The organism is Hyphobacterium sp. SN044, assembly GCF_021864465.1.
GTDB lineage: Bacteria > Pseudomonadota > Alphaproteobacteria > Caulobacterales > Maricaulaceae > Hyphobacterium.
This window is the reverse complement of the sequence record NZ_JAKKUV010000010.1, coordinates 1-57,671: the sequence shown is the minus strand read 5'-3', so window position 1 is coordinate 57,671 and position 57,671 is coordinate 1. Positions and strand designations below refer to the sequence as shown.

General features: G+C 66.3%; 47 protein-coding genes (1 of these 47 running past the window's edge). 29 read left to right on the top strand and 18 right to left on the bottom strand.

What is annotated here, in order from left to right; genetic code table 11:
- The 3 genes in view from modA to modC are tightly spaced (each overlapping or abutting the next) and all read left to right on the top strand, a layout consistent with a single transcriptional unit that may run on beyond the window.
- Window positions 1–325: the end of a molybdate ABC transporter substrate-binding protein gene (gene modA / locus L5876_RS12600; RefSeq protein ID WP_236956710.1), read on the top strand. The gene continues 419 nt to the left of window position 1, outside the view; the window shows 325 of its 744 coding nt (coding positions 420–744); its start codon lies off the left edge, out of view; its stop codon occupies window positions 323–325.
- Window positions 322–987 carry a molybdate ABC transporter permease subunit gene (modB, locus tag L5876_RS12595; protein WP_236956709.1) on the top strand — a complete coding sequence of 222 codons (666 nt, stop codon included), beginning with the start codon at window positions 322–324 and terminating at the stop codon, window positions 985–987. Before modA ends, modB begins: the two co-directional genes overlap by 4 nt.
- Complete coding sequence (gene modC / locus L5876_RS12590; protein ID WP_236956708.1) at window positions 977–2,038, top strand: molybdenum ABC transporter ATP-binding protein; 1,062 nt, start codon at window positions 977–979, stop codon at window positions 2,036–2,038. The genes modB and modC overlap by 11 nt, the downstream gene beginning before the upstream one ends.
- Here modC and L5876_RS12585 read toward each other — a convergent pair.
- The 9 genes from L5876_RS12585 to L5876_RS12545 all read right to left on the bottom strand — a co-directional run bounded on the left by L5876_RS12585 (window position 2,035) and on the right by L5876_RS12545 (window position 9,199).
- A complete protein-coding gene (locus L5876_RS12585; protein WP_236956707.1) occupies window positions 2,035–3,219 on the bottom strand; it encodes a molybdopterin molybdotransferase MoeA in 1,185 nt (394 codons plus the stop codon). The genes modC and L5876_RS12585 overlap by 4 nt on opposite strands.
- Window positions 3,216–3,704, bottom strand: coding sequence for a cyclic pyranopterin monophosphate synthase MoaC (moaC, locus tag L5876_RS12580; protein WP_236956706.1), 489 nt, complete (start codon window positions 3,702–3,704; stop codon window positions 3,216–3,218). The genes L5876_RS12585 and moaC overlap by 4 nt, the downstream gene beginning before the upstream one ends.
- Entirely contained in the window at window positions 3,697–4,224 is a 528-nt protein-coding gene (locus L5876_RS12575) for a molybdenum cofactor synthesis domain-containing protein (RefSeq protein WP_369281040.1), read from the bottom strand. The genes moaC and L5876_RS12575 overlap by 8 nt, the downstream gene beginning before the upstream one ends.
- Entirely contained in the window at window positions 4,208–4,678 is a 471-nt protein-coding gene (locus tag L5876_RS12570; protein ID WP_236956704.1) for a molybdenum cofactor biosynthesis protein MoaE, read from the bottom strand. The genes L5876_RS12575 and L5876_RS12570 overlap by 17 nt, the downstream gene beginning before the upstream one ends.
- Before the next feature lie 3 nt (window positions 4,679–4,681).
- Window positions 4,682–4,921: a MoaD/ThiS family protein gene (locus L5876_RS12565; protein WP_236956703.1), complete on the bottom strand. Its 240-nt coding sequence runs from the start codon at window positions 4,919–4,921 to the stop codon at window positions 4,682–4,684.
- A gap of 3 nt (window positions 4,922–4,924) precedes the next feature.
- Window positions 4,925–5,938, bottom strand: a complete 1,014-nt coding sequence (gene moaA / locus L5876_RS12560) for a GTP 3',8-cyclase MoaA (RefSeq protein WP_236956702.1) — start codon at window positions 5,936–5,938, stop codon at window positions 4,925–4,927.
- Between the two features lie 123 nt (window positions 5,939–6,061).
- Complete coding sequence (locus L5876_RS12555) at window positions 6,062–7,219, bottom strand: CaiB/BaiF CoA-transferase family protein (RefSeq protein WP_236956701.1); 1,158 nt, start codon at window positions 7,217–7,219, stop codon at window positions 6,062–6,064.
- Window positions 7,216–8,001: an enoyl-CoA hydratase/isomerase family protein gene (locus tag L5876_RS12550; protein ID WP_236956700.1), complete on the bottom strand. Its 786-nt coding sequence runs from the start codon at window positions 7,999–8,001 to the stop codon at window positions 7,216–7,218. The genes L5876_RS12555 and L5876_RS12550 overlap by 4 nt, the downstream gene beginning before the upstream one ends.
- Before the next feature lie 10 nt (window positions 8,002–8,011).
- On the bottom strand, window positions 8,012–9,199 hold the full coding sequence (locus L5876_RS12545; protein ID WP_236956699.1) for an acyl-CoA dehydrogenase: 1,188 nt from the start codon (window positions 9,197–9,199) through the stop codon (window positions 8,012–8,014).
- A gap of 184 nt (window positions 9,200–9,383) precedes the next feature.
- Here L5876_RS12545 and L5876_RS12540 point away from each other — a divergent pair, with 184 nt between their 5' ends.
- Both L5876_RS12540 and L5876_RS12535 read left to right on the top strand, forming a co-directional pair.
- Complete coding sequence (locus tag L5876_RS12540; RefSeq protein WP_236956698.1) at window positions 9,384–10,001, top strand: hypothetical protein; 618 nt, start codon at window positions 9,384–9,386, stop codon at window positions 9,999–10,001.
- A 506-nt stretch (window positions 10,002–10,507) separates the two neighbouring features.
- Window positions 10,508–11,971, top strand: coding sequence for a sodium/proline symporter (locus L5876_RS12535; protein ID WP_236956697.1), 1,464 nt, complete (start codon window positions 10,508–10,510; stop codon window positions 11,969–11,971).
- Here the strand turns inward: L5876_RS12535 and L5876_RS12530 are convergent.
- The 4 genes from L5876_RS12530 to L5876_RS12515 form a co-directional block, all read right to left on the bottom strand.
- Entirely contained in the window at window positions 11,935–13,794 is a 1,860-nt protein-coding gene (locus tag L5876_RS12530) for a monovalent cation:proton antiporter-2 (CPA2) family protein (RefSeq protein ID WP_236956696.1), read from the bottom strand. The two genes, L5876_RS12535 and L5876_RS12530, sit on opposite strands and share 37 nt — an antisense overlap.
- A 165-nt stretch (window positions 13,795–13,959) precedes the next feature.
- Window positions 13,960–14,274 (bottom strand): AraC family transcriptional regulator, encoded by a 315-nt coding sequence (locus L5876_RS12525; RefSeq protein ID WP_236956695.1) that lies wholly within the window; start codon window positions 14,272–14,274, stop codon window positions 13,960–13,962.
- A 6-nt stretch (window positions 14,275–14,280) separates the two neighbouring features.
- Window positions 14,281–15,015: a hypothetical protein gene (locus L5876_RS12520; RefSeq protein ID WP_236956694.1), complete on the bottom strand. Its 735-nt coding sequence runs from the start codon at window positions 15,013–15,015 to the stop codon at window positions 14,281–14,283.
- 101 nt (window positions 15,016–15,116) lie between these two features.
- The gene (locus L5876_RS12515) at window positions 15,117–15,443 is read right to left on the bottom strand and encodes a UrcA family protein (RefSeq protein ID WP_236956693.1); all 327 of its coding nucleotides are present in this window, start codon (window positions 15,441–15,443) and stop codon (window positions 15,117–15,119) included.
- A 564-nt stretch (window positions 15,444–16,007) separates the two neighbouring features.
- Between L5876_RS12515 and L5876_RS12510 the strand changes: the two genes are divergently transcribed.
- The 13 genes from L5876_RS12510 (at window position 16,008) to L5876_RS12450 (ending at window position 35,286) form a co-directional block, all read left to right on the top strand.
- On the top strand, window positions 16,008–17,012 hold the full coding sequence (locus L5876_RS12510) for a homoserine dehydrogenase (protein WP_236956692.1): 1,005 nt from the start codon (window positions 16,008–16,010) through the stop codon (window positions 17,010–17,012).
- On the top strand, window positions 17,009–17,875 hold the full coding sequence (locus L5876_RS12505) for an alpha/beta fold hydrolase (RefSeq protein WP_236956691.1): 867 nt from the start codon (window positions 17,009–17,011) through the stop codon (window positions 17,873–17,875). The genes L5876_RS12510 and L5876_RS12505 overlap by 4 nt, the downstream gene beginning before the upstream one ends.
- A complete protein-coding gene (locus L5876_RS12500) occupies window positions 17,872–19,023 on the top strand; it encodes a PLP-dependent aspartate aminotransferase family protein (RefSeq protein ID WP_236956690.1) in 1,152 nt (383 codons plus the stop codon). Before L5876_RS12505 ends, L5876_RS12500 begins: the two co-directional genes overlap by 4 nt.
- Window positions 19,024–19,101: 78 nt before the next feature.
- Complete coding sequence (locus L5876_RS12495; protein ID WP_039711550.1) at window positions 19,102–19,332, top strand: FeoA family protein; 231 nt, start codon at window positions 19,102–19,104, stop codon at window positions 19,330–19,332.
- Entirely contained in the window at window positions 19,332–21,173 is a 1,842-nt protein-coding gene (feoB, locus tag L5876_RS12490) for a ferrous iron transport protein B (protein ID WP_236956689.1), read from the top strand. The genes L5876_RS12495 and feoB overlap by 1 nt, the downstream gene beginning before the upstream one ends.
- Window positions 21,174–21,245: 72 nt before the next feature.
- On the top strand, window positions 21,246–22,952 hold the full coding sequence (locus L5876_RS12485; protein WP_236956688.1) for a class I adenylate-forming enzyme family protein: 1,707 nt from the start codon (window positions 21,246–21,248) through the stop codon (window positions 22,950–22,952).
- A gap of 153 nt (window positions 22,953–23,105) precedes the next feature.
- The gene (locus L5876_RS12480; RefSeq protein WP_236956687.1) at window positions 23,106–24,041 is read left to right on the top strand and encodes a fatty acid desaturase; all 936 of its coding nucleotides are present in this window, start codon (window positions 23,106–23,108) and stop codon (window positions 24,039–24,041) included.
- Window positions 24,042–24,220: 179 nt separating this feature from the next.
- On the top strand, window positions 24,221–25,972 hold the full coding sequence (locus L5876_RS12475) for an autotransporter assembly complex family protein (RefSeq protein ID WP_236956761.1): 1,752 nt from the start codon (window positions 24,221–24,223) through the stop codon (window positions 25,970–25,972).
- Between the two features lie 2 nt (window positions 25,973–25,974).
- Window positions 25,975–30,063, top strand: coding sequence for a translocation/assembly module TamB domain-containing protein (locus L5876_RS12470; protein ID WP_236956686.1), 4,089 nt, complete (start codon window positions 25,975–25,977; stop codon window positions 30,061–30,063).
- 99 nt (window positions 30,064–30,162) lie between these two features.
- Window positions 30,163–31,770, top strand: a complete 1,608-nt coding sequence (locus L5876_RS12465; protein ID WP_236956685.1) for a murein L,D-transpeptidase — start codon at window positions 30,163–30,165, stop codon at window positions 31,768–31,770.
- Window positions 31,771–31,883: 113 nt separating this feature from the next.
- Window positions 31,884–33,374: an efflux RND transporter periplasmic adaptor subunit gene (locus tag L5876_RS12460; RefSeq protein ID WP_236956684.1), complete on the top strand. Its 1,491-nt coding sequence runs from the start codon at window positions 31,884–31,886 to the stop codon at window positions 33,372–33,374.
- 47 nt (window positions 33,375–33,421) lie between these two features.
- The gene (locus tag L5876_RS12455) at window positions 33,422–34,057 is read left to right on the top strand and encodes an ABC transporter ATP-binding protein (RefSeq protein WP_272906968.1); all 636 of its coding nucleotides are present in this window, start codon (window positions 33,422–33,424) and stop codon (window positions 34,055–34,057) included.
- On the top strand, window positions 34,054–35,286 hold the full coding sequence (locus L5876_RS12450) for an ABC transporter permease (RefSeq protein ID WP_236956682.1): 1,233 nt from the start codon (window positions 34,054–34,056) through the stop codon (window positions 35,284–35,286). Before L5876_RS12455 ends, L5876_RS12450 begins: the two co-directional genes overlap by 4 nt.
- Here L5876_RS12450 and L5876_RS12445 read toward each other — a convergent pair whose 3' ends face one another.
- On the bottom strand, window positions 35,287–37,947 hold the full coding sequence (locus L5876_RS12445) for a PAS domain-containing protein (protein ID WP_236956681.1): 2,661 nt from the start codon (window positions 37,945–37,947) through the stop codon (window positions 35,287–35,289). It lies immediately after the preceding gene.
- A 132-nt stretch (window positions 37,948–38,079) separates the two neighbouring features.
- On the opposite strand from L5876_RS12445, the gene L5876_RS14835 reads away from it, so the two are divergent.
- The 4 genes from L5876_RS14835 (at window position 38,080) to L5876_RS12420 (ending at window position 44,317) form a co-directional block, all read left to right on the top strand.
- Window positions 38,080–39,957, top strand: a complete 1,878-nt coding sequence (locus L5876_RS14835) for a dipeptide ABC transporter ATP-binding protein (protein ID WP_336886696.1) — start codon at window positions 38,080–38,082, stop codon at window positions 39,955–39,957.
- A 77-nt stretch (window positions 39,958–40,034) separates the two neighbouring features.
- A complete protein-coding gene (locus L5876_RS12430) occupies window positions 40,035–42,935 on the top strand; it encodes a pitrilysin family protein (RefSeq protein WP_236956680.1) in 2,901 nt (966 codons plus the stop codon).
- Between the two features lie 188 nt (window positions 42,936–43,123).
- Complete coding sequence (locus L5876_RS12425; RefSeq protein ID WP_236956679.1) at window positions 43,124–43,627, top strand: SRPBCC domain-containing protein; 504 nt, start codon at window positions 43,124–43,126, stop codon at window positions 43,625–43,627.
- Window positions 43,628–43,693: 66 nt separating this feature from the next.
- Window positions 43,694–44,317 (top strand): FKBP-type peptidyl-prolyl cis-trans isomerase, encoded by a 624-nt coding sequence (locus L5876_RS12420; RefSeq protein ID WP_236956678.1) that lies wholly within the window; start codon window positions 43,694–43,696, stop codon window positions 44,315–44,317.
- 154 nt (window positions 44,318–44,471) lie between these two features.
- On the opposite strand, the gene L5876_RS12415 is transcribed toward L5876_RS12420, so the two are convergent.
- The 3 genes from L5876_RS12415 to L5876_RS12405 form a co-directional block, all read right to left on the bottom strand.
- On the bottom strand, window positions 44,472–45,956 hold the full coding sequence (locus L5876_RS12415) for a pilus assembly protein TadG-related protein (protein WP_236956677.1): 1,485 nt from the start codon (window positions 45,954–45,956) through the stop codon (window positions 44,472–44,474).
- 93 nt (window positions 45,957–46,049) lie between these two features.
- The gene (locus L5876_RS12410) at window positions 46,050–47,678 is read right to left on the bottom strand and encodes a pilus assembly protein TadG-related protein (RefSeq protein WP_236956676.1); all 1,629 of its coding nucleotides are present in this window, start codon (window positions 47,676–47,678) and stop codon (window positions 46,050–46,052) included.
- Window positions 47,679–47,790: 112 nt separating this feature from the next.
- On the bottom strand, window positions 47,791–49,263 hold the full coding sequence (locus L5876_RS12405) for a pilus assembly protein (protein ID WP_236956675.1): 1,473 nt from the start codon (window positions 49,261–49,263) through the stop codon (window positions 47,791–47,793).
- A 172-nt stretch (window positions 49,264–49,435) separates the two neighbouring features.
- On the opposite strand from L5876_RS12405, the gene argE reads away from it, so the two are divergent.
- Both argE and L5876_RS12395 read left to right on the top strand, forming a co-directional pair.
- Window positions 49,436–50,608 carry an acetylornithine deacetylase gene (gene argE, locus L5876_RS12400; RefSeq protein WP_236956674.1) on the top strand — a complete coding sequence of 391 codons (1,173 nt, stop codon included), beginning with the start codon at window positions 49,436–49,438 and terminating at the stop codon, window positions 50,606–50,608.
- Window positions 50,608–51,294, top strand: coding sequence for a hypothetical protein (locus L5876_RS12395; RefSeq protein WP_236956673.1), 687 nt, complete (start codon window positions 50,608–50,610; stop codon window positions 51,292–51,294). The genes argE and L5876_RS12395 overlap by 1 nt, the downstream gene beginning before the upstream one ends.
- A gap of 49 nt (window positions 51,295–51,343) precedes the next feature.
- On the opposite strand, the gene L5876_RS12390 is transcribed toward L5876_RS12395, so the two are convergent.
- Window positions 51,344–52,549 carry an NAD-dependent epimerase/dehydratase family protein gene (locus L5876_RS12390; protein WP_236956672.1) on the bottom strand — a complete coding sequence of 402 codons (1,206 nt, stop codon included), beginning with the start codon at window positions 52,547–52,549 and terminating at the stop codon, window positions 51,344–51,346.
- 128 nt (window positions 52,550–52,677) lie between these two features.
- On the opposite strand from L5876_RS12390, the gene rfbC reads away from it, so the two are divergent.
- Genes rfbC through L5876_RS12365 form a run of 5 tightly spaced genes read left to right on the top strand, consistent with a single transcriptional unit; the run spans window position 52,678 to window position 57,524 of the window.
- Entirely contained in the window at window positions 52,678–53,262 is a 585-nt protein-coding gene (gene rfbC, locus L5876_RS12385) for a dTDP-4-dehydrorhamnose 3,5-epimerase (protein ID WP_236956671.1), read from the top strand.
- Window positions 53,259–54,134: a dTDP-4-dehydrorhamnose reductase gene (gene rfbD / locus L5876_RS12380; protein ID WP_236956670.1), complete on the top strand. Its 876-nt coding sequence runs from the start codon at window positions 53,259–53,261 to the stop codon at window positions 54,132–54,134. The genes rfbC and rfbD overlap by 4 nt, the downstream gene beginning before the upstream one ends.
- Window positions 54,135–54,186: 52 nt before the next feature.
- Window positions 54,187–55,200, top strand: coding sequence for a type I glyceraldehyde-3-phosphate dehydrogenase (gene gap / locus L5876_RS12375; RefSeq protein WP_236956669.1), 1,014 nt, complete (start codon window positions 54,187–54,189; stop codon window positions 55,198–55,200).
- Between the two features lie 21 nt (window positions 55,201–55,221).
- Window positions 55,222–56,451, top strand: coding sequence for a phosphoglycerate kinase (gene pgk, locus L5876_RS12370; protein ID WP_236956668.1), 1,230 nt, complete (start codon window positions 55,222–55,224; stop codon window positions 56,449–56,451).
- 41 nt (window positions 56,452–56,492) lie between these two features.
- Complete coding sequence (locus L5876_RS12365) at window positions 56,493–57,524, top strand: class I fructose-bisphosphate aldolase (protein ID WP_236956667.1); 1,032 nt, start codon at window positions 56,493–56,495, stop codon at window positions 57,522–57,524.
- The last annotated feature ends 147 nt before the right edge of the window (window positions 57,525–57,671 follow it).

Sequence of the window (57,671 nt, the reverse complement as noted above, 5' to 3'; positions counted from 1 at the left end):
GGCGATGGAAACACTGGAGGCGCTCGGCCTGACCGATGCCGTCCAGGACCGGCTTGTGACCGGCGGCGATGTTGGGGCCACCTACGCCTTCATCGCCTCGGGCAATGCCGAGCTGGGCTTCATCGCGCTGTCGCAGCTGCCGGACGGGCAGGGCAGCGCGTGGATCGTCCCCGAACACCTGCATGCGCCGCTGGCGCAGGACGTGGTCCTTTTGGCGCGCGGCGCGGACAATCCCGCTGCCGTCGGTTTTCTCGCCTTTCTCCGCTCCGATGAAGCGCGCGCGGTGATCGAGGCCGCGGGCTACGGCGCCGGGGCGCGCGAATGACCGGACCCATCCTGCTGACGCTGGCCTTGGCGAGCGTGACCACGCTCATCCTGATGGCGCTCGCCTTGCCGCTCGCCTGGTGGCTGGCGACAACGCACTCGCGGATCAAGCCGGTGATCGAGGCCGTCACCGCCCTGCCGCTCATCCTGCCCCCGACCGTGCTCGGCTTTTACCTGTTGCTGCTGATGGCCCCGGCCTCGCCGGTCGGCGGTTTCTGGCTGGAGGTGACGGGGTCGACCATTGCCTTCTCCTTCTCGGGTCTGGTCGTGGCCTCGGTCGTCTACTCCCTGCCCTTCGCGGTGCAGCCGCTGCAGGCCGCCTTCGAGCGCGTCGGACCGGACATGATGGAGGCCGCGGCGAGCCTGCGCGCCCGTCCGCTCGACGCCTTCCTCACCGTCGCCTTGCCGCTCTCGGCGCGCGGCGCGCTGACCGCGGCGGTTCTGAGCTTCGCCCACACGGTCGGGGAATTCGGCGTCATCCTGATGGTCGGCGGCAATATCGAGGGGCGCACGCGCACCATCTCCATCGCCGTGTGGGAGCATGTGGAATCGCTGGAATATGCGCAGGCGCACGCCCTGTCGGCGGGTCTCCTGGTCTTTGCCTTCGTGACGCTCTTTGCGGTCTACGCGATCGGACGGGGGCGGATGCTGCATGTCCGCTGATCTCGTCCTCGACCTGGCGCACCGGCGCGGTGACTTCGCCCTCGAACTGGACGCCTCCCTTCCACCGGCCGGTGTGACCGGCATCTTCGGACCCAGCGGTGCGGGCAAGACGACCCTGCTGCGCCTGATCGCGGGTTTCGATCGACCGGACCGGGGAAGGATCGTCTTCGATGGCGAGGACTGGACCGGACTGCCGCCGTCGCGGCGCCCGGTCGGGACCGTCTTCCAGGCGCCGCGCCTCTTCCCGCATCTGAGCGTGCGCGGCAATCTGGACTATGCCGTGAAACGCGCCGCCACGGGCGGCCCGGCCTATGCCGACGTGGTCGAGTCGCTGGACCTCGCCCCGCTGTTGGATCGGCGCATTCAGACCCTGTCCGGCGGCGAGGCGCAGCGCGTCGCGCTCGGTCGGGCGCTCTTGACCGCGCCGCGCCTCTTGTTGCTCGACGAGCCGCTGGCCGCACTCGATACCGAGCGCAAGGCGGCCATCCTGCCCTATCTTCGTAACGCGCTGACGCGCTTCGCCATCCCCGCCCTCTATGTCAGCCATTCGATCGACGAGATGGCGCGGCTCGCCGACCGCATCCTTGTCCTCCGTGACGGGCGAGCGGCGGCCTCCGGTCCTGCCGGCGCCGTGATCGAGGGGCTCGACCCGGCACCGGGCGAAGGCTTCGAAGCCGGTGTGATTGTCGAGGCGACAGTGGCGGAAGCGGCCAACGCCTATGGCCTCTCGCGCCTCGATCTTGCCGGTCAGGTCCTGACCGTGCCGGGGCTGGAAGGCGTATCCGAGGGGGCTGTGGTTCGCCTGCGAATCCGCGCCCGCGATGTTGCCATCGCCACGCAGCGCCCTGAAGGTCTCAGCATCCGCAACGTGATCGAGGCGATCCTCATGGAGCGCCGCGACCGGGGCATTCACGCCGAACTGCTACTCGATACGGGCGGCCCGCATCTGCGCGCCCGGATCACACGCGAATCCGCCGACGCGCTGGGCCTCGCCGAAGGTCAGACGGTCTTCGCCCTGATCAAGACGGTCAGTCTCGAAGGCCTCGTCTAGAAGTCGAGCGTGCGAACCGTCTCGCCGTCGCTATAGCCGCCGTGGTCGGCGGCCTGCCGGACCAGAAGATCGGCCCCGGCCAGCGCCGCCTGCGCGCCGGAATCATGCGTGCCGAGGGGTGCGGCCTTGTCGCCGGAAAGCCGCGCCCGGTGGAAGGTTTCGCGTCCGCCATTGCGCCCGATCGCACCGCTCAGAACCCGTTCCTGCCAGTGCAGGGCGTCGGCCGGATCGCCGCCTTCGAGCCCGGTCAGAAGCGGGGCGAGGAAGAGGCGCGCCGTCACCATCGCCGAGGTCGGATTGCCCGGCAGACCGAGCACCAGCCCGCCCCCGACCGCCGACAGCCAGACCGGCTTGCCCGGCTTGATCGCGCACTTGGAGAAGACCTCTTCCGGGTTTGCGAAATCGAACATGTCGCGGGCGAAATCCTTCTCCCCGACCGATGCGCCGCCGGTGACCAGAACCACATCGGCATGTTCCAGCGCCTGCTGTGCGGCGGCTTGCAGAATGCCGGGATCGTCCGCGATTTTCGCCTGCCCGACCGGCACGCCGCCCCAGTCCTGGATAAAGGCGATCAGCGCCGCCGACAGCGAATCCGGAATCCCGTCGGAGGTGAGGTGGGCTTCGCCCGGAGACTTCAACTCGTCGCCGGTCGCCAGCACGAAGACATCGGCCCGGCGGAAAACGTCGAGCTTGGCGGCGTCGGCGGCAGCCGCGGAAACGAGCGCGCGCGGGTTCAGCCGCCGGCCGGCCTGGAGCAGGGTGTCGCCCTTGTCGAAATCGGACCCCGCCGCGCGGATATGGGCTGGCCCGTCGAAGCTGCCGCTGAACGAAACACGGTCGCCGTTGCGGGCCGCATTCTCCTGTATCACAACGCGGTCAGCGCCCTCCGGCACCGGCGCGCCGGTGAAGATGCGGACGCATTCGCCGGCCTTGACCGGCTTGCCGAAGGGGCGTCCGGGAAAGCTCTCGCCGATCACCGCGAAAGGTGTGTCCGGGCGCAGATCGGCGCTGCGGACCGCATAGCCGTCCATCGCCGAGACCGCGCTGCGCGGACTGCCCAGCCGTGCCGTCACATCGGCGGCGAGTCGCCGGCCGGAGGCTTCGGACAACGGGACGGTTTCCGGCCCGAGCGGGGCCGCCACCTTCGTCAGGCGCGCAATGGCTTCATCGAAGGAAATCATGAGCTTGCCGACCAGTCACCGGACTGGCCACCGGACTTTTCGACCACATGGATCGCGCCGATCTCCATCCCCTTGTCGACGGCTTTCAGCATGTCGAACAGGGTCAGGGCCGCGACGGACACCGCCGTCAGCGCCTCCATTTCGACCCCGGTCGGACCGTTCGTTCTGGCCTCGGCGGTGATGGTGAAGCCGGGCAGGGCGTCCTCGACCGAGATATCCACGCTCAACTTGGTCAACGGCAGGGGGTGGCAGAGGGGGATAAGGGCGCTGGTCTGCTTGCCGCCCATCACACCCGCCAGTTCGGCGGTGGAGATCACCGCGCCCTTGGGGGCCTTGCCGTCCCTTACCAGACGCAGCGTGTCCGGCGCGCACGTCAGCTGACCGGTTGCGACGGCGCGCCGGGCCGTGTCCGGCTTGGCCGAGACATCGACCATCCGCGCCCGGCCTTCGGTATCGATATGGGAGAGCCTGTCCCCGTCAGACATTCCGGTTCGCCTCCAGGATTTCGAAGATGGAGCAGGGCCGGTAGCGCGAATCGAGCTCGAATTTCAGGATATTGTCCCACGCATCGCGGCACGCCCCGGTCGAGCCCGGCAGACAGAAGATGAAGCTCTTCCCGGCCTGTCCGGCGAAGGCGCGCGACTGCAGCGTGGACAGCCCGACCGTCTTCAGGCTGACGGTGTGAAACACCACCGAGAAACCGTCCATGATACGGTCGCACAATGGCTTGATCGCTTCCGGCGTCACGTCGCGCGGCGCGAAGCCCGTACCGCCCGTGGTGAGGATAATATCCGCCCCGGAGGCGAGCCAGTCGGACGCTTGGGCACGGATTCTCCCCGCCTCGTCGGGCACGATGGCGCGGGCATGAAGGGAGTGACGGGCTTCGGTCAGCCGGTCGATCAGCAGCTTTCCGGACGTGTCATTCTCTTCGGTCCGCGTGTCGGAAACCGTCATCACCGCGATCTTCAGGGCTATGAACTCGCGATCTTCATCGATGCCCGCCATCATCTTCCATCCATCTTCTGCGGTCTTCGTGATCTTTATCATGCGGCTCGATCCGGCGCGCGCCGCCGTCGGCGGTGATCTCGCGCTTCCAGATGGCCGCCTCGCTCTTCAGCCGGTCCATCAGGCAGTCGGCCGCCTGGAAGGCCGCACGGCGGTGTTCGGCCGCCGCGGCGACAAAAACCACCGTCTCGCCTGCGGGGATATACCCGGTCCTGTGCACGGCCAGAAGCGAGGATACCCGGAACCGGTCCGCCGTCTCTTGCGCCAGCGTCTCGATCGAATCTTCGGTCATGCCGGGATAGTGGTCGAGTTCGAGCGCGGTGACGCCGTCCCCGCCCCGGACGATGCCGGTGAAGCTGACGACGGCGCCCGCGCCCGAAGCCGCCTTCGTGAAACGGTCCAGTACTCTGGTCGCGTCGATCGTTTCCGTCGTGAGGCGAGTTTCGATCCTCAATCGTCAGCCTCCGGAGAAAGTCGAAAAGAAGGCGACTTCACTGGAATTGGTCACGACGGTCAGGTCATCCGTGATCTGACGATCAACTGAGGCGCGAATTGATGGTTCGAGCAGAACCGCCGCCGCTGGATCGGCTTCGGCGAGCGCGCGGCGCACCCCGCCGATCGTCGCATCGTCTGGAAGGTTAATCTCGCGCGACCGGCCCAGCACATCCGCCGGGCGGCCGAAGAACAGCACCTTCACGTGTCAGCCTCCCGTTCTGGCCATGTCGCGCGACGCCCCTGACGATCCGGTTTCCCCGATCCGGAAATCGTGGGCTTCGGGCTTCGCGGCCATGGCCGCATCGAGCAGGGTGTCGAGCGCCGCCGGTCCGCCGGACCGTAGCGCGGCCTTGAGGTCGAACGATCCGTCGCGCCCGAGGCAGGCATTGAGTTCGCCCGTGCAGGTGACGCGGACCCGGTTGCATCCGGCGCAGAAATTCGAGGTCAGCGGCGTGATGAAGCCGAGCCGCCCGCCGGTTTCGCCGACGCGGACATAGCGCGCCGGTCCGCCGGTCGCGTCCGGCAGCTCGGTCAGCGTCCAGCGGGCTTCGAGATCGCGGCGTACAGCGTCGAGCGGCAGGAATTGGTCGAAGCGGTTGGCCTCGACCTCCCCCATCGGCATCACCTCGATCAGCGTCACGTCATGGCCTTCGCCATGCGCCCATTCGATCAGGCCCGGCAGGCTGGCGGCGTTGGTATCCTTCAGCGCCACCGTATTGATCTTGATCTTTCGGCCCGCCGCCTTCGCCGCCGCGATGCCATCGAGTGTGCGGGCGAGATCACCGCCGCGCGTCAGCGTGCGGTAGGCGTCCGCGTCGAGCGTATCGAGCGAGACATTGATCCGCTTCACACCGGCCGCTGCGAGGCGCGGCGCGAACTCGGCCAGCCGGGTGGCATTGGTGGTCAGGCAAAGCTCGTCGAGCCCGGAGCCGATCCGGGTGCCGAGCCGCTCGATCAGCGTCATCACGTCCCGGCGGACCAACGGTTCGCCGCCCGTCACACGGATCTTGGTCACGCCGCGCGCGATGAAGGCAGAGGCGACCTGTTCCAGTTCCTCGAGCGACAGCACTTCGGATTTCGGCAGGAATTCGGGCCGGGCCTTCATGCAATAGCGGCAGCGCAGATCACAGCGGTCCGTCACCGACAGGCGCAGATAGCGGATCCGTCGCCCGAAGGCGTCGATCAGCGGTCGCGTCGCGATGTGCGGTGTGCCGTCCAAACCGGATTCCGTTTCAGCCAATTGAGGACATGGACCCGAAGGTCCCATCCGTCCAGCCGAACCTAGGCCGCGTCAGGCGCGAAGCGAAGTCACGCCCGATCACGAAGCGCGCGGCGTTCGTGATCAGCGCTTGCCTTCCGTCATCCCGATTTCGGCGAGGATTTCATCCGTGTGCTCGCCATGGGCGGGAGAGGCCCGGTCGAGCGACAAGCCGGCATTGGCAAAGGCGATCGGCGTGCGCACGCCGGGTACGCCTTCCGGGTCGATCCGCATGCCCCGCGCGATGATCTGCGGATCGGCGAAGACCTCACCGACATCATGGATCGGCCCGGCCGGGATGACATGCGCGTCGCAGGCGGCCTGCAGGTCCGCACGTGTCCACTTCCGGGTTTCCGCCTCGATCAGCGGGACGAGTTCGGCGCGGTGTGCCACCCGCCCGTCATTGCCGGCAAAGCGTTTGTCCCTGAGCGCCGGATTGCCGAGCACATCGCACAGGCGCGCATACTGGCCGTCATTGCCGACCGCGATGATCAGATAGCCGTCGCTGCAGGGCATCGCCTGATAGGGCACGATGTTCGGGTGCGCCGATCCTATCCGGTGCGGCGGCGTGCCGGAGACGAGGAAATTCAGCGCCTGATTGGCGAGCACCCCGGTCAGGCTGTCCATCAGCGCCATGTCGACATGCTCGCCCTCGCCGGTCTTTTCCCGGCGGGACAGCGCAGCCTGGATCGCGATCAGGCCGTAGAGCCCGGTCAGCAGGTCCGCGATCGGAATGCCGACCTTTTGCGGCCGCCCGTCCGTCTCGCCGGTCAGATCCATCAGCCCGCCCATGCCCTGGACGATGAAGTCGTAGCCGGGCAGGTCGGCACGCGGTCCGGTGTGACCGAAGCCGGTGACCGAGCAATAGACGAGACGCGGATTGACGGCCTTGAGGCTCTGATAGTCGAGCCCGTATTTCGCCAGCCCGCCATGCTTGAAATTTTCCACCAGCACATCGCTCTGCGCCGCGAGCCGCCGGACCGCCTCGCGGCCCTTCTCGGTCCGGAAGTCCAGCACGATGGAGCGCTTGCCGCGATTGCAGGCGTGATAATACGCCGCCGCGCGCTCGCCCTTGTGTTCGACCCAGGGCGGGCCCCATTTGCGCGTGTCGTCGCCCTCGGGGCTTTCCACCTTGATCACGTCCGCGCCGAGATCGGCGAGCGTCATGCCGATCCACGGCCCGGCGAGGACGCGGGCCAGTTCGAGGACTTTCAGTCCCTTGAGGGGTGGTTCGCTGCTCATGTCGTGCGCTTCGAGAAGTCGGGAGCCCGCTTTTCGAGAAAGGCATTGTAGCCTTCCTGGAAGTCCGCGCCGCCGAACGCCGCCCGGAACAATTCGCGGGTCTCGGAGGTCTCTGAAGCGGTGCCGCTGGCAATGAGGCCGATCATCCGCTTCATCACCTTGGCCGTGTGCGGCGATCCGGCGAGGAGCGGCGTCAGCCAGGCCTTGAATTCGGTCTCGAAGCGGTCGGCCGGCCAGACCCGGTCCACAAGGCCCATGGCCAGTGCTTCTTCGGCACCGACATGGCGCGCCGTGAAGATCAGATCCTTCGCTGCCGACACGCCGACCGCATCGACCAGCCGCTTCGTGTCATTGAACGGATAGGCAAGGCCGAGCTTGGCCGGCGTGATGCCGAGGCGCGCGGTCTCTGTCGCGAAGCGCAGGTCGCAGGCGAGCGCCAGCCCGCACCCCCCGCCGATGCACGCGCCTTCCACCTTTGCCACGACCGGCGCGGGGAAGGCGGCGAGCGCATCGAGCGCCCTTGCGATCGTGACGGAATAGGCGTCGGCGCGCGTCTCGGTCGCGTAGATGTCGGCGAACTCGCCGATATCGGCTCCGGCGGTGAAATGACCGCCTGCGCCGCGCACGAGAAGGACGCGCAGCGCGTCGTCCTCCAGCGCCTCGTCCAGCAGGCCCGGCAGATCCGCCCACATCTGCTCGGTCAGCGCATTGCGCCGGTCCGGGCGGTTCAGGACCAGTTCCGTGACCGGCCCCGACCGCTTCAGATGGAGCGGGCCGGGCATCCTCGCCGACTTACGAGAAGGCCTGCAGGCCGGTCTGGGCGCGGCCGAGGATGAGGGCGTGGACGTCGTGCGTGCCCTCATAGGTGTTGACCGTTTCGAGGTTAATCGCGTGGCGCAGGATGTGGTATTCCTCGGCGATGCCGTTGCCGCCATGGATGTCGCGCGCCTCGCGGGCGATGGCGAGCGCCTTGCCGCAATTGTTGCGCTTCATCATCGAGATGGCTTCGGGAACCCAGGCGCCCTCGTCGAGCATGCGGCCGAGGCGCAGCGCGCCCTGCAGGCCGAGCGCAATCTCGGTCTGCATGTCGGCCAGCTTCTTCTGAACCAGCTGGGTCGCCGCGATCGGCTTGCCGAACACGATGCGTTCCATGGCGTAGTCGCGCGCGGCCTTCCAGCAGAATTCCGCCGCGCCCATCGCGCCCCATGAGATGCCATAGCGCGCCTTGTTGAGGCAGGAGAAGGGACCCTTCAGCCCCTTCACATTCGGCAGCAGGGCGTCTTCGCCGACCTTGCAGTCATCCAGCATGATCATGCCGGTGATGGAGGCGCGCAGCGACAGCTTGCCCTCGATCTTCGGCGTCTCGAACCCCTTCGCGCCGCGTTCCACGACAAAGCCGCGAATCTCGCCGTCGAGCTTCGCCCACACCACCGCCACGTCAGCGATGGGGGAGTTGGAAATCCAGGTCTTCGAGCCGTTGAGGACATAGCCGCCATCGACCTTCTTCGCCGTCGTGCGCATCGCGCCCGGATCGGAGCCGCCATCGGGCTCGGTCAGGCCGAAACAGCCGACCCATTCGCCTGAGGCGAGCTTCGGGAGATATTTCTTGCGCTGCTCTTCCGTGCCGAAGGCGTAGATCGGATACATGACGAGCGAGGACTGCACGCTCATCACCGAGCGGTAGCCCGAATCGACGCTCTCGATCGCGTGCGCGATCAGGCCGTAGGAGACGTGGCTGAGGCCTGCACCGCCATATTCTTCCGGCAGGGTCGAACCCAGAAGGCCCAGCTCGCCCATCTCGGTCAGGATTTCACGGTCGAACCGCTCTTCCCGGTTCGCCGAGATCACCCGGGGCATCAGGCTTTCCATCGCATAGCCGCGCGCGGTTTCTGCGACCATGCGCTCTTCTTCGGTCAGCTGACCTTCGAGAAACAGCGGGTCTTCCCAGCGGAAAGTCTGCGCGTCGGCCTTGGCGTTCATCTGTGTCACTCCCTCGGGCAGGTCCTTGGGCGCGTTCTGCCCCGTCGCCCGCCGCGAGGCAAGCGGGGGAGATACAGTCAAACGACCGTCACCCCCACGCAGGCGGGGGTCCAGTTTCGCCGGAGCTCTGGATTCCCGCCTTCGCGGGAATGACGTATGACAGCAGTTGATCTAGCATCGCACCATGAAAAGCGCGCTTGCGGCTTCCGCTATCTCTCTGATCGCCATGTGGGGCGTTTGGCAAGTCTGGTCGGCTCAACATGAGACCGCGCGTTCCGCTACATTGGAGTATGAGGCTCGGTGCAGGATTTACGCGGTCGCACTGCGGCACCTGGTCAATGAGGACGAACTGATCGGACCTTATCCGGATGAATCGCCGCCCGAAAACATTGCTCCAGAGCAAATCCGTACCGGTCCGGGATTTTATCTGATCGAACAGGATGAGGGCGACGGCCAAAGCGGTAATTGTTTTGACCACATGGAGAATGTCGACTTTGCCAGAATCACGGCCGGAGGGTGGCGTGCACTCACGACGCAGTGGGAACTGGCCAGCACGCACGACAACGGGAATTTCGCGAAGCTGATACGCTGGCGTGTCGGCAACCGGGCGCCGGTCCTGACACTGGGTCCACTTTTTGGTCCCGCCGATGCGAACAGTTTTGATCCGTTTGAACAAGATCGGATCGAACTCTCTTTCTTCGTGGGCGCGATGTACGAGTGCGATTCTCCGCGCGTGATACTTGAGCGAATTGATGGTCATTGGGTCGTCGTGGCTGTCGAACATGGAGGTCCGGTTTGCTGAACACCAGCCAGCCGACCGGGGTGGGGGCCTGATCGCTACGACTTCTGACGCTCCCCGGTTTCGCGTAGCGAAGACCGGGGTCAATTCTGGATCCCGGATCGGCTCCTGCCCCCGCGGAGGCGGGGGTCGCCGTCCGGGAAACGTCAGAATTTTTCGGCTACAATGGCCGACATTGAAGGTCCCTGACTCCGGCGATGGCCTGTTCTCCCTCCATTGAATTCCCGGACGCGCCTCAGCGCGATCCGGGATCTCGAACCGGTGAGGCGCAATGGCACCCGCGAGGGTGCAGCCCACTCCGGCTCCACCCCTGCTCCCGGACCGGTCCAGGTCCCCGCTTTCGCGGGGAATTCAACAAGTGAAAGAAGCGACGCTCACCCCACCCCGCTCCCGTCTTGCTTAAGGCAAGCCGCTCGCGTCCCTCCCCTTCAAGGGGAGGGGAAATGGAACGACGCCCTTTGCCTCTCCTCCCGACTCCCCGCTAGTGTCGCGGCAACGGGGAGAGGCGCATGGATAACTGGATCATTCTGGGCACGCTCGCGGCCTACAAGCTGATGCTGCTGGGCGTCGGCCTCTGGGCGTCCAATCGCAACAAGAGCGAAAGCGACTTCTTCCTCGGCGGGCGCGGGCTCGGGCCGTGGGTGGCAGGCCTCTCCTATGCCGCCTCCACCTCCTCGGCCTGGGTGCTGCTCGGCGTCTCCGGCTTCATCTACACGACCGGCCTGTCCGCCCTGTGGATGATCCCGGGCATCCTGATGGGCTATGTCGTCGTCTGGGTCTGGCTCGGGCCGCGCATCCGCGCCGAAACCGAGGCACGCGGCCACGTCACCATGACCGACTACATGGCCGCGGGCGCGAAAGGCGCGATGCGCAAGGCCATCGCCCTGTGGAGCGCTCTCCTCGTCCTGTTCTGCTTCATCTTCTACATTGCCGCGCAATTCGGCGCGGCGGCCATCGCCTTCGAAAGCCAGTTCGGCCTCGGACATTTCGAGAGCGTCGCCATCGGCGCGGCGGTCATCCTGATCTATTCCCTGATGGGCGGCTTCTGGGCGGTCAGCGTGACCGACACGATTCAGGGCGCGCTGATGGCGATCATCGCCATCGCCCTGCCGGTCGCGGCGCTGCTGGCCGCGGGCGGCCCCGGTGAGGTCATCGCCACCCTGTCAGCCAGCGAACCCTCCGCCTTCCTGTCCTGGACCGGCGAACGCCCGGCCTTCCTCTTTCTCGGCTTTGCCATGGGGATTGCCAGCATCGGCCTCGGCACATTCGGCCAACCCCACCTCATCGCCCGCCTGATGGCGGTCAAGGACGACGCGGCGCGCAAGCGCGGCTTCGCCATCGCCATGGGCTGGGCGGTGATCGTCTATGCCGGCATGTCGACCCTCGCCCTGTCGGGCCGCGCCCTGCTCGGCGGCGGACAGGAGGGCGAGGCGATGTTCTACACCCTCGCCGCGGAGCTTTTCCCGCCCGTTCTGGCCGGGCTCGTGATCGCGGCGGTTCTCTCAGCCGTCATGTCCACGGTCGACAGCCTGCTGATCGCAACGTCCGCTGCCGTCGCGCACGACATGGGCGTGGCACGGGCTATGCCGGGCCGGGAGGTGCTGATCTCGAGGGTGGTGATGACGGCGCTCTGCGTCCTCGCCGTGGTGCTGGCAATGACGCTGCCGGCCAGCATCTTCTCGCGCGTGCTGTTCAGCTGGTCGGCGCTGGGCGCGGCCTTTGGCCCGATCCTGTTTGCCCGGGTCGCGGGCGTGGAGCCGAAGCCGGCGGCGATCCTGCTGGCCATCACGGCGGGCTTCTTCACCACCGTCCTGTTTTACATCTACGGCCAGATCGGCGGCGACAGCCTGCTGGCCCGGCTCGCCGCGCTGCCGGGCGATCCGTTCGAGCGGATCTTCCCCTGGCTGGTGCCGCTCATCCTCGTCTTCACCTGGCGTCAGTCGCGCCGGGCGGAATTGTCCCCGGATTCGTGATCCAGCCGGTCTTTGGACAACACCTCGCCCAGCGTCTGGGTCAGGGACCGCGCGCGGCTGATATAGTTCTGGTTCCGGAACACGTCCGGATTGTCTTTCCAGTGCTCGAACAGATCGTTCAGACCGGCCTCGTCATGCTCGCGGAAGCGCGCCTTCATCCGCTCGGCCTGGTCGCGCGAAATACCCAGCGCTTCGAGCGCGTGCCCGGCGGCCTCCAGTGAGGAGAAGAAGGTTTCCCGGATCACCACGTCCGCGCCGGCTTCGCACAGGCGGTAATTGCTGACCCGATCGGTCGCCCGGGCGATGACGGTCGCGTCGGGGCGGATTTTCTTCACATGCTCGATGATGGCGATGGACTTGTCCGCGTCGGCGAGGGTGACCACGACCACCTTTGCCTTCTCCAGCCCGGCCGCGTGCAGCAGTTCGGGGCGTGACGCATCGCCGTAATAGGCCTTCACGCCGAATTTCTTCAGGAGCTCGATCTGCGGCGCGGAGTGATCGAGCACGACGGTGGAAAACCCGCTGGCCGTCAGCATGCGTTGCACGATCTGACCGAACCGCCCGAGACCGGCGATGATTGCGGTACCTTCCTCGTCGATCGTGTCGGGCTCGCGGTCGACCTCCTGCTCACGGCGCTTGAATTTCGGCCGCAGAAAGCGCTGCCAGACGATAAAGAGGAGCGGCGTCACCAGCATGGACAGGGTGATGGACAGCGTCAGCCGGTCCGCCAGCGCCTCGGCCAGCACGTCATTCCCGGTCGCGAAGGTCAGCAGCACGAAGCCGAATTCGCCCGCCTGCGCCAGTCCGAGCGCGGCGAGCCAGCGATCGGTCGGCGGCAGTTTGAACATCAGCGCCACCCCGGTGATCACCGCGATCTTCAACGCGATCAGCCCCGCAGCGATCCCCACCACGGTGAGAGGTTCTTGCGCCAGCATGGCGAAGTCGACGCCGGCCCCGACCGTGATGAAGAAGAGGCCGAGCAAGAGGCCCTTGAACGGGTCGATATCGCTTTCGAGCTCGTGGCGGAATTCGCTGTCGGCCAGCACCACGCCGGCGAGGAAGGCCCCGAGCGCGGGCGACAGGCCGACCATCGTCATCAGCCAGGAAATGCCGATCACGATCAGCAGCGCGGCGGCGGTGAACATCTCGCGCAGCCGCGTGTTCGCGATGATGCGCAGCAATGGACGCACGCCGTAGCGGCCCGCAATGATCACCGCCGCGACGGCCGCGACGATCATCCCCGCCTGCATCCAGCCGGGCATGTCGTGGATCGCGCTCTCGGCATGGACCTCTTCGCTGGGAAAGCCGCCCGGCACCATCAGCAGCGGCAGGATGGCAAGGATCGGAATGACGGCGACGTCCTGGAACAGGAGAATGGCGAAGCTGGCGCGTCCGCCCTCCGTCTTCATCAGCGCCTTTTCCTCCAGCGTCTTCAGGACGATGGCGGTCGAGGACAGCGACAGGATCAGGCCGACGGCGATCGAGGCCCGCCATTCGAGGCCAATGACCAGACACGCCCCGGCGATCAGCGCGGCGGTGATCAGCACCTGCGCGCCGCCAAGACCGAGCAATCGCGTCCGCATCTGCCAGAGCAGTTTGGGGGACAGTTCGAGGCCGATGATGAACAGCATCATCACCACGCCGAATTCAGCGAAGTGCAGCAGCGTTTCGGCGTCGATGCCGATGGCGGGCAGGACCGGCGACAGCGCGATCCCGGCGAGCAGATAGCCGAGGACGGAGCCGAGCCCGAGCCGGTTGGCGATCGGCACGGCGATCACGCCCGCGATCAGGAAGGCCAGCGCCTGCCCGAGAAATCCGTCCATGATGCCGCCTCCGAAACCCCGCCCAATCTAGGGAGCGCCGGACGGAACGCAAAGGTGCAGTTTCCCCCCGCCCCGGCCCTCCCCTCAAGGGGAGGGAGCCTGTCGTACGCCAACATCAATTCCCTCTCTTTGAGGGGCGGGTCGGGGTGGGGTGACGCAGAGAACTCAGGCGCGCGACAATTCCCGGCGGCGGAAGACGGTCGGGCTCATCCCTGTGGCATCGCGGAACGCCCGGTTGAAGCTGGCGATCGAACCATAGCCGAGATCGAAGGCGACCTGAACGATCTGGCGGCGCGATTCCTCCGGATCGGCGAGGATGGTCTTGGCATCGGCGATCCGCGCCTCGTTCAGGAAGCTGGAGAAATTCCGGTAGCCCAGCCCCTGATTGATCAGGCGCCTGAGGCGATGCTCGGTCGTGCCGACGATCGTGGCCAGTTCGCCGACAGTCAGGCCGGGCTGGCGATAGCGCCCGTCCTTCATTTCCTGCTACAGCCGGGCGATGATCGGGCGGTCCTCCGGCGCGATGCCGCCCATCACGTTTTCCGCCTCACCGATCGGCGTCGCGGTCTGGGGCGGGGCGAAAATGTCTTCGCGGGCCTTGAGCGCCCACAGCCCGAACGACAGTGCGATCACGAAGGCAACGGCGGCTTCGATTCGCGAATAGATGGCCAGCACCGCGTCCGGCGCGTCGGTCAGCTTCATCACCACCATGGTGATCGACAGTATGCCGACCGCGAGGCTGAAGAAGACCCGGAAACCGCGCCGGTGCACGACCAGATCGTCCGCCATGTGCCGGATGGCCAGCGTGATCGTGTGCACCATGAAAAACAGGATGAATCCGGCGCCGATCAGTTCCGCCGCTGCGGCGGGCAGCGTGCCGGGCATCGTTCGTACGAAGAAATGCGACAGCCCAACGGGCAGGACCGGCCACAGGCAGTGGATCCGCCAGCAGAAGCGGTCGTTGAACAGCGCAAGAGCGAACCAGTAGAAGAACACCGCTTCGAGGTCGCCGAGCGGCAGGATCGCGAACCGTGCCGCGCCCATCGCTTCAATGAGGAAGGGCGGATGACTGATCAGATAGGCGCCTGCACCAAGTGCGAACAGCGCGCCGAGGCGCGCCGTGTTCGAGCGTCCGCTCATCAACAGGCCCGCCGCCGTCAGGAGGCAGAGGGCGGCAGAACCGGCCCGCAGCGCGGTTTCGATCAGATCGGCGGTGTCCATTCCGGGCAATTTACTCCTGCAGCCGGAAGATGTGCCAGAAAATTGCGCCGGCCCGCCGTTCGCCTCTCAGGGCTCGCGGACGGCAGGCCGGCGCGGAAGCGTCAGTCCCGCGCGGCATAGAGCCGTGGGATCACGGGCTGACGTGAGTCGGTGCGCTCGGCGTGAATCTGGACGAGCTGGGGCGCATCGAAGTCCGCAATCGCGCGGTCCATCGTGTCGGCGGTGCAGACACGGACGCGGTATTCCGACCAGATGCCCGGCGCATTGTCGGCGAGACAGACCGCGCGGGCGGCCTCGTGCAACCGGTCATAGGCGGCCGCAACACCGGCGGGGGTGGCAAGGGCTGCCCGGTCGATGGTGACGTCCTGGGCAGCGGGGGTTTCAGCGGCGAATTGAAGGGACGCCGCAAGGATCAGGGAGGAGAGCATGTTCGACCTCTTCGGGTTCGTGGAACGCCCCGATGTGAGCGCCGATTTCCGGGCTGCATCTCCGCGAATTCGAAATTGCGCAGCGATTTTTCGGCTCTGAGCGAAGCTTTTCGGAATTGAGGAGGGTGTGGGGCGGCGTTGATCCGCCCTCCCCCTTGAGGCTTCGACCCGTCCCATCGGGCGAAACGCTCCAGTGGAGCGTTTCGAGGGGAGAAGGGCCGGGAGGCTGCGCGTCAGCCAGCCGACCGGGGTGGGGGTGCCTTGCAGGATCGCTCACCCCACCCCGCTCCCGTCCTTCTTACGAAGGCCGTTCGCGTCCCTCCCCTTCAAGGGGAGGGAGTTCAACGAGCCGGCCTCTTTCCACACAAACCCGGGGTTTACAGCACATAACGATATCTTTATACGCTGATGTGCGCCGATTTGATCGTCAGCTTGCGGGCGCGGAAGAAATGCGGCTAAAGCGGCGATGGGCAGGGGAAACCCTTCCCGTCCGGACCCGTGCGGGTCCGGATCGCTGCCATCGGCGTGCCGTATCGCTTCCGCTCAACATGCGGAATCCGACCGATGTCACTCTCCCTTCTTGTCCCCACGCCAACCGCTTCTACCGTCTATCCGCGCGTTCTTCCCGAGCGTCCGATGCGCGCCGTGCTGCTCGGATGCGGCACGGTCGGCGGCGGGGTGCTCGACGGTCTGCGCAATGGCTTTCCAGGCGATGTGACCGTCGAAGCCGTTCTCGTCTCGCGCCACCGCAGGGGCCGTGCGCCCGGCCGTTTCTTCACCGAGGCCGACAGCGTCTTCGCCACAGGCCCTCGCCTCGTCATCGACTGCCTGCCCGATGGTGAACTGGCCGAACGTCTTCTGGAGCTGGCGCTTCAATCCGGGGCCGACATTGTCTCTGCGAACAAGGCGGTGATCGCGCGCCGCCCCGACTTCGCGGCGCGGGCAAGGGAGCGCGGGCAGATCCTGCGCTACTCCGCCGCAGTCGGCGGTGAGTTGCCCGTGCTGGAGACGATCTCACGGATTCGCGGCGAGGGCCGGGCCATCCTGTCGGTCGCGGGCGTGGTCAACGGAACGTCGAACTTCGTACTCGATCGTCTCGCCGAGGGAGCAAGCCTCGACACCGCGATCCGCGCCGCGCAGGCGCTGGGTTTCGCCGAATCCGATCCTTCGGCCGATCTGGAAGGCCGGGATGCGGCTGCGAAACTGACCCTGATCGCGCGGGCGGCCTTCGGGGCCGATCCGGACTGTGTCAGCCTCGAAGCCATCGACGCCGAAACCCAGGAACGCGTTCGCGAAGCTGCGGCCTGCGGCTATCGTCTGCGCCAGGTTGCAACGCTCAAGGCAGGCGCGAACGGGATCGAGGCCAGCATCGCCTTGACGCCGCGCGCGCCGGGCGATCCGCTGGGCGATGTGCGCGACGAGGAGAATGCGGTGCGGATTTCCTGTGAGCGTGGTGACACGATCCTGCTGACCGGACGCGGTGCGGGCCGGGACGCGACCGCGCATTCCGTCCTGTCCGATATCGGGGCCGTCATCGAAGCGCGCTGCGGCCAGAGATTCGGTCAATGAGCCGCGCCCGCGCCATCGAGGGGCGAATAGAGGGTCCGGCCGGCGCACCAGCCGTGCTGGTGCTCGGCGGGATATCCTCGGGCAAGACTCTGACCGGCGAGAATGGCTGGTGGCCCGGCGTGGCGTGTCCGGGCGGCGCGCTCGATCCGGCACGCTTCCGCCTGATCTCCGCGGACTTCCTCAATACCGGTGCCGAGGGCTTCCCCGCGGCCGGGGAGCAGGCAAGGGCGATTCTGGGGCTGATCGCGGGTTGGGAGATCGGCTGCTTCCACATTGTCGGCGCCTCCTATGGTGGAAGTGTCGGGCTGGCCATTGCGCAGGCCGCGCCGGAACGGGTGTCGGGCGTGACCTGTATCAGTGCCGCGCATCGCGCCGACCCGCTGGCAACGGCCTGGCGTTCGATCCAGCGCGAGATCGCTGAATTCGGTTTGCGCTGTGGAGACGGGGCGGGGGCGCTCGACCTCGCCCGGCGACTGGCGATGACGACCTATCGCACACGCGACGAACTGCGCCTGCGCTTCCGCGACCCGGCCCCGGGCACGCGCGACGCCAAAGGCGTGACGGCCTGGCTTGAAGCCGCAGGCGCGAAATACGCGGGGAAGACGTCACCGCAACACTTTCTCGCCCTGTCGCGCGCGCTCGACGCGGTCGATCTCGACCCGTCGGCGATCACGGTGCCGGTCCACTACATCGCTGTCGAGGACGATCTCCTCGTCCCGCTCGCCGACATGGAAGAGGCTGACGGGCGAACGCCGGATTCCCGGCTCACCGTGATCCGCTCTATCTACGGTCATGACGCTTTCCTGAAGGAGGTCGAGGCGATGAACGCGCTGATCGCTGCGGACCTGGAGGGCCTCGCATGACCGGTTTCGCCACGCGCGCCGCGCGCGCCGGGATCAATCGCGATCCGGCCCACCGGGCCGTGACCGCGCCGATCCACCTCTCTTCGGCCTATGCCCGCGCGACGCCGGAGCTCGCGCCCGACTTCGACTATGCGCGTACCGCGCATCCCGGCCGCGCCCTGTTCGAGGAAGCCGTCGCGGATCTGGAAGGCGGTATCGGAGCAATCGCGACCGCGTCCGGCATGGCCGCGATCGATCTCCTGCTGAACGACCTGCGGCACGGTGCACGGATCGTCGCGCCGGTCGATGCCTATGGCGGAACCCGGCGCCTGCTCGACGCACGGGCCGCCGGCGGGCGCTTCGACGCGCGTTATGTACGGTGCTGGGAAAAAGGGGAGGTCGCTGCGGCTCTGGAAGGTGGGGCTGAACTCCTCCTCCTCGAAACCCCGTCCAACCCGCTCCTGCGGATCACCGACATCCAGGCGGCGGCCCGGCTCGGCAAGGCGGCCGGAGCCTTGGTCGCGGTCGACAACACGCTGCTGTCACCGGCGCTTCAGCGCCCGCTCGCGCTCGGAGCGGATTGCGTCATCCATTCCGCGACCAAGCTGATCAATGGCCATTCCGACATGGTCGGCGGGGCGCTCGTCGAAACCGATGCAGGACGGCTGGACCGTCACCGCTGGTGGGCGAATGCCGCCGGAACCGGGCTCGCAGGTTTCGACGCCTTCCTGGCCCTGCGCGGTCTCCGCACCCTGCCAGTGCGGGCCCGCACACAGTCGGCTTCGGCGTTGCAGATCGCGGAATGGCTTGCGGCCCGGCCTGAAGTGGCGGCGGTGCACTACCCCGGCCTGAAGGACCATCCGGGCCATGCGATGGCCGCACGACAACAATCGGGCTTCGGCGTCATCCTCAGCCTCGAACTCACGCCGGACCGGGATGCGCGCGGCTTCGCGAAGGCATTGAAGCTGTTCACGCTCGCCCAGTCGCTGGGCGGGGTGGAGAGCCTTGTCAGCCTGCCGGCGCTGATGACCCATGCCGCGATGACCTCCGAGGCGCGCGCCGACGCCGGTATATCGGACCGGCTCATTCGCCTGTCGGCCGGACTGGAAGACACCGCCGACCTGATCGCCGATCTCGAGGCCGCGCTGACGGCGTCCGCGACGACGTGACCCCTTGCTGAAAGCCCTCTTGCCGTCCTAGCTGAAATCGACTTGCATCTGCAGCGGCATTGCCGACGGGGCATGGGCATGACACTCGAAGAACTCGCGCGCGGCCAGATCGCGCGCGTCACCGGCTTTCGAAGCGAGGACGCCGGGCTTGAACCCAAGCTTCGCGAGATCGGGTTCGCCGAGGACGATGAAGTCGAGATCGTGCATTTCGGCCCGCTGATGGCGCGCCCGGTCTGCGTGCGCCTGAACCGGACGCTGATCGCGCTGCGCCGCAACGAGGCCGCCGCCATCGAGGTTTCCATCGGCTGATGTCGGCACTCAGACTCGCCCTCGTTGGTGCGCCGAATTCCGGCAAGTCCACACTGTTCAACGGCCTGACCGGCGGCACCGCCAAGGTCGCCAATTATTCCGGCGTCACGGTCGAGACCCGCTCCGGCGTCTTCGAGACCGCCTCCGGCGAGCAGATCGAACTGATCGACCTGCCGGGCATCTACGGTATCAACGCCCGCTCGACGGATGAGCGGATCGCGGTCGACATGATTTCCGGCCGCCTGCCCGGCGTGGCCGCGCCCGATGCCATCCTCGTCCTGATCGATGCCGCAACGCTGCGCACGCATTTGCACACCGTGCTGCAGATGAAAGCCTTCGGCCGGCCGATGATCGTCGTCCTGAACATGATCGATCTCGCCGAGCGCGACGGGCTGGAACTCGACGTGGCGAAACTCGAAGCCGCGCTGGGCGTGCCGGTCGTCACGGCCCGCGCCACCCGCGCGCCGGGCCGCGCCGCGCTGATGGAGCGTCTCGCGGACGAAGCGCCAAGATGGGTGCGCAACACGTCCGGCGCACCGCTGACCATCCCGCAGCTGGACCTGAAGGCGCTGCAGACCGACGCGCGGCGGATCGCCCGCGAAGTCACGTTGCACGAGCCCGCGGCGAACAAGTTCACGCGGTCGGTGGACAATATCGTCCTCAACCCGTTCGCCGGGCCGCTCATCCTGGCGGCCATTCTCTTCCTGATGTTCCAGGCCGTCTTCACCTGGGCGACGCCCTATATGGACGGGATCGAATGGCTCGCCGGTTCACTCGGCGCGGCCGTCTCGGCGGCGCTGCCGGAGGGATTGCTGCAGAGCCTGATCGTCGACGGCATCATCGCCGGCGTCGGCAGTGTGGTCGTCTTCCTGCCGCAGATCGTCATCCTCTTCACCTTCATCCTGCTTCTCGAGGCCTCGGGCTACATGACCCGCGCGGCCTTCCTGATGGACGAGCTGATGCTGCGCGTCGGGCTGAACGGGCGGGCCTTCATTCCGCTTCTGTCGAGCTTTGCCTGCGCCATCCCCGGCATCATGTCAGCGCGCACGATCGAGAACGAGCGCGACCGGCTGACGACCATTCTCGTCGCCCCGCTGATGACCTGCTCGGCCCGCCTGCCGGTCTACACGCTGATGATCGCGGCCTTCATCCCGAACCAGACCGTCTGGGGCTTCGTCGGCCTGCAGGGCCTTGTCATGTTCGGCCTCTACCTCGCCGGCGTGGTCAGCGCCGTGCTCGTCGCCTTCGTGCTGAAGCGCACGGTCACGCGCGGCGCGGCTCAGTCGCTGATCATGGAATTGCCGACTTACAAGATGCCGAATGCCCGCGACTTCTTCCTTGGCCTGTGGATGCGGATCGCCGCCTTCCTGAAGCGTGCCGGCACGATCATCTTCGCGGTTTCGGTCATCCTCTGGGTGCTGACCACCTTCCCGCTCGGCGCGGACGGCCTGCGCCAGACGATCGCCGGACGGATCGGCTCCGTCCTCGAACCCGTCCTTGCGCCGATCGGTTTCAATCTGGAGATCGCCATCGCGCTGATCCCGGGCCTCGCCGCGCGCGAAGTCGCGGTCGGCGCGCTGGGCACGGTCTATGCCGTGCAGGGCGGAGAGGAAAACACCGAAGGCCTCGCCGCCGTGCTGCAGACTGCCTGGTCGATGCCCACTGCGCTCGCCTTCCTCGCCTGGTACGTCTTCGCCCCGCAATGCCTGGCGACGCTGGCCGCCGCGCGGCGCGAGACCAACTCCTGGACCTGGACCGGCTTCATGTTCGGCTATCTCTTCGTGCTGGCCTGGCTGGCGGCCGGGGCGACCTATCACATCGCGCGTTTCGCAGGCCTCTGATCCGGTTTTTCTTGATCGGCGAACACCGTTCACTACCATCCCCGAAAACATAACATTCCGGGGAGGAATTCGATGTCCGAACGCCGTTCGGCCCCGCCGCGCGAAGCGGTGGAAAAGGCCGTCATGCATATCGTCCAGAACGAGCCGCTCTTCGCGGTCGGTGTGGAAGAGATCAGAGGCGTTCCCCATCGGGTCTTCAAGAATGCGCCGCCCGATCTGCGCGGCCTGATCGCGATCTGCGAAAGCCATGGCGACCGGACCGGCGTGGTGCTCGGCGACCAGCGCTGGAGCTTTGCGGAACTGGCGCGCAACGCCCGCACCTTCGGCGCGGGTCTGGCGGCGAAACTCGGCGTGAAGAAGGGCGACATGGTGGCCCTCGCCATGCGCAATTCACCCGAATGGATGGCCGCCTATCTGGGCATCGCCTCGATCGGCGCGGTCGTCGTACCGCTCAATGGCTGGTGGACCGAGGAGGAGATGGGGTTCGCGCTCGGCCACTGCGGCGCGAAATTTGTGATCTGCGACCCCGAACAGGGCGCACGCATCGTGCCGTCGAAAGCGAAGCTCGGATTCACGCTGATCGCCGCGCGCGGAGAACTGGACGGGTCGGACGACCACTATGACGCCGTGTTCGAGGCCGGCCGCGGCGTCGCGCCGCCGGCGGTCGCCATCGCGCCGGACGACGATCTGGCCATCATGTACACATCGGGTTCGACGGGTCATCCCAAGGGCGTGATCCTGACCCACCGGGCGGCCTGGTCGACGCTCCTGTCCTTCGCCCTCCTGGTCACGGCGACCAAGGCGACGCCGGAAGGGGCGAACCTCTTCCCCGAAAACCCGTCGATACTGGTCACGCTGCCCTTCTTCCACGTCACCGGGTCGCATCCGGTTTTCATGCTGTCCCTGCTGGCCGGGCGCACGCTGGTGCTGATGCACAAATGGTCGCCGAGCGAGGCTGCGCGGCTGATCGAGGCGGAGAAGATCACCAATTTCGTCGGCGTCCCGACCATGTCGCATGAGCTGATGCTGGCGGCGCGCGAGGGCGGCTATTCTCTGGACAGCCTGACGGATATCGGGTCGGGCGGCGCCAAACGCCCCGCCGCTCAGGTCGCCGAACTGGCCAAGCAGTTTCCCGGCGCCTGGTCGAGTTCCGGCTATGGCCTGACGGAATCGAGCGCGCTCGGCACTTACAATGGCATGACGGACTATCAGGCGCGCCCGGGTGCGGCCGGCCGGGTCATCCCGCCGGTGACCGAGCTTCGCGTCGTGCTGGAAGACGGCACCGACGCCCCGCTGGGCGAAGTTGGTGAAGTCTGGATCCGCACGCCGGGCAATTTCCGCGGCTATCTCGGCCAGCCCGAAGAGACCGCCAAGGCGCTGACGCCGGACGGCTGGCTGCGCACCGGCGATCTCGGCACGCTGGACGAGGAAGGCTTCCTCACCATCGTCGACCGGCTGAAGGACATGATCGTGCGCGGCGGCGAAAATGTCGCCTGCCTTGAAGTCGAGGCCGCCTTGCTCCGCCACCCCGAAATCCGCGAGGCGGCGGTATTCTCCGTACCCGACGAACGGCTCGGCGAAGCCGTCGGCGCGGCAATTGTCGTTGCTCCGGGTACGGAGCTTGAAACCGGCGATATCCTCGCCTTCCTCAAGCCGCATTTGGCTGCTTTCAAAAGGCCCGACCACATCTGGATCCGCACCTCCAAACTGCCCAGGACGGGTACGGAAAAGCTCGACAAGCGCGCGATCCGGAAGCTGTGCCTGGAAGGCGATGCATAACAGGCACTTGGGATCGGATGTCCGTTTACCAACTGATCAAATCTTTCAGTTCAGGCTTGCGCGGTGCCGATTCGACCGATTCAGTTTCCACTGCATCCGGCAATCATCGGATGCTTCTGCCGCGCTCCGCGCGTAACGTAAGGTAACGCCTATATGACGATCGAAACCGCCCTTCGTGCCCGTTCCGAAGAGATATTGCGCTCCTGGCGCACGCTCGACTGGACGAGTGCCTTCTCCGCCGTGATCTATCCCGCGCTCGGTGTGCTGACCCTGGTGGTCGCCCTGGCGCTGGGCTTCGCGCTGGAGAGCATCCACCTGCACTGGTGGTATGCCCCGCTCGCCATCCTGACGACCGCCGCCGCGGTCTTCGTGTGCAATATGGGCATCGGCCCGCTGCACCGGATCTGGCAACACCGCGCCGGTCATCTCTCGACGCCCGTTCAGGTCATTGTCGCGATCAACTGCATCATCGCGATGCAGGGCAAGCTGAAGGACTGGGTGAACTATCACTCCCAGCATCACCGCCATGCCGACGAGCCGGGCGACCCGCACAATCCTTCCGAAGGAAAGTTCTGGGCCTGGATTGGCTGGATATTGTGGCGCGACAAGCAGGACATGGACCGTCCGATGGCGCGCTGGCTGTCCCGTTTCAAGGTCGTCGAATGGGCCGACAGGAACCACCTCTGGCTCTCGGCCGTGGTGCACCTCGTCGCGCCGCTGATGGTCTACGCCCTGTTCGCCCTGCTCGGCTGGCCGCTGGTTCTCGCCGCCATCCTGCACGCCTCCGCCGTGATCGGCCGGGCGATGCAATTCCACGCCACGACGCTGGGCGTGAACGTGTTCGGCCACATGAAGACGCCGAAATGGTTCGCCTACACGCTGGCCCTCCTGACCGGCGGCGAGGCGTTGCACGGCCATCACCACGACTTCCCGCGTTCGGCCCTGAACCTGCCGCGCAAGGGCATCTGGAACCGGATCGTCGACTATAACGGCACGGTGCTTCTGATCCTGTCGAAGCTGCGCCTGGCGCGCGACCTCGTCATCGCGCCTCAGTTCGAACCGGCGCCGATTCCGGCCGAAGCCCGCTAGGGGCACGGCTTACAGTGCTGAAAGGCCGTCCGGTTCTCGCCGGGCGGCCTTTTTCGTGCGCGGCAGGGCATTCTGACCGCATCGTCATGGGTGTTGCCGCATTTTCGCCCGTCCGGTCTGAAATCCGCAGGGCCTGAATTCGAAACCCTTTTGCGCGGGATGCGTATAGTTTGCGTCTGATGAAGTCTTCCGGTCTCGCCATCCTGATTGCCGCCGGACTGGCTGCGCCTGTCTGGGCGGAGCCGGTGGCCCGGATTCGCGGCGTCGACGATGCCGATCTGCGCGAGCAATTGCTCGACGTGGTCGGCGAGACACCCCATGCCCCGGCCGGCCCGCGCGAGGCTCGTCAGCGCGCGGAGGAAGGCGCCGCCCGCGTCCGCCGCGCACTCCGCTCCTTCGGCTATTACGGGGGCAGGGCAACCGCCGTCGTGCTCGATGGCGACGGACGGTTGCGACCCGCCGTCCGCGTCGAACCCGGCCCGCGCTTCACCTTCTCCAGCGTCAATCTCGACCTGTCCCGGCCCGTCACACGCGAAGCGTCGGACCGCACCCGCGCGGCGTTCACGCTCAGCGAAGGCGATCCGGTCGACGCGCAATCCATCCTCGCCGCCGAACACGAGGCGGTGGTTACCTTGCGGGCCGAAGGCTATCCCGATGCCGAGGCGGGTGAGCGGGAGATCGTCGTCGATCACGCCACGACCTCGGCGCGCGGGCAATTCGTCATCGAACCGGGTCCCTTTGCGCGCTTCGGAGAGATCGCGACACCGGGCGAGACCGTGCTGCGCCCGGGCTACGTCCGCCGTCTCGCTCCCTTCGAGCCGGGCGACCCCGCAGCGCCGGACGCGCTGATCGAATTCGCCGACCGTCTGTCGGGCCTGCCGGGTGTGCAGCGCGCCGAGGTCCGGCTTGGCGAGACGGTCGACGGCGAGGAAGCGCGGACCGTCATCGTCGAGATGGAGGCCGCTCCGCGCCACCAGCTCGAATTGGGGGCTGGCTATTCCACGACCGAAGGGGCGGGCGTCGAAGGGGAATGGACCCGCCGCAACATGTTCGGCGGCGCGGAATCCCTGACCCTTATAGCCAGGCTCGCAACGCTCGACAGCCTCGCCGGAGCGCGCCTCGAATTCCCCAACTGGCAGCGCTACGACCAGACGCTGACCCTCACCGCCGAGGCCGAAGTCGAGCGTACCGACGCCTACGACCGCGAAGCCTTCACGCTCGGGGCTGGTCTTCGCCGCGCCATCTCAGACGAACTCGCGGCAACGCTCGGCGCACAAATCGAGACCGCGCGCGTCGTGGAAGCCAGCGGCGTCGCCCGGACACGGGCCGGCGACCTCCAGCTCGCGACCGTCTCGCTGGGTGCGATCTGGGACCGCCGCAATAACCCGCTCGACCCGCAGCGCGGCTTCACGCTCGAAGGCGTCGTCATGCCCGCCGCCGTCTTCGATGACGGCTTCACGACCTTCTACACCACGCGTGTCGCCGCGACGGGCTACTACCCCGTGTCCGATGATGTCGTGCTGGCGGGCCGCGTCCGCCTCGGCACGATTCTCAATGTCGATGCCGCGGAAATCCCCGCCGACCGGCGCTTCTATGCCGGCGGCGGCGGGTCGGCGCGTGGCTTCGAATACCAGTCGCTAAGCCCGCTCGGGCCCACCGGGCAGCCCTTCGGCGGCACCTCGCTGGTGGAAACCAGCGTCGAGGTGCGCTGGCGCCAATCCGACACGCTCGGCTTCGCCGCCTTCGTCGACAGCGCCGCCGCCGGGCCGGACACCATGCCCGACTTCAGGGCAATGCGCGCCGCAGTCGGTATCGGCGTTCGCTACTACACCGGCTTCGGACCGATCCGCCTCGACCTGGCCACGCCGCTCGACCGGCGCGGCGGCGAAGACCCGGTCAGCGTCTATATCTCGATCGGCCAGGCCTTCTGAGCATGGCCGCAACGTCCAAAAAGCTGCGCGCGGGATTGATCTGGGCCGCCGTCATCCTCGGCGGGCTGATCGTTCTGCTTGCCGGTCTCCGCCTGCTGATTGCGACCCCGGCAGGAACCGGGCTGGTCGCAAGCCAGCTCGACGGACGGGAAATCCCCGGTATCGGCCGGATCGAGATCGAGGGGCTGGAAGGCGATCTGCTCTCCCGCGTCCGGCTCGATGAGCTGACGATCACGGACGAGGAGGGCGTTTGGCTGGAACTGCGCGATCTCACCCTCGACTGGCGGCCGCTGCGCTACCTGACCGGCGGCGGGATCGTGATCCGTGATCTGGATGCCGGTTTCGGCCGGCTCGGCCGCCTGCCGCAAGGGGGCGGTGGCGGCGGAGACGGAAGCCCCTCCCTGCCCGAAGCCCGGATCGACCGCCTCAACCTCGATCGTTTTGAACTCGGCGAAGGGATTGCCGGGCCGGAGATCGCCTTAACAGCGAACTCCAGCCTCGACATCGGGGCACGCGGAGCCGTGGATTTCGAGGCAAGGTTCGAACGGATCGACGCGCCGGGCGATGTCGCAACCGCCACCTTTACCAGGGCCAATGATGGCCGCATGTCCGCTACGTTCGATGTCGAAGGCGCGCCCGACGGCCCGATCGCCAGTCTCATGCGCATCCCGGGCCATGCCATCGCGATGGACGCCAATCTGTCGGGCACGCCGCAGGACGGGTCGGGTGATGCCGACATAAGGCTCGACGGCGCGGAGATCGGCGAAGCCCGCCTGCAATGGGTGGACGCCGAGCTGACCGTCCGCGCCCGCTTCGCGGCGCAGGACTGGCCCGGCCGCTGGGTGCGACGCATCCTCGGCGGCGAAACGCAAGGCGAGGCGGTGATCGACCTGTCGGGCCGCCGTCCGCAGCTGGTCTCGCTCAATGCCGATGCCGGTCCGACCCATGCCGAGATCACACCGTCCGGCGAGGCTTGGGCCATCCTTCTCGAAACCGATGGCGCGCAGATCGCGCGCTGGAGCGGCGAGCCGCTCGAGGCGGTGCGCGTGACATTCGACGGCGTCGGGGACCTGTCCGGTGACCGCACGATCCACGGCGACATCTCGGCCGAAGGCGTCGCCTATCGCGGCTTTTCCGCTGAAACGCTGACCGGATTTGCCGCGGTCGAAGGACCGGTGTCAGAGCTGCGGATCGAGTTTGCCGCCGATCTGACGGGGGCGGGCTATCCCGAACGCCGTCTCGCCGCGACGCTGGGGCCAACTCCGCATCTCGAAGGCGTCGTCCGGCGTGATCCGGACGGCCGCAACTGGTTCCTTGAAGACCTCGTCGCCGAGGGCAATGGCAACCGGGCCGAGGCCGCCGGCGATGTCCGCCTCGCCGGCCGGACCTATGGCCTGTCCGGTGAGGTCAGCCTGACCCGGCTCGGCGGCCTGCTGGAGGGGCTGTCCGGTAACGCCAGTGCCCGTGTCGAGCTCGATGGCGGCTTTGACGGCGCTCTGGCCGTCACGCTGGACGGCCAGGCGCGCGATCTCGCCGGACCGGACGTGATCGCGCAGCTTGGCGACCGGGCGGATCTGCGCGGCACGCTGACCCGCACCGCGTCGGGCCGCTACGGCATCGAGGGTCTGCGCGTTCGGTCCGACGGGCTGACCGCGGAAGGACGCATCGACTTCACCTCCGGCAATGCCTGGCGCGCCGACGCGGAGGCGACTGCGCGCCGCGATCTCGGCTTCGGCCCGGTCTCGCTGGCCGCCGGAACCACCGCCACCGTCACCGCCGCGCCGCAGGAGGGCCAGACCGTCTGGCGGGTCGAAGCCGGCGGAGGCCGCGTCACCGCGGGACCTGTCGACATGACGGCGCCGAGGCTGGTGATCGACGGGCGGGGCGGTCCGGACGATCTCAGCGCCGATATCCGCTTTACCGCCTCAACCGACCAGGGCGAGCTCGACCTGACCGGCGCGGTCGCGCGCTCCGGCGAGGGCTGGGCGCTGCGCAGCCTGTCGGGCGAGGCGGGTCCGGTGGTGTTGAGTGGTCAGGGACGGTATGGCCCCGCCGGTCCTTCCGGCCGGATCGAGGGCCGCTACGAGAATGGCCCCGGCAGCGTCGTTGCGGTCGCCGATTTCGGCGAGACCGGCAGTTCACGGATTTCGATCGGTATCGATGCGCGGAGTTTCCAATGGGCCGATGGCCGGGTCGACCGGGTGCGCCTCAACGCCCAGGGCACGCTCGACGCGATGGACATCACGCTGCAGTCGACAGGCTTCTACGCCTCGGCCTGGACGGTGAACGGCGAAGGCCGCTTCGTCCGCGGCGATGAGGGGATGGCGATATCTTTCTCCCCGTCGGGCGAATGGGGCGATGTCGAACTCGCGACCGTCAACCGCCTGGTCTACGCGATGCCCTCGGACGGGCCGCCGCGCTTCTCCGGGGCCTGGCGGCTGAATGAGGGCGTCTTCGCGCTGCAGTGGCAGGGCGGCGAGACGCCGAACGCCGAACTTGACCTGTCTGACGTGCCCATCGGCCTGATCTCGCTCTACCGCGAGCGCACGCCGGCCGAGGGGACGATCTCGGGCGGCATCGTCTATCGCCGTACGCTCGCCGGACCGGAGATTGAGGCCGACCTTCGCGGCGAAGGCCTGCGTCCGCCCGGCGCGGACGAAGACTCCAGCCTGACCGCCCGCCTGTCCGGCACGCTGGTCGACGGGCTGGCCCGCGCCATCCTCGAAGCCGAGGGCGATGACCTCGTTGCCGCGGCACGCATCGAGGCGGATTTCGGCGCGCTGGCGACGCTCGCGGAAATCCCCGACCGCATGGACACGGCGATCGAGGGCGAGGCGCATCTCAGCGGCGCGATCGGCCCGCTGGCGGCCTTCCACCTGCCGGAGAACCACCAGCTGTCGGGCAATGTCGTCGGCGATGCACGCTTCACCGGTACGATCGGCGCACCGGATTTCTCCGGCACGCTGAACGGCAGCGACATCGGCTACCGGGAAATCCGGCAGGGCGTGAATGTCCGCAATGGCGAGATCACCGCGACCTTCTCCGGTGAAGGGCTGGAGATCGATACGCTGACGGCCAGCGATGGCGGCCGCGGCACGCTGACCGGCAGTGGCAGCCTGTCGCTGGCCGGCGCGCGGCCCGAAGGCGAATTCCAGCTCGACTTCCACAATTTCACCGCGCTCGCCCGCAGCGACCTTCAGGCCACGGCCACCGGCAATGTCACGATCGCGATACGTCCGGAGGACACGATCCTGGTCACGGGTGAAACCCGGCTGGACCGGGTCGAGGCGCGCATCCCGGAGGGCGGCCGTGCCTCCATCGTCGAGATCGATGTGACCGAAGTGAACGCCCCGCCCGGTCACCGGATCGTCGCCCGCCGCCAGCCGTCTCCGGTCGAGCTGGACTACCGGGTCCGGGCGTCCCGCCGGATTTTCGTGCGCGGTCCCGGCTTCGACACCGAATGGAGCGCCGACATCCGGGTCACGGGGCGCGCAGACGCGCCGCGGCTCAATGGCAATGCGCGGCTCGAGAGCGGCACGGTCGACTTCGCCGGGCGGCCCTTCGAATTCGAGAGCGGCCGCATCCGCTTCGATGGCGAACCGGCCGACGCCCGGCTCGACATCGTCGCCGTGCGCACCGATGACAGCCTGACCGCCCGGATTCACGTGACGGGCCGGGTCACCGCTCCGGAAATCCGCCTAACGTCCAGCCCGCAACTGCCCGAGGATGAAATCCTGTCGCGCATCCTGTTTGGCCGTTCGGCCACCGAATTGTCGCCGCTTGAAGCGGCCCAGCTTGCCTCGACCCTGTCGGGCGCGGCGACCGGTGTCGGCGGCTTCGGCGCATTCGACCGGCTGCGCGCAGCGATCGGTATCGACCGTCTGTCCGTGCGCACCGGCGAGGACGGTCCGATCGTCACCGGCGGACGCTATATCGATGACGACGTCTATCTCGAGATCGAATCCGGGGGAGGCTCTGCCGAGACGGCGGCGCGGATCGAATGGGAGATTCGCCCCAATGTGACGCTGATCTCACGCCTGACCGGCGACGCCGGCGCGTCCATCGCCGTGCGCTGGCGGACGGAATACTAGGACGTGCCCCGATTTCTTTCGAATCCGCCTTCGATTCCGCCGCAAATATGGTTAACGTGCCGACCGAGCAGGGAAGTCCGATCGTGAACCAGGGGGGGCATGCGGCGATTTCCGGTCATTTGCGTTTTGTGTCTGGCGCTCGGACTGACCTCCGCGGCGCACGCCCAGATTCGCGGTGAACTCGCCCCCATCGGCACGGCCGAATTCTATGCGGAGCGGCAGGACGCGCCGGCCTGGAATGCCTCGGCTTACGACGAACTCGTCACCGCCGTCGGCGAGGCCTGGATGCACGGACTGCCGCCAGAGCGCTATGGTCATGCGCGCCTGGCCGATCCCTCTCTATCGCCCGGCCTGCGCGACCGGCTCGCGACCGATGCCTGGCTCGCCCTCGCCGGCGATCTCTATTACGGCCTCGTCGACCCCCGTTCGGTTGAACCCGAATGGACGCTCGACAAGCCTTCGGTCGATCTGGTCGACCGGCTCCGCACGGCGCTCGCGACCGGCGAGATAAGGCAAAGCCTTGAAGCGCTGGCCCCGGCCTTTCCCGAATACGCCGCCCTGCGCCGCGAACGCATCCTGCTCGGCGTCGAGGCGCGCGCCAGTGCACCGATCGGCGAGGGCGAGGATCTGACGCTCGAAAGCCAGGGCGACCGGGTCGACCTTTTGCGCCAGCGCCTCGCCGAGATCGACCCGTCTCTGGCGCTGGTCCCGGCGGGCCGTCCCTTCGACGCGGCACTGGAGCGCGCGGTCCGGCAATTCCAGCGCGACGCGCGTCTTGAGCCGACCGGCATTGTCAGCGCGCTGACGCAAGAGACGCTCGACCGCACGCCGGATGAGCGCGCCGCCCAGCTCGCGATCAACATGGAACGCTGGCGCTGGCTGCCCGCCGATCTCGGCCGCCGCCATATCCGCGTGAATGTCGCCGACTACCGGCTCGAGGCCTGGGAAAACGGCGAGCGCGTGGCGAGCCACGAGGCGATGGCGGGCCGCACCAGCGCCGCCACGCCGTCCTTTTCCGCGACCATGACCTATCTGGTCTTCAATCCGTGGTGGGAAACACCGACCAGCCTCGGGCGGGGCACGCTGCGGTCCATCCAGCGCAATCCGGACTATGCGCGCTGGGCCGGATATCAGGTGGTCGACCGGTCGGGCTATGCCGTCGATCCGCACACGATCGACTGGACGAACCGGACCCTTTCGGACTTCCGCGTGCGCCAGCGCCCGGGCGCGAACAATGCGCTGGGAGAGGTGAAATTCATGTTCCCCAACCGGCACAATATCTACATCCACGACACGCCGGAGCGGGACAATTTTGACGTCACCAACCGCCGCGCCGTGTCGTCCGGCTGTGTGCGGGTTCAGGACCCGTTCGACCTCGCCGAATGGATTCTCGAGGGCCAGGAAGGCTGGGACCGTGCCGCGATCGAGGAGGTGACGGCAGGGTCACGCGCGACACGGGTCAATATCGACGACCCGGTCGAGGTGCACATACTCTACTACACTGCGGCCCCCGGCGAGTATGGCCGCGTGCGCTATCTCGACGACATCTATGGCCGCGACCGGCAAGTGTTGCGCGCCTTCGAAGACGGGCTCGCCCTGTCACCCGCCGAGACTGAGCGTGCCCGGCTCCAGGTGTCGGCCCCGGCGGATATACCTGTGGCCCTGTCTCCCGTGCCCGGCTATCCCCGCGCGGCGATGCGCCACTGACGCCGGCTTCGCCTTTTGACCAATCGCAGCTATATGCGCAGTTCAGGCGACGGACCGAGCATGTCCGGCGCGTTCGGGTCATGCGGGACATGACGCAAGCGGTTGGAAGATAGATGACTTTACGCAATGGGTTGATCGGCCTCGCCGTCGTCCTCGTTCTGGCGATCGCCGGCTGGTTCTTCTTCGGCCGCGGCGAACCGGCCGCCGAACTCGTTATCGAGACCGAGACGGCCTCGACCGCCGACATCCGCCGCTCCGTCTCCGCGACCGGGACGGTCCGCGCGCTGGTCCAGGTCCAGGTCGGCTCGCAGCTCTCCGGCCAGATCGCCGAGCTGATGGTCGACTTCAACTCGCCGGTCGAGGAAGGCCAGGTCATCGCCCGGATCGACCCGCAATCCTTCGAAACGCGGGTGCGCGAAGCCGAAGCCTCGCTGTCGAATGCCCGCGCCCAGCTTCAGCTGCAGCAGGCAACGCTCCAGCGCGTCGACGCCAATCTTCGCGTCGCCCAGCAGGAATATGACCGGATCGAACAACTGCATGAGCGCGGGATCGCCAGCGATCAGGCGCTTCAGACCGCGCAGGCCCAGCTGGAATCCTCGCAGTCCGAACGTGCCGTCGCGCTCGCGCAGATCGCCAATGCCCGCTCCACCGTCGAACAGCGCGAAGCGACGCTTGAAGGCGCGCGTATCGATGTGGAGCGCACCGTGATCCGCTCGCCGATCAACGGCGTCGTCGTCGACCGCCAGGTCGATGTCGGTCAGACCGTCGCGGCCAGCATGTCGGCCCCGACGCTGTTCGTCATCGCCCGCGACCTGTCGCAGATCCAGATCGACGCCCAGGTCGACGAGAGCGATATCGGACAGATCATGACCGGCCAGGCCGTCAGCTTCACCGTCGATGCCTTTCCGGGTCAGACCTATGAAGGCCAGGTCGAGCAGATCCGCCTCGCAGCGACCAACACCAACAACGTCGTGACCTATACGGTGGTCGTGACCGCCAACAATCCGGGCGAACGCCTGCTGCCCGGCATGACCGCCAATCTCGACATCGTCACCGGCGAGCGCGAAGGCGTTCTGGCGGTGCCGAACTCGGCCCTGCGTTTCCGTCCGTCCGGCTCGCTTGAAGCGATGGCGATCGCGGCCGAAGCGCCCGGCGGCGGCGAAGCCGGCCGCGGCGGTCCTGGCGGTGGCGGCCCGGGCGGTGGCGGTCCGGGCGGTGGCGGCGGCATGATGGCGCGCCTCGCCGAAGATCTCGACATGACCGAGCAACAGCAACAGGACGCCCAGGCAGCGATGCGCCGGGTCTTCACGGGCATTCAGGCTCAGGCTGCTGCGGGCCAGCCGGTCGATCGCGCGTCGATACCCCGCCAGATCGAAGAGGCGCTGCGTGACGTTCTGACCGCCGACCAGATGCGCCGTTACCGCGAACTGGCGGCGGCCCGCGCCGAAGTGCGCCCCGGCAGCGTCTGGGTCGAACGCGAAGACGGCATGCTCGAAGAGCGCCGGGTCCAGCTGGGTGTGAGCGACGGCCAGACCACCGAGATCGTCGGCGGCCAGCTCGAAGCCGGCGAGGACGTCGTGACGCGCGCCCGGGAAGCCGGCTAGTGGCGCCCCCGCTCATCGAATGCCGTGACCTGACGCGCGTCTACCGCATGGGCGGCGGCGAGGTGCGCGCGCTCGACGGTGTCAGCGTGACGATCGAAGAGGGCGAGTATGTCGCCATCATGGGGGCGTCGGGGTCCGGCAAGTCGACCTTCATGAACCTGCTCGGCGCGCTCGACCGTCCGACCTCTGGCTCGTTGCGCGTGGCCGGCGAGGCGATCGAAACGATGGGGCCCGACCAGCTGGCCGCCTTCCGCAACCGGACGATCGGCTTCGTCTTCCAGCAGTTCAACCTGCTGGCCCGCACGAGCGCCGAGGACAATGCCGCCCTGCCGCTGATCTATTCCGGCATGAAGGCAGCCGAGCGCAAGGAACGTGCGCGCGCCCGCCTGACCCAGGTCGGGCTGGGCGAACGGATGGACCACCATCCCTCACAGCTTTCCGGTGGCCAGCAGCAGCGCGTCGCGATCGCCCGCGCGCTCGTGAACAATCCGCGCATCCTGCTCGCCGACGAACCGACCGGGGCACTCGACAGCCAGACCACGGTCGAGGTGCTCGGGATTTTCGACCGCTTGAACGCGGACGGGATCACGGTGATTCTCGTCACCCACGAACAGGATGTGGCCGCGCACGCCCGCCGGCAGATCATTTTCCGCGACGGGCGCATTGTGGAGGACCGGCGATGAACCTCATGTCCGCGATTTCCGTCGCCCTGCTGGCGCTGCGGGTCAATCTGCTCCGCTCCGTTCTCGCCATGCTCGGCATCATCATCGGCGTCAGCGCCGTGATCGCGATGGTCTCGGTCACCGAGGGCGCGAAGCGCGCGATGGAAGAACGCATCGCCAGCTTCGGCGCGAACCTGCTCGTCATCCGGCCGGGCTCCAGCGCCTTCGGTGGCCGCCGCGGCGGAGCCGGGACCGCGACATTCATGACCGACGCCGATGTCGAGGCGATCCGTAGCGAGATTCCGGGCATTGTCGCGGTGTCGGGCGAAATGTCCGGCAGCCAGCCCATGGTCGTGGCGGGCGAGAACTGGACGACCAATGTCCAGGGCGTCCATTCCGACTATTTCGAAGCCCGCGACTGGTTCGTGGAGTCCGGCCGCGCTTTCACCCCGGCGGAGGTCCGCTCCGGCGCACGGGTGATCATGATCGGCCAGACGGTCGCGACCGAATTGTTCGGTGCCGCCGATCCTCTCGGTCAGACCGTCCGGGTCGGCGCGGTGCCGATGGAAGTGATCGGCATCATGGCGCCAAAAGGCCAGTCGAGCTGGGGCTCCGATCAGGACGATACGGTTTTCGCGCCGATCACGACGACCCGCGCCCGCCTGCTGGGGTATCAGCTCGGCGTTCGCGACCCGGTCTTCACCATCTATGCCGAAGTCGCGCCCGGCACGAATGTCAGCCACGCCGTGGCCGATATCGAGGAATTGCTGCGGATCCGCCGCAACATCCAGCCGGGTGCGGAGGACGATTTCTCGGTAAACAATCTCGCCGAATTCATCCGCGCCCGGAACGAGACCGAAACCCAGCTCGGCGTGCTGCTCGCCGCCGCTGCGGTGATCTCGCTGCTCGTGGGCGGCATCGGCATCATGAACATCATGCTGGTCTCGGTGACCGAACGCACGCGCGAGATCGGCCTGCGCCTCGCGGTCGGGGCGCGCCGTGCCGACGTGCGCAACCAATTCCTGATCGAAAGCGTGGTGCTGTGCGTCACCGGTGGGATTGCCGGCATGGCGATCGGCGTGGCCGGGGCCTATGGCATCGGCAATCTCGGGGATTTCCCGGTCTCGATCCATCCGGCCATCGCCGGGATCGCGATCGGGGCGGCAGTCTTCGTGGGGCTGTTCTTCGGTTTTTATCCCGCGCACCGGGCCTCGCGGCTCGATCCGATCGAAGCGCTCCGCTTCGAATAGTCAGGCGGTCAGGGCCGACAGGCCATCGACGTGCCGTGGCAGGTAGAGCGTGAAGGTCGAGCCTTCGCCGGGCGTGCTTTCCACTTCGACACGCCCGCCATGGCGCTCGATGCCCTGCTGCACGATCGACAGACCGATTCCGGTACCGGGATATTCCTCGCGCGAATGCAGGCGCTGGAAGGGTGCGAAAATCTTCTCCGCAAAACGCGGCTCGAACCCGATCCCGTTGTCGGATACCGAAATGCACCAGCCTTCGGCCGTTTCGCGCAGGGCGATGCGAACCTCCGGCGGCTTGACACCGCGATACTTCACCCCGTTGGAAATCAGGTTCTGAAGCATCTGCGTCAGCACGGGCCGGTCGGCCTCGATCAGGCCGGCATTCTCGACCTCGACCCGCGCACCGGATTCCTCGATCTGGACCTCCAGGCGCTTCATCGCGTCCTGCACCGCTTCTCCGAGGTCGAAGGTCTCGGTCCGCAGCGGCTTGTTGCCGAGCCGCGAATAGCTGAGCAGGTCGTCGATCAGCAGCTGCAGGCGCTGCGCGCCTTCATTCATGAAGTCGAGGCAGCGCCGCCCTTCCTCGTCGAGCTGGTCGGAATAGCGCCGCCGCATCAGGCTCGCGAACGCCGACACCTTGCGCAGCGGTTCCTGAAGATCGTGCGAGGCGACGGCGGCAAAACGGTCGAGTTCGCGGTTCGACCGCTTCAGCCCGTCATAGGCGCGGCGCAGGGCCGAGATATCGGTAATGACGGCGTAGCTCGCCTTGGGCTGGCCGTCGCTGTCGCGCTCGAGGAAGGAATTGAGCAGCGTGTCGATCGGCTGACCGGACTTCGTGATGAAGCGGTATTGCACATCATTGTTGTGACCGGTGCGGAACAGGTCCGGCAGATTCCGGCTTTCGGCCCGCCTGCGGGATTCGGGATCGAGAAATTCGACCGACTTCCGGCCGATCACTTCATGGCGCTCATATCCCATCACCTTCAGCCAATAGTCCGAAACCTGGATGATACGGCCGGACGGATCGATCGTGTGCATCATCGCCGGCGTGGCGCGGTAGATCGCCTCGAACCGGTTCTTTTCCTCGACCAGAGCCTGATGGAGCGCGTTGCGTTCCGTCACGTCGAACAGCATGGCGTGAGCCAGCACCGGTTCGCCGTCTGCGTTCTTCTCGGTCACCGCGCTGAGGAGGATATCGACCACCGCACCGGACTTCGTCCGAAAGCGATAGGGGACCTCCTCGATCATGCCGTTGCGCCAGAATTCCGGCTGGATTTTCAGGCGCGCGCGTTCCCGGTCCTCGTCGACGAGGAAGCTCGACGCGACCTGCCCGATCACCTCATCGCGGGAATATCCCATCTGGGTCAGCCAGTAGTCGCTGACATTCACGATCCGGCCCTCGCGGTCGATCGTGTGCATCATCGCCGGTGTGGCGGCATAGGTTGACCGATAACGGTCCCGTTCGGCGGCCAGTGCATTTTCCAGCTCGATCTGGCGGGTTTCATCCTTGAGTACGCCGGCGGCAATCTTCGGCGTCCCGTCCGCCGCATGCTCGACGACCCGGCCCGTCGACCGGATCCAGTGCCAGCGTCCGTCCTCGCCCTTGACCCGGTAGATGGACTCAAATCGTTCCACCTCGCCCTGAGCCATCTTCAGCACCTGCCGGATGACATCGCCCTTGTCGTCCGGATGGACGAGCGAAACCCATTTTGTGCCGTCGATCTCCGGGTTTGCCTGGTCGACCCCGATGCGTGCACCCAGGGCACCGCGAATGGTCGACGTATGGCGAGTCAGATCATACCGCCAGGCCGCAAGGTCGGCGGCCTTCAGCGCTTCGGCGAGTTGGAAATTCACCTGCTCGACGCGTTGTTCAAGCGCCTTGCGTTCCGTGACATTCGTCAGCAGACCGGCGATGCGGACCGGATGGCCAGCGCCATCAAACTCGACCGCTCGCCCGATATTGCGGACCCAGATCCAGCTGCCATTACCGCCACGCATCCGGTATTCCACTTCGGCGACCTTGCCGGCCAGCATCTGGTTCAAAGAATGGTGGGACTGTGGCAGGTCGTCCGGATGGATGGCATTCCGCCATTGATCGAGAGAGATCGTGCCGTCGCCACTATCGATACCGTCGATTTCGGTTGCGATACCGTCCACCCGGCCGCGTAGCGTCCGCAGATCGAGGGTCCACACACCGCCTTTGCCGGATATCAGCGCCTCGCGGATCAGTGCTTCGTTCGCGTGAAGCTGCGATTCGAGATTCTTCCGGCGGCTGATATCGGACACGACACCGGAAATCCGGATCCAGTTCCCGTCATCGTCGGCCTCCACGACGCCGCCGCGCGAGAAGATCCAGACATAGTCGTCGTTGGCATCGCGCACCCGGTATTCCACCGACATCGGACTGTCGGGCGCGATCGCCTCGAGTGCCGCAGTGCATCGCGGCATGTCGTCGGGGTGCTGGCGATCGTGCCAGTCATCAATGTCGAGCAGGCAGATTCCGCTGCCCAGGCCGAGGCGCTCGGTCAGAGGGCCTTCCATGAAAGACCAGCCATCGCGGTGCAGGGTGAACACGGTCTCCCCGGCCAGCCGCGCCGCTTCTTCGGCGATACGGTCGCGGCCGTAGGCTGATCGATCAGCGGGGGGTGTGGCCTTCAGGCTCATGAATGCGAATCATCCGGTTTCGCTCAGGATACTGCGATTGCCCTGTGCTGAGGCAGTCCTCATGCGAATGGGGATGGTGTATGCACGCACTCCCGTTATTGTCGCGTTACTACGAAGACGAGGCCGGTCCGCGTGAAATCCGACATCAAGAACGCCCCCATTCTCGCCATCGACAATCTCAATGTCCGGTTCGATACGCCGGATGGCGAGGTGCATGCCGTGCGCGGAATCAACCTGCACATCAATCCGGGCGAGTGCCTGGCGGTGGTCGGTGAATCGGGATCGGGCAAGAGCCAGTCCTTCCTCGCCGCGATGGGCCTCCTGGCCTCGAACGGCAAGGCCGACGGGTCGATCCGGTATCGCGGAAACGAAATCCTGAACCTTTCGCGCGGCAAGCTGAACAAGGTCCGCGGCAAGTCGATGACGATGATCTTTCAGGATCCGCTGACCTCGCTGACGCCGCACCTGCGGATCGGCGCGCAGATGTACGAGGTTCTGCAGCGCCATATGGGTCTGTCGGGCGAGGCCGCCCAGAAGCGTGCACTGGAATGGCTGGAGCGCGTCCGCATCCCGGAAGCGAAGCGCCGCCTCAGACAGTATCCGCACGAATTGTCCGGCGGCATGCGCCAGCGCGTGATGATCGCCATGTCGATGCTGTGCGAGCCCGACCTGTTGATCGCCGACGAGCCGACCACCGCGCTCGACGTGACGGTGCAGGCCCAGGTGCTCGACATCATGGACGAGCTGAAGCGCGAGACCGGCGCGGCCATCGCCCTGATCACCCACGACATGGGCGTCGTCGCGCGCATGGCCGACCGCGTCGAGGTCATGAAGAATGGCGTCTATGTCGAGAGCGGCACCGCCGAAGATATTTTCGGCGCGCCGAAAGACCCGTACACGCAGATGCTGCTCGACGCGATGCCGCGCATCGACCAGCCCGACAAGCCGGGCCACGAAGGCCTCGCGCCGCTCGACAAGGATGCAGCAAAAGAACCGCTCCTGAGCGTCGACGACGTGAAGGTTTGGTTCCCGGTGCGCGTCTCCGGAGGCCTTTTCCCCAAATCGAAACCGCTGAAGGCCGTCGATGGCGTCAGCTTCGATCTCTATCCGGGCGAGACGCTGGGCGTCGTGGGCGAATCGGGCTGCGGCAAGTCCACGCTGGCGCGGTCCATCCTGCGCCTCGTGCCGGCCAAGGCCGGCAGCGTCGCCTGGCTCGGCAAGGATTTGCTCGGGCTCAACCACAAGAAGATGCGCAACGCCCGCAAGGACTTGCAGATCGTCTTCCAGGACCCGCTCGCCTCGCTCAATCCGCGCATGTCGATCGGCGCGTCGATCGCCGAGCCGCTGCAGACCTTCCGTCCCGATATGCGCAAGTCGGCGCGTCAGGATGCGGTGCGCGGCATGATGCGCAAGGTCGGGCTCGATCCCGACATGATCAACCGCTACCCCCACGAATTGTCGGGCGGCCAGAACCAGCGGGTCGGCATTGCCCGCGCCATGATCCTCGGTCCGAAGCTGGTGGTCTGCGACGAGGCGGTGTCCGCGCTCGACGTGTCGATCCAGGCCCAGATCATCGACCTTCTGAAACAGCTCCAGCGCGATATGGGGCTGTCGATGATGTTCATTTCGCACGACCTCTCGGTCGTTCGCGAGATTTCCCACCGGGTGATGGTGCTCTATCTCGGCCGCGTGGTGGAGATGGCGGACCGCAAGGACATCTATGACGATGCCCGCCATCCCTATACCCAGGCGCTGATTTCCGCCGTGCCGATCCCGGATCCGAAGATCGAACGCGCCCGTGAACGCGTGAAGCTCGACGGCGACCTGCCCTCGCCGATGGACCCTCGCGCCCAGCTCCGCTTCATGAAGTCGAAGCTGGTCGACGACCCCGACGCCGAGCAATACCGCCCGAAGCTGATCGAGGTGGGACCGGGTCACTGGGTGGCCGAACACGATGCGCCGGAAGAGGTGCTGATCGTCGACCGAGCGCCCGGAAAACCCGAAGCCTGACCGGAATTTCACTTAGACATTGCCGCCCGGGACGTTAGGTTCCCCCTGCTGTCAGACACATCAGGGGTTGAACCGGTATGACCACGGCTTTCGCACGGGCTTCGAACATTTTCGGCTGGCTTTCCGCCGCCGCATTGGCAGGGGCGCTCGGCGCCTGTTCGCCGGCGGACACAGGCGACGGAGCAAACACGTCCGGCGCGCAGACCGCCACGGAAACCGAAGCCGTCTTCGCGCATGATGCCAGCGATCTTCCGGCCGATCCCTCGGTCCGCTACGGCCAGCTCGAGAACGGAATGCGATACGCGATCATGCACAACGAGACGCCGTCCAACACGGCCGTCCTGCGCATGGCCTTCAATGCCGGATCGATCAACGAGGCCGACGACCAGCGCGGTCTCGCCCACTTCCTCGAACACATGGCGTTCAACGGCTCGGAGAATGTGCCGGAAGGCGAAATGATCCGCCTTCTTGAGCGCTATGGCCTCGAATTCGGCCCGGACACCAATGCCGGCACCAACCGCGAATACGTCATCTACATGCTCAACCTGCCGGATACGAGCGAGGAGCTTCTCGACACCGGCCTGATGATCATGCGCGAAACCGCGTCCAACCTGCTGCTGGACGCCGACGCGATCGACCGCGAACGCAATGTGATCCTGTCGGAAGAGCGCTTCCGCAACAATCCGCTGCGCCGCTGGAACAATGCGCTCGCCGAATTCCGCTATCCCGGTTCGCTGATGGCGCAGCGCGACGCGATCGGCATTCCGGAAGTCATCGAGACCGCGCCGCGTGAGCGTTTCGTGGACTATTATGAGAATTTCTACACGCCGGAACGCGCCATGTTCGTGGTCGTCGGCGATGTCGATATCGATGCGACGGAAGCGAAAATCCGCGAAACCTTCGGGGACTGGGAACAGCCCGAAGACGCGCGGCCCGACCCCGTCGCGGGCGAGGTCGATCCCGATCGCGGCTTCGACACCGGCTACTTCCATGACCCTGAAATCTATACGATCCTGACGATCGACGCGATCCGTCCGGGCGAGCGTCAGCCCGATACGGCCGAGGCCCGCTTCGAGAATGGCCTGCGCGCGCTCGGCAATGCGATGCTCGAACGCCGCTATTCGTCCATCATCAATTCGGGCACCTCGCCGCTGATCCAGGCGAATGTCGGCTTCTCCGAGGGCGAATACGACTTCGCGACCCGCGCGAGCCTGCTCGGCGTGTCCCAGCCGGACCGCTGGCAGGAAGCGCTGGGGATCATGGAGCAGGAGCTTCGCCGCGCCCGTGAGTTCGGCTTCACCCAGAGTGAGCTGAACGAGCAGATCTCGAACATGCGGACCTCGCTGCAGAACGCCGTCGATCAGGCCGGTACGCGCGACAATTCCGATCTCGCCGGGGGCATCTGGACGTCCTGGCGTTACGAAAGCGTCTTCGGCACGCCCGCCGCGGCGCTCGAACGCTTCAACAACCGCGTCGACGAGATGACGGTTGAAGCGGTCAACGCCGCCTTCAACGCGCAGTGGGCCGACACCGAGCCCCAAGTCTTCCTGGCGACTTCGCTCGAAATCGAGAACGCCGAGGAGGCCGTGGCCACGGCGTATCAGGACAGCACGGAAGTTGAAGTCGAGGCGATGGAAGACACCGGCGCGGCCGAGTTCGCCTACACCGATTTCGGCACGCCCGGCACCGTCGTTCAGCGCGCGGAGGTCGAGGATCTGGGCCTGACCCGCGTCATCTTCGAAAACGGTGTCCGCGTGACGCTGAAGCCGACCGATTTCGAGGACGATGTCATCCGCGTCTCGCTCCGTTTCGGCCGCGGTGAACTGGAACCCCGTGCGGACGGCGAAGTCGTTGACACCGTCACGTCTTCGATCTTCCAGTCTTCCGGTCTCGGTCAGCATTCCGCCGACGAGCTGCAACGTGTCCTCGCGGGCCGCAGTGTCGGTGGCGGTTTCGGGGTCGGTGAAGACGCCTTCGTCATGGGCGGCACCACGACGCCGACCGATCTGGAGCTGCAGCTTCAGCTGTTCGCCGCCTTCATGACCGATCCGGGCTGGCGTCCGGAGGGCATGGCGCAGTACCGCGCCGTCGCCCCGGAAATCCGCCGCAATTTGCGTTCGTCGCCGTCCGGCCTGCTTCAGCTTGAAGTCGCCCGGCTGCTGCGTTCGGGTGACAACCGCTATGGCTATCCGAGCGAGGAAGAACTCGATGCAGTCACGATCGAGGATGCTCAGGCCTATCTGACCGATGCGCTGGAGCGTGCGCCGATCGAGATCACCATGGTCGGCGATATCGATGTCGACACCGCGATCGACATGGTCGCCTCGACCTTCGGAGCGCTTCCCGCGCGGGATGGCAGCTGGCCGGAATACGAAGAAAACCGGACCGTGACCTTCCCGGAGCCGACCGAAGAGCCGGTCGTGCTGCGTCACAACGGTCAGGACTACCAGTCCATGGTCAATGTCTACTGGCCGACCACGGATGACGAGGACGCGCACCGCTCCCGCGTGATCCGCATGCTGCGCCAGGTGCTGGACCTGAAGCTGACCGAGCGCCTGCGCGAGGCTGAAGGCTTCACCTATTCGGCGTTCAACTCGAACTACGAGTCCGCTGCCTATCCGGGCTATGGCTATCTCTGGGTCGGCGTCGACATCCGTCCGGAGAATGCCGGCGCGGTCTATGCCGCCATCGAGGAACTCGCCGCCGACATGCGCAATGGCGAGATCGACGATGACGAGATGCAGCGCGCCCGCCAGCCGTTGCTGGAACAGATCGAGGAAGCCCAGGAAAGCAATGCGACCTGGCTCGGCTGGCTCAGCGGCTCCTTCGAGGACCCGTCCCAGCTGGAGCGTATCCGCTCGATCACCGCGGACTATCAGTCGATCACGCGCGACGAGATCGTCGAGGCGGCCCGGACCTGGCTCGATCCGAATGCCGCCTTCCGCGTGACCATCCTGCCGAACGAGGCGGCCGAATAGGCTCTCGGGCAGACGAAAACGTGAAACGGGCTCCGGTCATCCGGGGCCCGTTTTCTTGTCGGGATCGGTCACATCATCTTGAGGCAGGAAGCGAAGATGTTTCTTCGCGCCGGCCAGCGGTATAGTCCTGATCGCCGTTACAGGGCCGGAGTTGGCTGGCCCGGGCCTCGGACACGACGGGAATGATCATGCGCCTTCTTTTCCTGCCAGCCCTGCTTCTTGCGACCGCTTCCGCGTCTGCCAACGAACGCGCCATCGAGGCCGAAGCCGTGATCGACCGGCCGGTTGCCGAGGCCTGGGCGATGTGGACGACCGAGGAAGGTCTGTCCTTCTTCGCGCCGGCGTCCCTGATCGAACTCGAACCCGGCGGCCGTTACGAGGTGTATTTCGCCCCCGACGCGCCGCAAGGGATGCGCGGCAGTGAAGGCACGCACATCCTGGCGCTGCAGGACGAGCGCCTGCTGTCCATCACCTGGGCCCTGCCGCCCTACATGGCGGAAGTCCGCCCGCACCTGACCCATCTGACCATCCGCTTCGAACCGGTCGGCGAGAACCAGACGCGCGTTTCGATCCGTCATGACGGTTGGGGCGAGGGCGGTCAGTGGGATGACGCCTATGCCTATTTCCAGCCGAACTGGCCCGCCATCATCGGGATGATGCAACCGGCGGACGATGCCGACGAAAGCGAATAGGCCTTCCGCGCAACGGGCGGACTGCGCTAGACCTCGGGCAGTCCAAGTCACGACCGGGAGTCCCTCATGCGCCGTACCGCCCTTGCCGCTTTCGCCCTGACCGCCGCCGCCTGTTCGAATGCACCGGCGCAGCCCGTTCCGGACAATCCCGAAGAGGCGGCCTCCGTGGTCACCGCGGCGCGGTCCTGCGACCTGACGCAGTTCGAGGACAGCTATACCGGAGCGCCGGAAGCCGAGTTCGAGGGCAACCCCTCCCCCGCCGATCGCAATCAGCTCAATTCCGGGCTTTGGCTGGAAGCGATCGACGAACGCCCCTGTGTCTACGCCCTGCCGTCGGGCCTGCGTCTGCGCGTTCTTCGTGCGGCAGGCGAAGACGCCGCATCGCCGGAACCGGGCGAGATGGTGCGCGTCCATTATGAAGGCCTGTTCCCGAACGGCGGCGGCTTCGACTCGTCCTATGACCGCGGCACCCCGGCCGACTTCCCCTCAGACCGCCTGATCGCGGGCTGGGTCGAAGCACTCGGCCACATGCGTTCCGGAGAGGAATGGGAGCTCTTCATCCCGTCCGGTCTGGCCTATGGCGAGCGCGGCACACCGGGCGGCCCCATCGGTCCGAACCAGGCGCTCTATTTCCGCATGGAACTGCTCTGCCTGCCATCGCGCGAAGACGCGAACTGCCCCGAAGGCTGAGGCGGAGCAACTTCGTCCTTTGTGTTTCTCCCCCCGCTTGCCGGGGGGAGTGCCCCGGATCTGGTCCGGGGCGAGGGGGGGACAATCCCCCTCCGTCAGCTGCGCTGACACCTCCCCCGTAAACGGGGGAGGAAACAGGCATGGGCTGCTCTGCCTACTGCGACAGCCGCAGATTGGTCAGGTCGCCGGCGATCAGTTCGAACGCGTCGCGCAGGGCCTCGTTCGAGGGGCTGTCGAAATAGAGGCTCGGATGCGTCGCGCAGTCGCGCATCATGTCACGCGTCGTCGCCGAGCTGACCTGGAAAGTGATCGTGTAGACCCTTATGCCTTGCTGCCGCGCATAGGCGCAGGCAGCGGCCGTGCGTTCGTCGAGCGCGTTCGACAGGGCGGAGTCGCTGGACGTCATAACGCCGAGCCGGCCTTCGCGGACATAACCGTAACCGGAATAGTCCGAATAATTGATGTTCGACCGACCGTTCAGCACGTTTTCGCCGTCGGTCAGGATGACCATCGCCTTGATCGTCTCACGATCGTTGAAGGGGGCGCCTTCGGTGAAGGGGGCTTGCGGCGACAATACGCGCACGCCCCAGGACACTCCGATCGGGATATTCGTCGTGCCGCTGGCGATCATCGCATTGATGGCATTGTCGATCGTCGAGCGGTGTGAGGTCAGCGGCGTGATCGGGCGCGCCGTGCAGCCCCAGTTCGGCCCGTCGCCATACGGATCTCGTCCCCAGTATTTCGCGGTATTGGTCTGGCGCGTCAGCAGGTTCGTCGAAGAAGTCTGGTCCGACAGATAGCTGTTGGCGAAGTTCGAATAGCCGCTCGGCTCGTCCGGCGCGAAATAGGGCAGGAAGAGCGTCTCCGGATCGGCAGGGTCGGGCGCGACATCCTCGATGTCGAGCGGCACCCGCCGCGCCTCGACACAGCCGCGCCAGCTGGCGCCCTGCAGCGTGTCGAACAGATCCCAGCGATTGGCGGCTGGCGCGAAGTGCGCGGAATGATCCGGGTTCTGCGCATCGGGGTCGAGCCACCAGGCCCGCGCATGCTCGTTGCCGACATTCACCGTCGAGGAGAAGGGCACGAGCCCGATCGCCAGCCGGTCGGAATCCGAGGCGTTCTCGAACAGGATCGAGGTCATCAGCCGGGCGGCATCGCGCAGGGCGGTGATCTTCGACCCGGACATCGAGCCGGTATTGTCGAGCACCATGACAAGCTCGAGATTTTGCCGTGCCCGGACCACTTCGCTTTCCCACTCGACCGTGAGGGTCTTGATCCCCATCAGCCTCAGGAAGTCCGTCTCGACGATCGCCTGGCCGGACACCCGGACGGCGTCTGCCGCCGTGTCAAAGGCGACATGCACCGATCCGACACGGCCGATCGTCCGCGCCGGGAAATTGGCGGCGATGAAATCGGCCGCCAGCTGTTCCGCCGTGTCTTCGGAAATGTAGGGCGAAGCCCCGACGGCCAGAGCGGCGGCGTCCAGCGCCTCGGCCAGACGGGCCCGGGCATTCATCGCCTGATGAAAGTCGACCGCCGCGCCGGAAAACAGCGTCATCGGTGTCACCATCAGCGCGAACACCATGGCGACATTGCCATGGGCGCGCCGGGCGAACCGCTTCACAAACCCTCCGAACATGCCCCGCAATCCTCCTTGCGGGCGCATGAAAAAACCGCGTGCGGAGTCTCCGCACGCGGTTCTTCGGGAAGTCCCTAACGGGTGTCTAAGCGATCAGCGAGAAATGCGCAGATTGCTGAGGTCACCCGCGATCAGTTCGAACGCGTTCCGGAGCGCCTCGTTCGACGGGCTGTCGAAATAGAGGCTGGGATGGCTGGCGCATTGCTCCATCATCCGGCGGGTCGAATTGGAGTTCACCTGGAAGGTGATGGTGTAGACCCGGATGCCTTGCTGGCGGGCATAGGCACAAGCCGCGAGCGTGCGCTCGTCCAGAGCGTCCGACAGGCGGCTGCCCGATGCGGACTGGACACCCAAGCGGCCCTGCGCGGCGTAGCCATAGGCGTTGTAGTCGCTCATCAAATCGCCATTGCCGCCCGAGATCACATTCTCGCCGTCGGTCAGGATGACCATCGCCTTGATGGTGTCGCGGTCGCCGAAGGGTGCGCCTTCGGTGAACGGCTCCTGCGGCGACAGCAGACGCGTGCCCCAGGCAATCCCGTTCGGGATATTCGTGTTGCCGCTGGCGCCCATCGATCGGATCGCATTGAGGATGGTGCGCTGGTCATTCGTCATCGGCGTGACCGGCTGGGTCGTGCAGGCCCGGTTCGGACTGCCGCCGGAAGGACGGCCGTTGCTGTAGTGCGTGATCGAACCGACGACGTCCCAGATGTCCATGTCGCGGAGGTCGCGCCACGAGAAGCCATCGTCGAGATAGTCGTTCCAGTGGCCGTCCGGCTCGTCCGGCGCGAAATACGGCACGAAGAGCGTTTCCGGATTGTTCGCGGACGGCGCTTCGTCCTCGATATCGTAGGGCATCGGGCGCGCTTCCACGCAGCCGGCCCAGCTCGTATTGCGCAGCTGATCGAACAGATCCCAATGCGTCGGCAGCGCCTCGTTGTTGCACGCGTCGCTGTTCGGGTCGCGTTGACCGCGGCCCCGGCCCCGGCTGTTGCGCATGCCGGGATTGCCGTCATCGCAGCCATCGGCATCATTGCCGTGACCATTGTTGCGGTCGCCGGCTTCGCCAGTCATCCAGTCGCCGTGATAGGGGGACTCGCCTTCCGGATCGAGCCACCAGGCGCGGGCATATTGCGTGCCGACATTCACGGTTGCCGCGAACGGCACCAGGCCGATCGACAGGGCGTCGCGGTCGGCGGCCCCGTCGAACAGCGTCTCGGTCAGGACCTCGGCGGCATCGCGCAGGGCGCGGATTTTCGAGCCGGACATCGAGCCGGTATTGTCGAGCACCATGACGAGTTCGAGATTCATGCGCGCGCGCATCACCTCGCTCATCCAGTCGACGGTGATGGAATCCATGCCCATCAGGCCGAGCATGGTCGTCTGAACTTCGGATTCACCCGAGACCCGGACGATCCCGTTGCGGTTGTCGATCGAGACCTGGACGTTCTGGACCGAACCCGGATCGCGGTCGGGATAATTCGCGGTGATGTAGTCCATCACCATCGCTTCGGCGCGGTCCTCGTCGAGGCCCGGTTGACTGCCGACCGCGAGAGCAGCGGCGTCAAGCGCCTCGGCGAGGCGGGCGCGGGCACCCATCGCCTGGTTGAAGTCCACCGCACCGCCCGCCATCAGCGTCAGCGGGGCGAGCGCAATCGAGAAAATCGTCGCGACATTCCCTCGGACGTCCGAGAGGAAGGTTCGAGTTTTATCAAAAATACGCATGTCGACCTCAGGCAAAAGTTTACCTTTTCGGTCTGAAGCCTAGTGACGTCGAATTAAAGCGAGGTGTGGAAACGCGGTTTATCGCGGGTTAATTTTAGAGGGTCCTGAACCCCTAGCGCGAAATCCGCAAATTGGTCAGGTCGCCGGCTATCAGTTCGAACACATCCTGCAGCGTTTCATTGTCAGGACTGTCGAAATACAGGCCGGGATGGCTGGCGCAATCGCGCATCAGGTCGCGGGTCCGGTCATCGCGCACCTGGAAGGTGATCGTATAGACCCGGATCCCGTTCTCCCGGGCCACGCGGCAGGCCGCGGCCGTGCGGTCGTCGACGGCGCGGCTCAGAACGGTCCCCGAAGCGGACCGGACCCCGAGCCGATCGTTCACGGCGTGCCCGTAGGCGGCGTACTCGCTCATCAGCGCGCCATTTCCGCCCGACATGACGTTCTCGCCGTCGGTGAGGATGATCATCGCCTTGATCGTGTCGCGGTCGCCATAGGCCCGGCCCTCGGTGAAGGGCGCCTGCGGTGACAGCACGCGAACGCCCCAGCCGATTCCCATCGCGACATTCGTGTTGCCTCGCGCCTGCATCGCGTTCAGCGCGGTGTCGATCGTCCGGCGCGACGTGGTCAGCGGCGTGATAGGCCGCGAGGTGCAACTGGCATTCGGGTTGCCTCCGGAAGGCCGGCCGCCATCATATTTCGCAAGGCCGCTCATGCGTTGGGCCAGCGTGCGCGTCCCGTCATCATCCGGCAGATAGTTGTTTCTGAAGCCGCCGGTGTCCGGCTCGTCCGGCGCGAGATAGGGCACGAAGAGCGTGGACGGATTTCGGTTGTCCGGCTCGGTGTCATCGACATCATAGGGGATCGGGCGCGCCTCGACACACCCGCCCCACGAGACATTCGACATCGCATCGAACAGCTCCCAATGGGTCGGACGGCTGCCGGAGCCGAACCATTCGCCGTGCACCGGCGAGCGTCCGTCCGGGTCGAGCCACCAGGCCCGGGCATGGGACGTGCCGACATTCACCGTCGCCGCGAAGGGAACGAGACCGATGCGAAGCCGGTCCGGTTCGGGCGCGTTGGAATGAAGCGCGTCCGTCAGCGTCAGCGCGGCATTGCGCAGAGATGTCAGCTTCTGGCCCGACATGGAGCCGGTATTGTCGAGCACCATGACGAGTTCGAGATTCTGCCGCGCCTGCTGGATTTCGGCCTCCCAATCGACCGTGATCGCATCCATGCCGATCAGGCCGAGCAGGGCTGTGCGGACTTCCGATTCCCCGGAAATCCGCACCGTGCCGGTGACGTTATCGAGCGAGACAGAGACGTTCTGCACATTGCCCACATCGCGCGCCGGGTAATTGGCCTGGATGAAGTCGAGCGCGACCTGTTCGGCTTCCGCGGCGGAAAGTTCGGGCCGTGTCGCCACGGCCAGACCTGCCGCGTCGAGTGCCTCCGACAGCCGCGCGCGGGCATTCATCGCCTGGTTGAAGTCGACGGCGCCTCCGGCCAGCACCGTCAGCGGCGCCAGCAGGATGCAGAAGACCGTCGCGACATTACCGGACCGGCTGCGCGCAAAAGCCGACAATTTTCGCAAAATGCCCACATTGCCCTCAGGACTTCCTTCACCATCGCAGTCCTCTACGCCCGCAGTCTTTAATTCCGCGTCAGGAAACACGGTTTCCGCTTTGCTAACGCCGCCCCGCAGTTGCCAGCCTCCGGCGGTCATGCCATGCGGACAGGGGCAGGGAGACAGGCCGATGGCATCCATGGATCAGGTTGAAAAGACGCGGCGGCTTCTGGGCGAACTGATCGCGCACGACACCACGTCGCGGAATTCGAACCTCGCCTTCATCGCCGATGTCGAGGCGCGGCTGATCGCGCTCGGCGCGCGATGCGAACGCGTCTCCAATGCCGACGGCTCCAAGGCCAACCTCCACGCCATTCTCGGGCCCGATGCGGACGGCGGCGTCGTTCTGTCCGGCCATACCGACGTCGTGCCGGTGGACGGCCAGAACTGGTCGAGCGACCCCTTTGCCATGGAAGAGCGTTCCGGCCTGCTCTATGGCCGCGGCACGTGCGACATGAAGGGCTTCATCGCTTGCGCCCTCGTCGCGGCGGAGGACTTCGCGAAGAGTGACCTCAAGCGGCCCGTGCATTTCGCCTTCTCCTATGACGAGGAAGTCGGCTGTCTCGGCGCCCCGGCGATGATCGAGCGCATCGTCGCGAACGGACCGAAGCCGTCCGCCTGCATCGTCGGCGAGCCGACCGAAATGAAGGTCGTGACCGGCCACAAGGGGCTCTATTCGGTTCGGGTCGAGATCACCGGCAAGGAAGCGCATTCCTCGCGGGTCGAGGACGGCGCCTGCGCGGTCACGAGCGCCATTCCGCTGATGCAATTCCTCCACGACGAGGCCGCGCGGTGGCGCGCGGCGGCCCCGGCGGATTCGCCCTTCGACCCGCCCTACGGGACAATCACCGTGGGCCAGATGGGCGGCGGCACGGCAACCAATATTCTCGCGCGCGAAGCCTGGTTCGAAAGCCTGATGCGCCCCGCCCCCTGGGACGATGCCCATGCAGTCGGCAAGGTGCTGCGTGAGCGGGCGAAGGCGGTCGAGGCCGAGATGCGCCGCCATGCGCCGGGCGCCTGCGTCCATGTGCATCAGCGCAGTGACGTGCCGGCCCTGCGCCCCGACACCGACAGCCCGGCCGAGCGTCTGGCGCGGCAGCTGACCGGCGACAACGCCACGCGCACCGTCTCCTTCGGCTCCGAGGCGGGACAGTTCCAGCATGCCGGAATCCCGACAATTGTCTGTGGACCCGGCTCGATCACCCAGGCCCACCAGCCGGACGAATTCATCGCCATCGACCAGCTCGAGGCCTGCCTCGACTTCATGGACCGGCTGGGCGAACGGCTGAGGGAGTCGAACTGATGTACGAACGCTCGGAACCGCTCGACATCCTGACCCCGGCGGCCGACGAACCGGCCTCCGGCGTGCTGGTCTTCGGCGCCCCGCGCGGCGGCACCTCCATGGTGGCCGGTGTGCTGCGCCTGATCGGTCTCGACATGGGTGCGCGTCAGGGGCGGGGGAATAACGAGGATCTCGACATCCAGGCCGCGCGCGGCAATGTCGGCAATCTCGGCGACGTGACCCACCCCGACTATGCGGCGGCTCTCGAACGCATGCGCCCGGTCATCGAGGCGCGCGCGGCCGAGGGCCGGCCCTGGGGCTGGAAGGACCCGCATGGCGGTCTCTATGCCCGCGATGTGCTGGATGTCCTGCCGTCGCCGCGCCTGATCGCCGTCTTCCGCGATCCCGCCGCAGCGGCGGCGCGCATCCACATGCTGACCGGCCAGTCCGTGGCCGAGGCGTTGAACGACGTGCTCTGGCTCTATGGCAAGGCGCAGGGCCTGATCGCGGAGCCGCCCGCCCCGCTGGCCATGGCCAGCTACGAAAAGGCGCTGGTGCGCCCGGAACGCTTCGTCGAACAGCTCGCCTTCTTCTGCCATCTCGAACCAACGCCGGAACAGGTCAGGGAGGCCGTCGCCTTCATCAGTCCCGAACGCGGGCACGGCGACCCGCATTCGCCGGGATGGCCCAGAGAGGGCGCTCTCTAGGCTCACCCTGAAAAGAAAAAGGCCGGTCGCAGGACCGGCCTTTTGGACGTCAGGAGACCGCTTTAAGCGGCGGCGGCGTCTGGTCTGCCTTCCGTGTCTCGTTCCAGTAGGACACGCAGGGCACTTTCGAGCGGTCGCAGCGGTCGGCGTATTTGCGCGCGATCTCGGTGACCTCTTCCATCAGGCCGGCTTCCAGCGTGATCGGCTTCAGACCCATCGACAGGAAGGTGTCGTTTTCCACGTGGAGGTCGTTCTCGTCGGCCTCGTTGCGCGGATTGGGCAGGTTGGCGATCTCCGCACCGGTCATGTCGGCGATCATCTTGGCCAGATCGCGGACGCGGTGCGTCTCGGTCATCTGGTTCATGATGCGGACCTTCTCGCCGGCCTTCGGCGGGTTTTCGACCGCCAGCTGGATGCAGCGCACCGTGTCCTGGATGTGAATGAAGGCGCGCGTCTGCCCGCCCGTGCCGTGCACGGTCAGCGGGTGACCGACGGCGGCCTGCATCAGGAAGCGGTTCAGCACCGTGCCGTAATCGCCGTCATAGTCGAACCGGTTGATCAGCCGCTCGTCCTTGCGGGTCTCTTCGGTCTGTGTGCCCCAGACGATCCCCTGGTGGAGGTCGGTGATCTTCACGCCGTCATTCTTGTTGTAGAAATGGAAGAAGAGCTGATCCTGCGTCTTCGTCATGTGATAGATCGAGCCCGGATTGGCCGGGTACAGGATTTCCTGTTCCTTCGGGCCTTCCGACGTGTCGACCTTCACCTTCAGATAGCCTTCCGGGATCTTCATTCCCGCCGTGCCATAGCCATAGACGCCCATCGTGCCGAGGTGGACGAGGTGGATGTCGCGGCCGGTTTCCACGATCGCGGCGAGCACGTCATTCGTGGCATTGAGATTGTTGTCGACCGTGTAGCGCTTGTGGCGGGCCGACTTCATCGAATAGGGCGCGGCGCGCTGTTCGGCGAAATGGACGATGGAATCGGGTGACTCCGCCTCGATCAGATCGACCAGTTCCTGGTAGTCCTTGCCGATATTGAGATCGACGAAACGGATCTCCTTGCCGGACGCTTCCTTCCACGCCTGGAGCCGCTTCGACATCGGCTGGATCGGGGTCAGCGACTCGACCTCGAGCTCGATATCGATCTTCCGGCGGGACAGATTGTCCACGATGACGACGTCGTGGCCCTGGTTGGACAGGTGGAGTGCGGTCGGCCAGCCACAGAAGCCGTCACCGCCGAGAACAAGAACTTTCATGTCTGAAGCCCGATTACAGCGTTCACCAGAGTGTTAAGCCGGTTCTGACAGGCCGGTTCCCGTGTGACAAGTCCGCCTAGCCGCTGCGAAGCCTCGACAGCGCAGGTGCGGAGCGCTAGCGAATGGGCATGAACACGCCCGCCCTCGCCGAACCGCTCGCCCCTTTCTCCGACGCTTACGTTTTGAAACCGCACCGGTTTCACGACGATCGCGGCTGGTTCGAGGAAACCTGGTCCGCGAAGCGCTTCCGCGAGCAAACCGGGGTCGAAACGACCTTCGTGCAGGACAATGCATCGCTCTCGCTCGTCCGTGGCGTGGTGCGCGGCCTGCACTATCAGCGCCCGCCGGCCGCCCAGGCCAAGCTGGTGCGCTGTTCCGCAGGCTCCCTGTTCGACGCCATCGTCGATATCCGCCGCGGCTCGCCGACCTATGGCAAGGCGGCCAGCATCGTCCTGTCGGCCGAAAACGGCCTTCAATTGTGGGTGCCGCGCGGCTTCGCGCACGGCTTCTGCGCGCTCGAACCGGGCACCCAGATCGCTTACAAGGTGGACGGGCCCTATTCCCCGGAATGCGATGCCGGGATCAAATGGAATGATCCGGCGCTGGGGATTGACTGGCCGGTGACCGAGCGTGATGCCCTGCTCGCGGGCAAGGATCTGAAACATCCCGCTCTGGCCGATGCCCCGGCCGATTTCGAATGGGCCGGCGCATGAAGATTCTCGTCATCGGTCTCAAGGGGCAGCTGGCTCGCGCCCTGATCGAGCGCGGTGACCGGTTAGGCATCGAGATGGTCGCCGCCGGCCGGCCGCAGATCGATCTCGAAAACCCGACGGGCCTTGGTGATCTCGTCGGCGGCGTCCGCCCCGACATCGTGATCAACGCCGCCGCCTATACCGCCGTCGACCGCGCCGAGGACGAGCCCGAGGCGGCGCGCGCGGTGAACGTGACCGGCCCGGCGGCTCTGGCCCGGGCCGCGGCCGCGGCGAACATCCCCTTCCTTCACGTCTCGACCGACTATGTCTTCGATGGGAAAAAGGGCAGCCTCTACGTCGAGACCGACGCGGTCAGCCCGGTCAATGTCTATGGAAAGACCAAGGCCGAGGGCGAGGCCGCCGTGCTGACCGCCCATCCCGGCGCGCTGGTGGCGCGAACCTCCTGGGTCTATGCCCCCGAAGGCACGAATTTCGTACGCACCATGCTGCGTCTCGGCGCGGAGCGCGACCGGCTGAGTGTCGTCGCCGACCAGTTCGGACGCCCGACCGAGGCGGGCGCCCTGGCTGACGCACTTCTGGCGCTGGGACAGGCGCTGCGTTCCGGCGCGCGGGGCGGTCTGCTCCATATTGCCGCCGAGGGCGACACCAGCTGGCACGGCTTCGCGGTGGCGGTGCTCCGCGGGGCCGGCCTGTCGACACCGGTGGACGAGATCACGACGGCGGACTTCCCGACCCGCGCTCCGCGCCCGGCCGATACCCGCCTCGACCTGACCCGCGCGAAGGACGAATACGGCGTCGTCCTGCCCCACTGGCAGGAGTCGCTCGAACGCTGCCTCGCGGCGATGGGCGCCGGTGGACGCCGCGAGCGATAGCGGCTAAACGGCGCCGCAAAACACGCTGCATGCCTATCAAGGGAGTCCGAGCATGGCCGTTCGCGTCGCAATCACGGGGTTTGGCCGCATTGGCCGTCTGGCCCTTCGCGCGGTTTACGAGGAACAGCGATCCGGTGATGTCGAGGTTGTTGCGATCAACGATTCCTCCACGCCGGAAACCAACGCCCACCTCCTGAAATACGACAGCGTCCATGGCCGTTTTCCGGGCGATATCAAGGTCGGCGACGACTGGATCGATTGCGGCTTCGGCAAGATCCAGAAAGTGTCCAACCGCGACCCGTCCCAGCTGCCCTGGGGTGATCTCGGCGTCGACATCGTTCTGGAATGTACCGGCAAGTTCAATTCCAAGGCCGAGTCGATGGCCCACATCGAGAAGTCGGGTGCCAAGCGCGTTCTCGTTTCCGCCCCGGCCAAGAATGCAGACAAGACCATCGTCTACGGCGTCAATCACCACACGCTGACCGCCGATGACATCGTCGTGTCGAACGCGTCCTGCACCACGAACGGCCTCGCCCCGGTGGCCAAGGTCGTCAATGACGCCGTCGGCATCGAGCGCGGCCACGTCACCACGATCCACGCCTATACCGGCGACCAGCCGACGCTGGACCGCAATCACAAGGATCTTCACCGCGCCCGCGCCGCTGCCATGTCGATGATCCCGACCACGACCGGCGCGGCCAAGGCCGTCGGCGACGTGCTGCCGGAACTGAAGGGCAAGCTCGATGGCGCCGCCGTGCGCGTGCCGACGCCGAATGTGTCGCTGATCGACATGGTGGTTTCGACCGCCCGCGACACCAGCGCCGAGGAAATCAACGCTGCGATCCGCGCCGCCGCCGACGGCCCGATGAAGGGCATTCTCGGCTACGATTCGATCCCGCTCGTCTCGATCGACTACAATCACGATCCGCGCTCCTCGATCTGCGCGATCGACAAGACCAATGTCATCGGCGGCCGCCTGGCCCGCGTCATGACCTGGTATGACAATGAGTGGGGCTTCGCCTGCCGCATGATCGATACGGCGGCGGCGATGGGACGTTTCCTTTAAGCGACACCGACGAGGTTCGACATGGCCGTTCCGGGCAAGCTCCGCCGCATCGAGGAGACTGACGTCGAGAACAAACGCGTCCTCGTGCGCGTCGACTTCAACGTGCCGATGAAGGCCGGACAGGTCACCGACACCACCCGGCTTTCCGCCGCCCTGCCGACCATCGAACACCTGAAACGCCGCAAGGCGAAGGTGATCCTGCTCGCGCATTTCGGCCGCCCGGAAGGCAAGGTCGTGCCGGAGGAAAGCCTCGCCCCGGTCGCCGATGCGCTCGCCGAGCTGATGGGCGCCCCGGTCGGCTTCTGCAATGACTGCACGGGCGAGGAGGCCGAAAAGGCCATCGCGGCGATGGAACCGGGCCAGGTCCTGCTTCTGGAGAACACCCGCTTCCACAAGGGCGAGGAACGCCGCCCCGATGGCGGCAAGACGGGCGATCCGAACTTCGCCAAGGCGCTCGCCGAGCTGGGCGATCTCTACGTCAACGATGCCTTCTCCGCCGCGCACCGCGCCCACGCCTCGACGGCGGGTGTCGCGGAATACCTGCCCGCCTATGCCGGTCTGGCGATGGAGCGCGAGATCGACCACCTCGTTCAGGCGCTCGAAGACCCGAAACGCCCGGTGCTTGCCGTGGTCGGCGGGGCGAAGGTCTCGACCAAGATCGAACTGCTCGCCAACCTCGTGAAGAAGGTCGACCGCCTCGCCATCGGCGGCGCCATGGCCAACACCTTCCTTGCCGCCAAAGGCCTGGATGTGGGCAAGAGTCTCCACGAACCCGACTTCGCGGATACGGCGCGCTCCATCCTGCATGGCGCGGAAGAAGCGGGCTGCCAGATCATCCTGCCGGTCGATGTCGTGATCGCGCAGGAATTTGCCGAGAATGCCGACAGCCGCACCGTGCCGGTGGACGAGGTTCCCGCCGGCTGGATGATCCTCGATGCGGGTCCGGAAACCGTCGATGCGCTCGCCGATTCGGTGGATGCCTCCAAAACCGTCATCTGGAATGGTCCGCTGGGCGCGTTCGAAACGAAACCCTTCGACACCGCGACGGTCGAGGCCGCGCGCTATGTCGCCAAGCGGGTCAAGGAAAACGGCCTCATCGCCGTGGCCGGCGGCGGCGACACGGTCGCCGCGCTCAACGCCGCGGGTGTGTCGCGGGATTTCACCTTCATCTCCACCGCGGGCGGCGCCTTCCTCGAATGGATGGAAGGCAAGACGCTGCCGGGCGTCGTGGTGCTTTACGAAACGAATTAGAGCCGCCACAAACGGCGCACTTGGAACCGGGGGAAACGGGCATGGATCTCGATCAGCTGAACGAAACCGCTCTGGGCATGGTCGCTCCGGGCAAGGGCATTCTCGCCGCCGACGAATCGACCGGCACGATCAAGAAGCGCTTCGATTCCATCGGTCTGGAATCCAGTGCCGAGAAGCGCCGCGACTGGCGCGAGATGCTGTTCCGCACCGAGCCGGCCATGTCGCAGCACATCTCCGGAGTCATCCTCTATGACGAGACGATTCGCCAGAACGCCGAAGATGGTACGCCGCTGGTCAAGCTGATCACCAATGCCGGCTCCATCCCGGGCATCAAGGTCGATACCGGCGCCAAGCCGCTGGCCGGCGCGCCGGGCGAGACCATCACCGAAGGCCTCGACGGTCTGCGCGACCGTCTCAACGAATATTACGAGCTGGGTGCGCGCTTCGCGAAATGGCGCGCGGTGATCGATATCGGCCGCGAGGGCGATGACTCCATCCCGTCGCAATACGGCATCAACGTCAACATGCACGCGCTCGCCCGCTATGCCGCGCTGTGCCAGGAAGCGAACATCGTACCGATCGTCGAGCCGGAAGTCCTGATGGACGGCGACCACACGATCGAGCGCTGCTACGAAGTCACCGAATACACGCTGAAGCGCCTCTATGAGGAGCTGTTCGCGCAAGGCGTCGTGCTCGAGGGCACGATCCTGAAGCCGAACATGATCATCTCCGGCCAGAAATCCGCCGACCAGGCCACGGTCGAGGAAGTCGCCGACATGACGGTGCAATGCCTGTCGAATTGCGTGCCGGCCGCCGTGCCGGGTATCGCCTTCCTGTCCGGCGGCCAGTCCGACGAGCAGGCGACCGCGCACCTCAACGCCATGAACGCCGCCTACGACCTGCCCTGGCCGCTGACCTTCTCCTATGGCCGCGCGCTGCAGGCCGCGCCGCTGAAGGCGTGGGGCAAGACCGGCGACGTGAAGGCCGGCCAGGCCGCCTTCAATCACCGCGCCCGCATGAACGGCCTCGCCGCTATGGGTCAGTGGTCGAAGGATCTGGAAGGCGGGAAGTAGGATTTCGGCGTCACCCCGCCTCCGTGTTTCGTTTCGGACGATTGTTTTGATTCCCCAGCGATCGTTGCTGGGCTAGCCTATGTTGCGTTGAGACGGAGGGCTGGGTGATGCAGGTCCGGCTTCACGCGAATGCGCGCACGACCCCGG

Coding starts and splice junctions, on each gene's coding strand:
- modB (WP_236956709.1), top strand. CDS start 322: ATGACCGGACCCATCCTGCTGACGCTGGCCTTGGCGAGCGTGACCACG.
- modC (WP_236956708.1), top strand. CDS start 977: ATGTCCGCTGATCTCGTCCTCGACCTGGCGCACCGGCGCGGTGACTTC.
- L5876_RS12585 (WP_236956707.1), bottom strand. CDS start 3,219: ATGATTTCCTTCGATGAAGCCATTGCGCGCCTGACGAAGGTGGCGGCC.
- moaC (WP_236956706.1), bottom strand. CDS start 3,704: ATGTCTGACGGGGACAGGCTCTCCCATATCGATACCGAAGGCCGGGCG.
- L5876_RS12575 (WP_369281040.1), bottom strand. CDS start 4,224: ATGGCGGGCATCGATGAAGATCGCGAGTTCATAGCCCTGAAGATCGCG.
- L5876_RS12555 (WP_236956701.1), bottom strand. CDS start 7,219: ATGAGCAGCGAACCACCCCTCAAGGGACTGAAAGTCCTCGAACTGGCC.
- L5876_RS12550 (WP_236956700.1), bottom strand. CDS start 8,001: ATGCCCGGCCCGCTCCATCTGAAGCGGTCGGGGCCGGTCACGGAACTG.
- L5876_RS12545 (WP_236956699.1), bottom strand. CDS start 9,199: ATGAACGCCAAGGCCGACGCGCAGACTTTCCGCTGGGAAGACCCGCTG.
- L5876_RS12540 (WP_236956698.1), top strand. CDS start 9,384: ATGAAAAGCGCGCTTGCGGCTTCCGCTATCTCTCTGATCGCCATGTGG.
- L5876_RS12535 (WP_236956697.1), top strand. CDS start 10,508: ATGGATAACTGGATCATTCTGGGCACGCTCGCGGCCTACAAGCTGATG.
- L5876_RS12530 (WP_236956696.1), bottom strand. CDS start 13,794: ATGGACGGATTTCTCGGGCAGGCGCTGGCCTTCCTGATCGCGGGCGTG.
- L5876_RS12525 (WP_236956695.1), bottom strand. CDS start 14,274: ATGAAGGACGGGCGCTATCGCCAGCCCGGCCTGACTGTCGGCGAACTG.
- L5876_RS12520 (WP_236956694.1), bottom strand. CDS start 15,015: ATGGACACCGCCGATCTGATCGAAACCGCGCTGCGGGCCGGTTCTGCC.
- L5876_RS12515 (WP_236956693.1), bottom strand. CDS start 15,443: ATGCTCTCCTCCCTGATCCTTGCGGCGTCCCTTCAATTCGCCGCTGAA.
- L5876_RS12510 (WP_236956692.1), top strand. CDS start 16,008: ATGTCACTCTCCCTTCTTGTCCCCACGCCAACCGCTTCTACCGTCTAT.
- L5876_RS12505 (WP_236956691.1), top strand. CDS start 17,009: ATGAGCCGCGCCCGCGCCATCGAGGGGCGAATAGAGGGTCCGGCCGGC.
- L5876_RS12500 (WP_236956690.1), top strand. CDS start 17,872: ATGACCGGTTTCGCCACGCGCGCCGCGCGCGCCGGGATCAATCGCGAT.
- L5876_RS12495 (WP_039711550.1), top strand. CDS start 19,102: ATGACACTCGAAGAACTCGCGCGCGGCCAGATCGCGCGCGTCACCGGC.
- feoB (WP_236956689.1), top strand. CDS start 19,332: ATGTCGGCACTCAGACTCGCCCTCGTTGGTGCGCCGAATTCCGGCAAG.
- L5876_RS12485 (WP_236956688.1), top strand. CDS start 21,246: ATGTCCGAACGCCGTTCGGCCCCGCCGCGCGAAGCGGTGGAAAAGGCC.
- L5876_RS12480 (WP_236956687.1), top strand. CDS start 23,106: ATGACGATCGAAACCGCCCTTCGTGCCCGTTCCGAAGAGATATTGCGC.
- L5876_RS12475 (WP_236956761.1), top strand. CDS start 24,221: ATGAAGTCTTCCGGTCTCGCCATCCTGATTGCCGCCGGACTGGCTGCG.
- L5876_RS12470 (WP_236956686.1), top strand. CDS start 25,975: ATGGCCGCAACGTCCAAAAAGCTGCGCGCGGGATTGATCTGGGCCGCC.
- L5876_RS12465 (WP_236956685.1), top strand. CDS start 30,163: ATGCGGCGATTTCCGGTCATTTGCGTTTTGTGTCTGGCGCTCGGACTG.
- L5876_RS12460 (WP_236956684.1), top strand. CDS start 31,884: ATGACTTTACGCAATGGGTTGATCGGCCTCGCCGTCGTCCTCGTTCTG.
- L5876_RS12455 (WP_272906968.1), top strand. CDS start 33,422: ATGGGCGGCGGCGAGGTGCGCGCGCTCGACGGTGTCAGCGTGACGATC.
- L5876_RS12450 (WP_236956682.1), top strand. CDS start 34,054: ATGAACCTCATGTCCGCGATTTCCGTCGCCCTGCTGGCGCTGCGGGTC.
- L5876_RS12445 (WP_236956681.1), bottom strand. CDS start 37,947: ATGAGCCTGAAGGCCACACCCCCCGCTGATCGATCAGCCTACGGCCGC.
- L5876_RS12430 (WP_236956680.1), top strand. CDS start 40,035: ATGACCACGGCTTTCGCACGGGCTTCGAACATTTTCGGCTGGCTTTCC.
- L5876_RS12425 (WP_236956679.1), top strand. CDS start 43,124: ATGCGCCTTCTTTTCCTGCCAGCCCTGCTTCTTGCGACCGCTTCCGCG.
- L5876_RS12420 (WP_236956678.1), top strand. CDS start 43,694: ATGCGCCGTACCGCCCTTGCCGCTTTCGCCCTGACCGCCGCCGCCTGT.
- L5876_RS12415 (WP_236956677.1), bottom strand. CDS start 45,956: ATGTTCGGAGGGTTTGTGAAGCGGTTCGCCCGGCGCGCCCATGGCAAT.
- L5876_RS12410 (WP_236956676.1), bottom strand. CDS start 47,678: ATGCGTATTTTTGATAAAACTCGAACCTTCCTCTCGGACGTCCGAGGG.
- argE (WP_236956674.1), top strand. CDS start 49,436: ATGGCATCCATGGATCAGGTTGAAAAGACGCGGCGGCTTCTGGGCGAA.
- L5876_RS12395 (WP_236956673.1), top strand. CDS start 50,608: ATGTACGAACGCTCGGAACCGCTCGACATCCTGACCCCGGCGGCCGAC.
- L5876_RS12390 (WP_236956672.1), bottom strand. CDS start 52,549: ATGAAAGTTCTTGTTCTCGGCGGTGACGGCTTCTGTGGCTGGCCGACC.
- rfbC (WP_236956671.1), top strand. CDS start 52,678: ATGAACACGCCCGCCCTCGCCGAACCGCTCGCCCCTTTCTCCGACGCT.
- rfbD (WP_236956670.1), top strand. CDS start 53,259: ATGAAGATTCTCGTCATCGGTCTCAAGGGGCAGCTGGCTCGCGCCCTG.
- gap (WP_236956669.1), top strand. CDS start 54,187: ATGGCCGTTCGCGTCGCAATCACGGGGTTTGGCCGCATTGGCCGTCTG.
- pgk (WP_236956668.1), top strand. CDS start 55,222: ATGGCCGTTCCGGGCAAGCTCCGCCGCATCGAGGAGACTGACGTCGAG.
- L5876_RS12365 (WP_236956667.1), top strand. CDS start 56,493: ATGGATCTCGATCAGCTGAACGAAACCGCTCTGGGCATGGTCGCTCCG.